Annotated in this window: 43 protein-coding genes and 1 CRISPR repeat array (2 of these 44 running past the window's edge); of the genes, 25 read left to right on the top strand and 18 right to left on the bottom strand. The window is 41.9% G+C overall.

Annotated features, from left to right (window positions below; all coding sequences use genetic code 11):
- The 4 genes from ACWATR_RS25620 to ACWATR_RS25605 all read right to left on the bottom strand — a co-directional run.
- Positions 1 to 80 carry the beginning of a glycosyltransferase family protein gene (locus tag ACWATR_RS25620; protein WP_460338581.1) on the bottom strand. It extends 1108 nt beyond the left edge of the window, so only the first 80 of its 1188 coding nucleotides appear in the window; its start codon is at positions 78 to 80; the stop codon falls past the left edge of the window.
- A 183-nt stretch (positions 81 to 263) separates the two neighbouring features.
- Complete coding sequence (locus ACWATR_RS25615) at positions 264 to 1511, bottom strand: glycosyltransferase family protein (RefSeq protein WP_460338579.1); 1248 nt, start codon at positions 1509 to 1511, stop codon at positions 264 to 266.
- A 492-nt stretch (positions 1512 to 2003) separates the two neighbouring features.
- Positions 2004 to 2695: direct repeats of the CRISPR family, unit length 36 nt; unit sequence CTTTACGATCACATCGCCCCGAAAGGGGATGGAAAC.
- A 302-nt stretch (positions 2696 to 2997) separates the two neighbouring features.
- On the bottom strand, positions 2998 to 4125 hold the full coding sequence (locus ACWATR_RS25610) for a HAMP domain-containing protein (protein WP_460338577.1): 1128 nt from the start codon (positions 4123 to 4125) through the stop codon (positions 2998 to 3000).
- A 2-nt stretch (positions 4126 to 4127) separates the two neighbouring features.
- Positions 4128 to 4325, bottom strand: coding sequence for a response regulator transcription factor (locus tag ACWATR_RS25605; protein WP_460338575.1), 198 nt, complete (start codon positions 4323 to 4325; stop codon positions 4128 to 4130).
- 449 nt (positions 4326 to 4774) lie between these two features.
- On the opposite strand from ACWATR_RS25605, the gene ACWATR_RS25600 reads away from it, so the two are divergent.
- A complete protein-coding gene (locus tag ACWATR_RS25600; RefSeq protein ID WP_181929645.1) occupies positions 4775 to 5968 on the top strand; it encodes a Coenzyme F420 hydrogenase/dehydrogenase, beta subunit C-terminal domain in 1194 nt (397 codons plus the stop codon).
- A 99-nt stretch (positions 5969 to 6067) separates the two neighbouring features.
- Here the strand turns inward: ACWATR_RS25600 and ACWATR_RS25595 are convergent, their stop codons facing one another.
- Together ACWATR_RS25595 and ACWATR_RS25590 are read right to left on the bottom strand one after the other, a co-directional pair.
- Positions 6068 to 8008, bottom strand: coding sequence for an ABC transporter ATP-binding protein (locus ACWATR_RS25595; protein ID WP_460338572.1), 1941 nt, complete (start codon positions 8006 to 8008; stop codon positions 6068 to 6070).
- A gap of 707 nt (positions 8009 to 8715) precedes the next feature.
- On the bottom strand, positions 8716 to 9078 hold the full coding sequence (locus ACWATR_RS25590) for a hypothetical protein (RefSeq protein WP_460338570.1): 363 nt from the start codon (positions 9076 to 9078) through the stop codon (positions 8716 to 8718).
- A 256-nt stretch (positions 9079 to 9334) separates the two neighbouring features.
- Between ACWATR_RS25590 and ACWATR_RS25585 the strand changes: the two genes are divergently transcribed.
- Together ACWATR_RS25585 and ACWATR_RS25580 are read left to right on the top strand one after the other, a co-directional pair.
- Complete coding sequence (locus ACWATR_RS25585; RefSeq protein WP_460338568.1) at positions 9335 to 10393, top strand: DMT family transporter; 1059 nt, start codon at positions 9335 to 9337, stop codon at positions 10391 to 10393.
- A gap of 75 nt (positions 10394 to 10468) precedes the next feature.
- The gene (locus ACWATR_RS25580; protein ID WP_460338566.1) at positions 10469 to 11125 is read left to right on the top strand and encodes an HAD family hydrolase; all 657 of its coding nucleotides are present in this window, start codon (positions 10469 to 10471) and stop codon (positions 11123 to 11125) included.
- A 203-nt stretch (positions 11126 to 11328) separates the two neighbouring features.
- On the opposite strand, the gene hisC is transcribed toward ACWATR_RS25580, so the two are convergent.
- Positions 11329 to 12393, bottom strand: a complete 1065-nt coding sequence (gene hisC, locus ACWATR_RS25575) for a histidinol-phosphate transaminase (protein WP_460338564.1) — start codon at positions 12391 to 12393, stop codon at positions 11329 to 11331.
- Positions 12394 to 13055: 662 nt separating this feature from the next.
- Between hisC and ACWATR_RS25570 the strand changes: the two genes are divergently transcribed.
- Positions 13056 to 13853 carry a sulfite exporter TauE/SafE family protein gene (locus ACWATR_RS25570; protein WP_460338562.1) on the top strand — a complete coding sequence of 266 codons (798 nt, stop codon included), beginning with the start codon at positions 13056 to 13058 and terminating at the stop codon, positions 13851 to 13853.
- Between the two features lie 168 nt (positions 13854 to 14021).
- On the opposite strand, the gene ACWATR_RS25565 is transcribed toward ACWATR_RS25570, so the two are convergent.
- Positions 14022 to 14684 carry a cadmium resistance transporter gene (locus ACWATR_RS25565; protein WP_460338560.1) on the bottom strand — a complete coding sequence of 221 codons (663 nt, stop codon included), beginning with the start codon at positions 14682 to 14684 and terminating at the stop codon, positions 14022 to 14024.
- A gap of 168 nt (positions 14685 to 14852) precedes the next feature.
- On the opposite strand from ACWATR_RS25565, the gene ACWATR_RS25560 reads away from it, so the two are divergent.
- On the top strand, positions 14853 to 15563 hold the full coding sequence (locus ACWATR_RS25560; protein ID WP_460338558.1) for a cadmium resistance transporter: 711 nt from the start codon (positions 14853 to 14855) through the stop codon (positions 15561 to 15563).
- A gap of 190 nt (positions 15564 to 15753) precedes the next feature.
- On the opposite strand, the gene cysK is transcribed toward ACWATR_RS25560, so the two are convergent.
- Complete coding sequence (gene cysK / locus ACWATR_RS25555; protein WP_460338556.1) at positions 15754 to 16716, bottom strand: cysteine synthase A; 963 nt, start codon at positions 16714 to 16716, stop codon at positions 15754 to 15756.
- Positions 16717 to 16734: 18 nt separating this feature from the next.
- Positions 16735 to 17205 (bottom strand): RrF2 family transcriptional regulator, encoded by a 471-nt coding sequence (locus ACWATR_RS25550; protein ID WP_420762759.1) that lies wholly within the window; start codon positions 17203 to 17205, stop codon positions 16735 to 16737.
- A 222-nt stretch (positions 17206 to 17427) separates the two neighbouring features.
- Here ACWATR_RS25550 and cysE point away from each other — a divergent pair, with 222 nt between their 5' ends.
- The 5 genes from cysE to ACWATR_RS25525 all read left to right on the top strand — a co-directional run bounded on the left by cysE (position 17428) and on the right by ACWATR_RS25525 (position 25559).
- Positions 17428 to 18141, top strand: coding sequence for a serine O-acetyltransferase (cysE, locus tag ACWATR_RS25545; protein WP_460338554.1), 714 nt, complete (start codon positions 17428 to 17430; stop codon positions 18139 to 18141).
- 185 nt (positions 18142 to 18326) lie between these two features.
- A complete protein-coding gene (locus tag ACWATR_RS25540) occupies positions 18327 to 21884 on the top strand; it encodes a PAS domain S-box protein (protein ID WP_460338552.1) in 3558 nt (1185 codons plus the stop codon).
- A gap of 2 nt (positions 21885 to 21886) precedes the next feature.
- Positions 21887 to 23536 (top strand): hybrid sensor histidine kinase/response regulator, encoded by a 1650-nt coding sequence (locus ACWATR_RS25535; RefSeq protein WP_460338550.1) that lies wholly within the window; start codon positions 21887 to 21889, stop codon positions 23534 to 23536.
- 126 nt (positions 23537 to 23662) lie between these two features.
- Positions 23663 to 24022: a VOC family protein gene (locus ACWATR_RS25530; RefSeq protein ID WP_460340667.1), complete on the top strand. Its 360-nt coding sequence runs from the start codon at positions 23663 to 23665 to the stop codon at positions 24020 to 24022.
- Between the two features lie 229 nt (positions 24023 to 24251).
- On the top strand, positions 24252 to 25559 hold the full coding sequence (locus ACWATR_RS25525; protein ID WP_460338548.1) for a recombinase family protein: 1308 nt from the start codon (positions 24252 to 24254) through the stop codon (positions 25557 to 25559).
- Positions 25560 to 25751: 192 nt separating this feature from the next.
- On the opposite strand, the gene ACWATR_RS25520 is transcribed toward ACWATR_RS25525, so the two are convergent.
- Complete coding sequence (locus ACWATR_RS25520) at positions 25752 to 26936, bottom strand: hypothetical protein (RefSeq protein ID WP_460338546.1); 1185 nt, start codon at positions 26934 to 26936, stop codon at positions 25752 to 25754.
- Between the two features lie 543 nt (positions 26937 to 27479).
- Here ACWATR_RS25520 and ACWATR_RS25515 point away from each other — a divergent pair.
- Positions 27480 to 29099 carry an ArnT family glycosyltransferase gene (locus ACWATR_RS25515; RefSeq protein ID WP_460338544.1) on the top strand — a complete coding sequence of 540 codons (1620 nt, stop codon included), beginning with the start codon at positions 27480 to 27482 and terminating at the stop codon, positions 29097 to 29099.
- 191 nt (positions 29100 to 29290) lie between these two features.
- Here ACWATR_RS25515 and ACWATR_RS25510 read toward each other — a convergent pair whose 3' ends face one another.
- Entirely contained in the window at positions 29291 to 29677 is a 387-nt protein-coding gene (locus ACWATR_RS25510) for a hypothetical protein (RefSeq protein ID WP_435026884.1), read from the bottom strand.
- Positions 29678 to 30153: 476 nt separating this feature from the next.
- On the opposite strand from ACWATR_RS25510, the gene ACWATR_RS25505 reads away from it, so the two are divergent.
- Positions 30154 to 32058 carry a chloride channel protein gene (locus tag ACWATR_RS25505; RefSeq protein WP_460338541.1) on the top strand — a complete coding sequence of 635 codons (1905 nt, stop codon included), beginning with the start codon at positions 30154 to 30156 and terminating at the stop codon, positions 32056 to 32058.
- Positions 32059 to 32134: 76 nt separating this feature from the next.
- On the opposite strand, the gene ACWATR_RS25500 is transcribed toward ACWATR_RS25505, so the two are convergent.
- A complete protein-coding gene (locus ACWATR_RS25500) occupies positions 32135 to 32548 on the bottom strand; it encodes an AbrB family transcriptional regulator (RefSeq protein WP_069071631.1) in 414 nt (137 codons plus the stop codon).
- 395 nt (positions 32549 to 32943) lie between these two features.
- On the opposite strand from ACWATR_RS25500, the gene ACWATR_RS25495 reads away from it, so the two are divergent.
- From ACWATR_RS25495 to pyrR, 3 genes are all read left to right on the top strand, one after another.
- Positions 32944 to 33384, top strand: coding sequence for an Rrf2 family transcriptional regulator (locus ACWATR_RS25495; RefSeq protein ID WP_069071683.1), 441 nt, complete (start codon positions 32944 to 32946; stop codon positions 33382 to 33384).
- Positions 33385 to 33617: 233 nt separating this feature from the next.
- Positions 33618 to 34592, top strand: coding sequence for an adenosylcobinamide-phosphate synthase CbiB (cbiB, locus tag ACWATR_RS25490; RefSeq protein WP_460338539.1), 975 nt, complete (start codon positions 33618 to 33620; stop codon positions 34590 to 34592).
- 77 nt (positions 34593 to 34669) lie between these two features.
- Positions 34670 to 35206, top strand: a complete 537-nt coding sequence (gene pyrR / locus ACWATR_RS25485; protein ID WP_069071632.1) for a bifunctional pyr operon transcriptional regulator/uracil phosphoribosyltransferase PyrR — start codon at positions 34670 to 34672, stop codon at positions 35204 to 35206.
- A gap of 181 nt (positions 35207 to 35387) precedes the next feature.
- Here pyrR and ACWATR_RS25480 read toward each other — a convergent pair whose 3' ends face one another.
- The 4 genes from ACWATR_RS25480 to ACWATR_RS25465 form a co-directional block, all read right to left on the bottom strand.
- Complete coding sequence (locus tag ACWATR_RS25480) at positions 35388 to 35771, bottom strand: nuclear transport factor 2 family protein (protein ID WP_181930562.1); 384 nt, start codon at positions 35769 to 35771, stop codon at positions 35388 to 35390.
- A gap of 141 nt (positions 35772 to 35912) precedes the next feature.
- Complete coding sequence (locus tag ACWATR_RS25475) at positions 35913 to 37802, bottom strand: hybrid sensor histidine kinase/response regulator (RefSeq protein WP_460338536.1); 1890 nt, start codon at positions 37800 to 37802, stop codon at positions 35913 to 35915.
- Complete coding sequence (locus ACWATR_RS25470) at positions 37768 to 38286, bottom strand: response regulator (protein ID WP_460338534.1); 519 nt, start codon at positions 38284 to 38286, stop codon at positions 37768 to 37770. Before ACWATR_RS25470 ends, ACWATR_RS25475 begins: the two co-directional genes overlap by 35 nt.
- Positions 38287 to 38599: 313 nt before the next feature.
- Positions 38600 to 41950: a PAS domain-containing protein gene (locus ACWATR_RS25465; protein WP_460338532.1), complete on the bottom strand. Its 3351-nt coding sequence runs from the start codon at positions 41948 to 41950 to the stop codon at positions 38600 to 38602.
- A gap of 596 nt (positions 41951 to 42546) precedes the next feature.
- Between ACWATR_RS25465 and ACWATR_RS25460 the strand changes: the two genes are divergently transcribed.
- Together ACWATR_RS25460 and ACWATR_RS25455 are read left to right on the top strand one after the other, a co-directional pair.
- Complete coding sequence (locus tag ACWATR_RS25460; RefSeq protein ID WP_460338530.1) at positions 42547 to 43800, top strand: DUF4912 domain-containing protein; 1254 nt, start codon at positions 42547 to 42549, stop codon at positions 43798 to 43800.
- A gap of 83 nt (positions 43801 to 43883) precedes the next feature.
- On the top strand, positions 43884 to 44810 hold the full coding sequence (locus tag ACWATR_RS25455) for a phosphodiester glycosidase family protein (RefSeq protein WP_460338528.1): 927 nt from the start codon (positions 43884 to 43886) through the stop codon (positions 44808 to 44810).
- Between the two features lie 66 nt (positions 44811 to 44876).
- On the opposite strand, the gene ACWATR_RS25450 is transcribed toward ACWATR_RS25455, so the two are convergent.
- Entirely contained in the window at positions 44877 to 45245 is a 369-nt protein-coding gene (locus ACWATR_RS25450; RefSeq protein WP_460338526.1) for a hypothetical protein, read from the bottom strand.
- 389 nt (positions 45246 to 45634) lie between these two features.
- On the opposite strand from ACWATR_RS25450, the gene ACWATR_RS25445 reads away from it, so the two are divergent.
- The 8 genes from ACWATR_RS25445 to csx10 form a co-directional block, all read left to right on the top strand.
- A complete protein-coding gene (locus ACWATR_RS25445; protein ID WP_460338524.1) occupies positions 45635 to 45892 on the top strand; it encodes a helix-turn-helix domain-containing protein in 258 nt (85 codons plus the stop codon).
- Positions 45893 to 45897: 5 nt separating this feature from the next.
- The gene (locus ACWATR_RS25440) at positions 45898 to 46062 is read left to right on the top strand and encodes a hypothetical protein (protein ID WP_460338522.1); all 165 of its coding nucleotides are present in this window, start codon (positions 45898 to 45900) and stop codon (positions 46060 to 46062) included.
- A 68-nt stretch (positions 46063 to 46130) separates the two neighbouring features.
- Entirely contained in the window at positions 46131 to 50477 is a 4347-nt protein-coding gene (locus ACWATR_RS25435) for an ATP-binding protein (protein WP_460338520.1), read from the top strand.
- A 53-nt stretch (positions 50478 to 50530) separates the two neighbouring features.
- The gene (locus ACWATR_RS25430; RefSeq protein WP_460338518.1) at positions 50531 to 50776 is read left to right on the top strand and encodes a hypothetical protein; all 246 of its coding nucleotides are present in this window, start codon (positions 50531 to 50533) and stop codon (positions 50774 to 50776) included.
- 518 nt (positions 50777 to 51294) lie between these two features.
- Positions 51295 to 53511 (top strand): EAL domain-containing protein, encoded by a 2217-nt coding sequence (locus ACWATR_RS25425; RefSeq protein ID WP_460338516.1) that lies wholly within the window; start codon positions 51295 to 51297, stop codon positions 53509 to 53511.
- Positions 53512 to 53713: 202 nt separating this feature from the next.
- Positions 53714 to 56119 (top strand): type III-B CRISPR-associated protein Cas10/Cmr2, encoded by a 2406-nt coding sequence (gene cas10, locus ACWATR_RS25420; RefSeq protein ID WP_460338514.1) that lies wholly within the window; start codon positions 53714 to 53716, stop codon positions 56117 to 56119.
- Positions 56116 to 56835 (top strand): RAMP superfamily CRISPR-associated protein, encoded by a 720-nt coding sequence (locus tag ACWATR_RS25415; protein ID WP_460338512.1) that lies wholly within the window; start codon positions 56116 to 56118, stop codon positions 56833 to 56835. The genes cas10 and ACWATR_RS25415 overlap by 4 nt, the downstream gene beginning before the upstream one ends.
- Positions 56822 to 57671: the 5' portion of a type III-D CRISPR-associated RAMP protein Csx10 gene (csx10, locus tag ACWATR_RS25410; protein WP_460338510.1), read on the top strand. Its footprint extends 377 nt past the window's final position; only the first 850 of its 1227 coding nucleotides appear in the window; the start codon lies at positions 56822 to 56824; its stop codon lies beyond the right edge, outside the window. Before ACWATR_RS25415 ends, csx10 begins: the two co-directional genes overlap by 14 nt.

Below are 57671 nucleotides of genomic sequence, written 5' to 3'. Positions count from 1 at the left end.
AAACCGCGCACAATTTCTCGGCTGCGAACTAGATGCCCCATACCTAAAATATGTTGGCAATAGAACATAATACGTTTCATGATACTTTCACCTCTTTCAACAATTTTGGATTTTATATTTTTGATTTTGAATTGTCAAAGAGTTGCTGGTAATTCCTTTGATTACTCCATCTATCGCAATCATTGTTATGAGTTTGCATAAAAAAACAAGGTAAAAATTATAAAACAAAAGAAAAAGTGATTCAGGACTTTTTCACTTTTTAGTTAACCAAGTTTGGCAATCATCACTAATTCCGGTAATTGTTCCGGGGATTTGTAACAAAATGGAGTCACGCTCTTTTTTTTAGCGAGTAAGGTAGAGATGTATTGGCTAATTTTGGGCAATCCATCCAGATTAATTGTGGGAAAAGAAATCTGCGGAGTTTGGAGTTGTTGTAACAGCGATCGCAGTAATATATCTGGAGTCAGATCATTTGGATGAATCGCTGCCAAAATCCCCAACTTTGACAAGTGTTCTGCACGAATGCACTGTTCTCGTGATGGCTTAATTCTGGGTACTACTACAGCCGGCTTACCCGCTGAGAGAATCTCGCAAGTTGTGTTGTAGCCTCCCATTGCTACTACGGCATCTGCGGCGGCGATGTAACTCATTAAATCATCGGTAAATTCGCCTATCTGCACTTGGGGATATGCTGCTGCTTTTTGTCGCAGTGCGGCTTGGTGTTCTAAAGGCATTTCTGGGCCACATATAATTAAACTTCGGAATTTATAGGAATCTGGCAACAATACCAAACTCGATAAATATGTGTCAATTAAGCTGTAACCATCTTCGCCACCACCCGGTGTAACTAAAATAAATTGTTCTTCTGGACTTAATCGCAACTCACTGCGGATGAGATTTGGACTTTTACGCCCCAATTCTGTGCGGATGTAACCACAAAACTGTACCTTCTGGGCAACCATTGGCGGTAGTTGATATTCTTGGCAAATGTCGAAAATTTCGGGAGTGCCAACGACAAGCACGCGATCGTAAAATCTATGTATTGCTTCGTTGTTACCGTGCTTTTGCCATTCTGGAATCGTCACATCTGGATGATCTAAAATGTCGCGCAGTAGGAGAATTAGGGAAGTTTCTGTCAACTTTGTTTTGAGATATTCGATAGCCGCTTTTAATTCATTACGGATACCATAAGGCTTTTTGTCTACTAGAAATATATCAGGTTTAAAATTAGCGATCGCAGATAAAATTAACTCTGAGCGGAATTTCACTGTTTCATCAATTTCTGTCCCTAGATACTTGACAGACATTTCACCAGATGTTCCCCGATGTAAGCAGGGTAGTTTAATATAATCGAGTCTTTTCGGGAGACGAAAGCTGTGCAGCATCGGCGAACCAGAAATCACCAGAATAGAAAGTTCTGGAATCGAATCAAGTAAGTGGGTGCATATTGCCAGCATTCTGCGAATATTACCGAGACCGAAGCCATCGTGGGAATATACCATCAGTCTCATGGTTAAATGTCCCTAAGTTATTCAGTGAATGGATGCCGTACTAATTCAGTAGCTTCCCAATCTTACATGAGTCTTTTATGAAACTTCTATGAGAAAATTCTCATCATTCTTTTGTCAAAATTGAAGAAAAATTCTGACTTCTGCATACTTCTTCAATTCCGATTGCGTAATGGCAGTATAAGTCAATTCTGGGTGTAGAAATGCGATCGCCCAAATTCCCTAGTTTTTTGTAACAATCATGTAATAGATTTGACAAAAAAGGTGAGAAAGTTTTAGTTTGGAAGCAGCGTATGTCGTTCATCGACACCACTCGCCCGAACCTTGAAAACCGCATAAATTGGTTGACTGGTGTCGATTGCTTATACAGCAAGGCTTTCAAGCTGTGAAATGCATCGGTTATTGACAATTATTCGGGAGTTATTGACACTAAAAAAAGTGTTGTCGATTAGGGGGTCTGAAACCCACTTCTGACAAGGCTTCCAGAAGTGAACTCTTTACGATCACATCGCCCCGAAAGGGGATGGAAACAAACTGGATAATAACCAAAAAAACAAACGCTACACTTTACGATCACATCGCCCCGAAAGGGGATGGAAACTTAAGCTTTTGCTGAGGAGTAATTTTTTTGTAGCCCTTTACGATCACATCGCCCCGAAAGGGGATGGAAACGTTAGTTTAATAGGGGCAGTGCATCCGGATCAATCATGTCGCCTTTACGATCACATCGCCCCGAAAGGGGATGGAAACCTTTTACTAATCTTTTTAGTAAAATCTTTTTTCCAAAACTTTACGATCACATCGCCCCGAAAGGGGATGGAAACATTACGCAAACTTTGCTCAATGTCACCAATACTTCTTTACGATCACATCGCCCCGAAAGGGGATGGAAACGAATGTTATTATAATCGTGAGGGCATCAACCCTTTTCTTTACGATCACATCGCCCCGAAAGGGGATGGAAACGCCGGGGAATAGAAATTCCAACGCAGCGTTTGGGTTGGCTTTACGATCACATCGCCCCGAAAGGGGATGGAAACGACCGATGTAACGAGAACCCGAAGAAAAAACTAAAAAAACTTTACGATCACATCGCCCCGAAAGGGGATGGAAACTTTAAATCTTTAAGGCTTGTCTCAGCATCTTCTAAACTTTACGATCACATCGCCCCGAAAGGGGATGGAAACTTTTGTTCCAACTCTGGAATAAAAATGGCGGGACTTACTTTACGATCACAAAGACGCGATAAATCGCCGTCTCTACAAAAATCAGTCCTTGTAGAGACGGCGATTTATTGCGTCTATTGCTCAACCGAACAATACTAGGATGTGGTTTTTCAAATCATCTATATTTGGTCTTTCTTCTCAATTCATAAATCCTAATGTCTTTCCCCTCGCGGGGACGGAAAAAATTGATATGACCAGTCAGATCGATCGCACTGGGAAATACTTGCTAAATTTTTTTCCCCTTTCCCCGAACCGTATTCCTCCTATTCCTCGCACTCATCATTTTCTACGAGATTTGCTTGGGTGGAACGTAATTCTTCTAACGCCAATTCTAAACAGCGATTTTTCTCATCTAACTCCCGCGTCCGTTCGCGCACCTTTTTTTCTAACACCTGGCTGTATACTTCTAACTGTTCATTAGCATCCTTTTGGGCTTTGATGAGTTGCTGAACTTCCTGGATAAGACGATTGAGAGAAGTCGCTAAGATGCCAACTTCATCATTAGTCGTGACGGGTGCTTGTAAATCGAAATTAGATTCTTCTGTAACCTGTTGGGCAATATGGGTGACAGCTTGAATGGGACGGGCAATGGCGCGACTGGTGTAAATTGCTAATAATGTAGCGATCGCAATTGAGAGTGACAGGCTACCAACGATAATGTATAAACGTAACTTTTCCGCCGTTTGTAGTTCCAGTTTTGCTTGCTGATACTCCTCGGCTGTAACTTTCACAAGCTTGCTGATGTCATTGAGAAATTCATCCATCAAAAAAACCGACGAGCCATGCATAAAATTAAACAATTGACTTTGTGCTGTCTTAATCTGGCTCGGTGATAAATTATTGGGATTATTCTCTTTAAAAAAAGCTTCTGTGCGCTGTAAATAAGCACTAAAACCTTGATAATTCTGCAACAACGGGTAAACTGTTTTCTGCCCACTTCCAGAACCATACATGGTAGGCTTATTAATGGTGTAATTTGCTGTTAATTCAAACCAAACTTGTCGGGCTTCGGCAACATAGTCAAGTAATTGAGTGTAATTTTTTCCCCATAGCTTAGGTCTATCCATGTAGAGAATCAGCTGGTGTTGAGTGGTGCGGACATAAAACACACTCGTTTTTAGTTGAGACGCTTGATATAACTCTTCAAATGCAGCTTCTTCCCGTTTGTGCGCCTTCTGCTTGTAATAATCTGCAATCACAAAACCCATAGTAGTTCCCAGCACGGCGATGCTCACAAGCAGCGCATATCCAATACCGATCTTTTGACCAACCTTCAAATAACTAAACCAATGTCTAGAAACACTTGTGTGTCCAGTGAGGTTATTTGATAGTTGCAAGTGGTTATTCGATTGCTTAGAAGTCAGTTTATCGAACTTAATGTGCTGTTTCATACTCAACCACGACTTAGATGGATTTTAATTCGTTCCAGCAAGTCACTGAAGCGAAATGGCTTGGTAATATAGTCATTTGCTCCATTTTTGAATGCGATCGCTCCTTTTTGATCGTGTTTACGAGCTGTGATGATGATAATGGTTAGTGTCTCTCCCTGTCTACGAATTTCTTTTATTACAGTGCAGGCGCTTTCACACAAGCAAAAACCAGCACAAATAATTTTTCGGAAAATTCCCGAAAAATAGCCAAAGTCAACAGCCTAGTACCGCAAGGCGGAATTAAAAATTTATCTCGTTCCCATGTTCTACATGGGAATGCTCCTCGTGGAGGCTCTGCCTCCAATCTGGCATTGAGTCAGAGACTCAATGAATGCATTCCCAGTCGGAGACTGGGAACGAGGAAATGCTTATCAAGCTAGGTTTTTAGGACTTGTGTGTACACCGTAGGTAAAGGGTAAGGGGCGGGGGGAAAGGGTTTAAATCTCTTACCCTTTTCCCTTTCCCCTTTCCCCAGTCCTCACAAGCGCATTTTTGGGTTGGCAGACTACTAGTCTCAATCCCCAATCCCCAGTTCAATCTCTATCGTCAAGTTCATAGCCAGTAAAGGTATTGTAATAAAAGCGATTCCTGGATAAAACAAAAAGTTTATATGACCTCAGTTTCTCCTCACAAAAAAGCCAGAGCTTTAAAACCTACCAGCCGCCGCCCTGCGAAAGAACTCTGTAGCGAGTGCGGACTATGTGATACATACTATATTCATTATGTCAAGGAAGCCTGCGCTTTTATTAATCAGCAAATAGGCGAACTTGAAGCAGAAACGCACACGCGATCGCGCCATCTCGATAACCCCGATGAACTCTACTTTGGTGTTCATCAAGACATGATGGCAGCGCGGAAACAACAGCCCATAGAAGGCGCACAATGGACGGGTATTGTTAGCAGCATCGCCATTGAAATGCTGAATCGTGGCTTAGTTGAAGGTGTGGTGTGTGTGCAGAACACCAAAGAAGACCGTTTTCAACCCATGCCCGTCATCGCTCGTACCCCAGAAGAAATACTAGCAGCACGGGTAAATAAACCAACACTTTCCCCGAACCTTTCTGTGTTAGAACAGATAGAAAAATCGGGAATGAAGCGGCTGTTGGTAATTGGTGTTGGTTGCCAAATTCAAGCATTACGAGCCGTAGAAAAACAACTGGGTTTAGAAAAGTTGTATGTTTTGGGTACGCCCTGCGTAGATAATGTTAACCGCGCTGGACTGCAAAAATTCTTAGAAACCACCAGCCGATCGCCTGATACAGTTGTACATTATGAATTCATGCAAGACTTCCGGGTTCACTTCAAACATGAGGATGGCTCATCTGAAACAGTGCCTTTCTTTGGCTTGAAGACCAACAAACTCAAAGATGTCTTTGCCCCATCCTGTATGAGTTGTTTTGATTATGTCAACTCCCTAGCCGATTTAGTTGTTGGCTATATGGGCGCACCCTTCGGCTGGCAATGGATTGTAGTCAGAAATGACACTGGCAAGGAAATGCTGGACTTGGTGAAAGACCAGTTAGACACTCAACCAGTGACATCTAAAGGCAACCGGAAAGAAGCTGTACAGCAAAGTATTCCTGCTTACGATAAAGGCGTTACCCTCCCCATGTGGGCAGCAAAACTCATGGGTGTGGTAATCGAAAAGATTGGCCCCAAGGGTTTAGAATATGCGCGGTTTTCCATTGATTCTCACTTCACCCGGAATTATTTGTATGTAAAGCGAAATCATCCAGAAAAATTAGAAGCGCACGTTCCAGAGTTTGCCAAGCGTATTGTGGAGCAATATAAGTTACCAGAATAAATTGGGGCATTGGGATTAGGGGAGAGGTGACAGGTGATAGGTAATAGGGAATAATCTGTACCCTGTAACCTGTACCCTATTCCCTTCTTTACTCCCCAATCAGTTATAACTACTAGCTTGACGAGTAAACATCAAGTGATACTGTCCGCCTAGTTCCATGAGTTCGTCATGAGTACCTACCTCGATAATTTGACCGTGTTCTAGTACTACTACTCGGTCTGCTAATTTTGCTAAGGCGAGGCGATGGCTGACTACAACGGCTATTCTTCCCCTCGCTAGGGTACGCAAAAGATTGTAAATCTCATGTTCTGTTTTCGGATCAAGGTTCGCTGTTGGCTCATCAAGTATGAGGAGTTCGGCTGGAGACAGTCGCAGCAAAGCACGAGCGATCGCTAACCTCTGCCATTGTCCCCCAGATAAATCAATACCACCCTCTAGCTGTTTGCCTAAGAGAGTTTCCAAACCTTGATCTAGCTTCTCAATTACTCTCGCCAAACCAGCCTCAGCGATCGCTTCCTTAATCGCCTCATCATCCTGCATTTTCGGTAAATCGCCAAAGGCAACATTTTCCCGCACAGTAGTCGGAAAACGAGCGTAATCTTGCATGACTACATCAATCCGCGATCGCAATTCTTCTAATGGTAGCGATCGTAAATCCTGCCCATTCCAAATAATCGCACCTTGGCTAGGATCATAAAGGCGACATAATAGCTTTGCTAATGTCGTCTTGCCAGCACCATTTTCACCCACTAATACAATCATCTCGTTGGGGTGAATCATCAGGTTGATGTTTTTCAGGATTGAGCGATCGCTGTTGGGATAAGTAAAGGAAAGATTTTTGAGAGAAATGCCTGTCTGCGATGGTTCATACTCAGTTGTATTCAGACGTGATAAAGCTTGCTGATGATGATTCCCATTTCTTTCAAAGTTCTTATTATTAGCAGCTAATTCCCTGACTTCTCCCCATGCCTTTGTGACTGACTTTGATTGCAACTCTGGATTAGAACAAGACAACTGCGGCTCTAACTCCAAAAGCTGGAAAATGGGGGTTGTTGCCAGTGCAATATTATATAATTCTGATCCCCCAGACATCAGATTTTCTAAACTCCGACGCACTTCCAAAATTACCCCAGTGTAAAGTGCTAAATCCCCTAATGTATGGGTTCCACCTAGCACTCCTTGGACTACATATATATACGGTAAAGCCAAACCGAAACCACTCAATAAAGACCAGCCAATAACCGCTGTTGTCCCCCGACGGCGGATCTGTTCCATTGCTCTAAAAATGGTACGGTAAAGTCCGTGCCAGCGTTCTAACAATAAGGATTGCAAGCTAAACAAACGTATTTCTTTGGCGTATGTCTCCCCAGTTAAAACCGTTTTATACAAGTTCATTTCCCGAAGAACACTTGCTTGGGTTTTTTCTATCCTCCAAGCTTGCTTACGGTATTTCATCTGCACATACATCACAGGGGTAACGCAGCTCAATAAAATTATTGGTACCCACCAAGCAAGGGACATCGAAAGCAGTATGGCTGGAATGAAGATGAAAATTCCCTCTAACAGCGTCACAAGCCTGAGACAAAGCTCTGGAAGTCTTTGCACTCCCTTTTCGGACAACTGCACCAAATTGAGCAAATCGGGTGTTTCAAACAGGGCAATATCTTCAAAAGTGGCAACCTTCTCAATCACTTGTCCTTGGGCAAAGCCGAGAATGCGATCGCGCAGAGAAGTATATACAAAAGCATTGATATTAGCGATCGCATCACTCACCAAATTTACCAGCAGTGAACCTGCAATACTGGAGAGTAGCAGCGGTTGAGAAAGTATCAGGGCGATCGCATTCTGCGTTGTCCCGGCGCTCAATAAGCGGGTTATTTCATCAATAATTACCTTGTTGAGCCAAATGGCGATCGCTGGGCCTGCACCACCCACTAAGGTCAATATTGCGACATAGCGTAGCTCCTTTGGAACTACCTGTATCACCGTTGCCACACTCCGGCGAAATGCTTGGAATGGAGAAATTTCAATTATTTGCATATATTTTAAAGTAGCAAATAATAGCAAAATTCCTAGACAGACGTTGTGATCTTAATGGCACTAAGAAAAACCCAAAAGCTTGTGTCGTCTCGTTCCCAGCCTCCAGGCTGGGAATGTATTTAAAAGAGGCTCTGCCTCAATTCAAGCTACTGGAGGTGGAGCCTCCCAGAATGGATTCCCAGCCTCCAGGCTTGTTCCAGTCAGAACAAGGGCTGTATCTTTTCTTAGTGCCATTCCGTTGTGATCTCAATGTCATTAACGAACTTTAGGGGTTTAAGTCCTAGCTTTTGAAGGGCATCACGTTTTGATACCTAAGCTAAATCCCCGGACGCTCTCTACGAGACGCTAAAAGCGAACGCAGACTCGCTAACACAAAACGTCATTGCGAATTGGTTTAATTTTCCACCCAGTCCCCAATCCCTAATCCCCAGTCCCTCATACAGCACTTTTAGGAACAAAAATAAAAAAAGGTTAAAAGACAAAAGTAAAAAGAAAATTTCATCTCTTTTCCTTTGCCGTTTAACCTGATTCTGCAAAAACTTTAATGCTTTATTTGTTAAGGATTCAATCAGATTTATGCTAGGTCGCAACGCACAGCCACAGACGTTTATGCTGTTCCCAGCTTGTTGTTAAACATCGCAACCTAGATGTAATCAAATTGCTCCTCTGGTTTTAGCAAAATATTAATTAGAAAGTGGATTTACTATTTACTTCACTTCACTGGGTTCAAACTTAGTCACCTTACCTTTTTTCACGGCAACAATCACATCGTAGTGTGAACAGTAAGCAAATGTGACATTATTGGCTTTGTTATAAAGGTTAACTACGTGACCTGCACCACCTGGCTGGATACCGATTGGCTCCAAGTCAGTAAAAAAGAAACGACGCAGTTGATCGCCACTACCAATCTGACCTTTATTCTTAGTCAGCAAGTCTATTTTCTGTGCTACAGACAATTCTTCGGCTGCTGATGCCTGCACTAATAACGGATTGATCGCTTTTAATGGTACGTCCCAAACTGTGAAAAAACCAACCAAAGCAACACTTGTAAGTAGGGATGCGAGTTTCATTTGCTACTTCTCTTTTTTGTTTTATCCTGAACATCCAAAGCATCTCAAGAAGGAGTGAGAGCTTATTGAAACTTGACCACTATTTTCATGAATTTATCCCTTGAGAAAATTTAGTTAATTCTCAGCAATTTCTCAGGCAATGATGGTAGCTCAAAGTCACAGCATAATTTAAGTATTTTCTCAACAAAACCTCATTCTGAAGTGGATGAGGACAAAATAATATAATGAGCAATGCTTTCATTGCAGTAGTGTTATTGTGACTAGACCTAGAAAACCACATCGCCTAATCCATAGAATTCCCGGACAAACATATCTTTGGCTAGCAATGCTAATTTTTGGAGCATCTAGTGCCGTTACCCGAAAGCTAACAGAAATTGGTGCTCAACATTTCATCGGCGATCGCAATCCAATTTCTTTGTGTAATGTTTTATTCGTGGGAAACCTTTGCGCCTTGATACTTTTGATCCTAATCTATGGGCGACAGTGGAACAAAGCTACTTTGAAGCAACTTTCAAGGAAGGATTGGGTCAGTCTGACAGCAGTAGCTATTTTATCGGGAGCATTGGCCCCTGGCTTAATTTTCCAAGCACTGGCACTCACAGGGGTGAACAATGTGATCTTGGTAGGACGCTTGGAACCGCCTCTAAGTCTGGCTTTATCAGTGTGGTTATTGAAGGAACGGGTAAATATTTGGGAATTTATCGGAGCGATCGCAGCTTTTATTGGCGTGATCCTAACTATTATCCTTCAGCCTCCAGGAGAAACCATGATGAACATGGGAGGTTTCGGTTTAGGCATAGGAGAACTTTTGGCAGCAGTGGGATCTGTGGTTATAGCTGTTTCTACGATTATTGGCAAAAAACACCTTTCCCAGATTCCTTTAGGAATCTATAGCATCTTTCGGACTGCACTAGGAACCATAATCTTTTTCCTCATTGCTTTAGTCCTCTATGGCAGAGATCATTTCGCTGATGTCTTATCACCATTCTTGTGGCAGTGGATGTTTCTCTATGGTGGGTTGATTGTAGTGGTAGGCCAATCTTTTTGGATTAAAGGCTTGAAAACTTCTAATGTATCTACGGCTTCCTTAATTGGTTCATTTGGCCCAATTGTAGGCATCCTCGCAGCATATTTAATTTTGGGTGAAGCCCCTAACCTACCTCAATATATTGGCGGTAGCTTGATTTTAGTAGGCATATTCTTGAGCCAAGTTGGTACATGGCGTCAGACTTCTAAGAGAGTTGCATCTAGTAAGGTGAATTCTACTCCAGCACAGCAACAAGTAGAAAGTAGTATGGGATTCAAAGGAACTTAAAGGTTTCTAACCAAAAAGCGCCGCTTACTCCTCGTCTTGTAGAGAGCATCATTACGAATTACATTGAGATACAATATGCCTTCCTCCGCTGTCCTTTTTGATCTTGACGGGACTTTGACAGATCCTAAGCCTGGAATCACTGGTTGCATTCAGTATGCGCTCTCTGAACTCGGTTACAAACCACCAAATGCTGATGAATTGCATTGGTGTATTGGGCCTCCACTGAAAGATAGCTTTTCGCAATTACTCAACACCTTAGATGGCACTTTAATTGAAGAGGCTATTTTACTGTATCGTCATCGCTTTGCCACCATTGGATTGTTTGAAAACTCCCTTTATCCTCAGATTCCAGAAATTCTAAAAGCCATTCGTTTGGCTGGTTATAAAACTTTTGTTGCGACTTCCAAACCATACATTTATGCTACGCAGATTATTGAATATTTTGACTTATCATTGCTTTTTGATGGCGTTTATGGTAGCGAACTTGACGGAACCCGGAGCATAAAAGGCGACTTGATTCATCACATCTTAGTGATGGAAAATCTTTCATCTTCTAGTGTGGTGATGGTAGGCGATCGCTCACATGACATCATTGGAGCCAAGCGCCATGACATCGCTTCCATTGGCGTGACCTATGGCTATGGAACTGAAGAGGAATTAAAAGCTCATGGTGCTGACTTCATTGCCCATTCTCCAAGTGATATTCTCAGACTTTTAGGGAATTGGGAATAGGGGACTGGGGACTGGGGATAGGGGATTGGGCAAGAAAATATGAGTAAGATTTGGTTGTGGTCTGATCCCTATCTAAATCTTTCCAGTCCCCAATCCCTAGTACAACACGGCGGAAATAAACCAATCATTCCAAATCAACGAAACCCTTATGCTGTCTTCATTTTTAATTTTTAATTTTTAATTTTTAATTCCGCCTTGCGGTACTAGTCCCCAATCTCTAACAAACAAATTAGTGCCTCTACTAAAGCCTGATTTTGCTCATCAGTACCAACAGTGATGCGTAATTTATCATCTAGTCCAGGTTGCTTGAAGTAGCGGATTAAAATTCCCCGTTCCTTCAGTTTTTGATAAAGATATTCTGCGTTTCCCTCTTTTGGCTGTGCCAGCAAAAAGTTAGTTTGGGAATCCCAAATATGAAAACCTAATTGTTTCAAGTCTTTTGCCAACTTGATCCGTGATGCCTTAATCTTTGCTATACAAGCATTTTTATAAGTTTGATCGGTAATAGCAGCCGTGCCAATTGCACAAGCGATCGCATCAATGTTATAGCTATCCTTCACCTTAAACAATCCCTGCAACAGTTTGGGATTTGCCACTCCAAACCCCAATCGCAATCCTGCTAACGAATACCCCTTAGATAATGTCCGAATCACGATGACGTTTTCGTATTCCTTCACCAAAGCCAATGCATTATTGTCTTCGGTAAAATCTATATATGCTTCATCAATCACTAAAACTCCAGATAACTGGCTGGCTAATTTTCGCAAGTCATCTGTTGTGACTACATGCCCCGATGGACTATTGGGCGAGGCAATAAATGTCACAGCCCCATTGGCAGCAACTAGTTCTTCCAAAGGTAAGCTGTAGTCTTCGCTGTAGGGAATCTCAAGAATTTCCGCTGCTTGCATTTCTGTTAATGTGCGATATAGGACGTAAGTTGGCATCGGGTAAACAACTTTCTTCCCCGGTTCTGCACAGGCTCGAATGATTACACTCAACAATTCGTCACTGCCATTTCCGACAATAATCCAATCACTAGGAACTCCTAAAACTTTACTTGCAGCTTGTCGGAACTCCCCACCGAAAGGTTCTGGATACCGCCGTAACCACTCACCATCGATATTTCGTAACACAGCTAGTGCTGCTGGGGAAGGAGGATAGGGGTTTTCGTTGCTGTTAAGTTTTATGATCTGTGTGCCACGTTGAGGCTGCTCACCAGGAACATAGCTAGCCATTGCGTCAACATTAGAGCGAAAGTAATTGGTCATCTGACATTAGATATGAAGATATGAATTTCAGTAAATCGCCAAGCTTTGCTCAAGAGCGATCGCAAGCATAGGTAAATATCGTACTCATTTAGGTATTTTTTTAGCAACCAATTCCACAAGTCTAAACTGTTGCGGAGTCTTATCCAGATAATTGAAGGATATACAACGCGAATACGCTAGACGTTTAATCATGCTTACGAGTAAAATACGGTAAGTACATCGCTTTACCGGCTTTTACATGTAAAACCGCGAAAAACCCGTTAGAAGTTGATTTTAGCAGAGCAACTGACCCATAAGCAGTTATCAAAGTCTGTTTCAGCTAAATGCTAAGTTGTCATGCTTACAAAAACTTTCAGACAGGTTTATAAGTTGTCCAGAAATCCTCTGCCCTAATTTTTAGCTGGATAACCTTTGTGTCACTCATCTCTTGAGAAACACAATAACTTGCCATCACTAGCTCTGTTTACCACTGGGCTATCGTTTGGCTGACTTGATGCTCCTTAGCAGTGAAGCTTTAGCTAACTCTACTCGTAGTTAAGTCAGTGAACAGTTATCAAAGCTTCATTTGGGTTTAAACCCCAGCCGAAACTGCTCACTTATATAAGTGGAAGACTCAACAGGACTCTGATAACTGATAACTAATTGTTGAAACCCCAAAGATTATGCACTATTTGTTACTACCGTTCTTAAGCTTTTTTGTTGGCATCATCGTTGGTTTAACAGGAATTGGTGGAGCCTCTCTCATCACCCCAATGTTGATTTTTGTCTTTCAGGTTCCGCCTTCCATCGCTGTGAGTTCTGATGTTGTGGCTGCCACATTGATGAAGATTGTTGGTAGCATCAAGCATTGGGAACAGAAAACCCTTCACACAGAAGTTGTCAAATGGCTGGCATTTGGGAGTGTTCCAGGTTCACTGTTCGGGGTGGGTATTTTGCACTTCATTAAACGTACAGGTGAATATAACCTGGATAATATCTTGCTCCGTTTACTTGGCGGGATGATTTTGCTAGTCACAGTGTTAGCACTAGTGCAATTGTTGTTATTGACTTTTTTCCCAAAATTTAATTTACCCGAACTGCCAAAGTTAGATTTAGAAACTAACTTTGGTCGTTTCCTAACAATCGCTTTGGGAGGAATTTTAGGCTGTTTTGTCGGTCTAACTAGCGTTTCATCAGGTTCAATGTTTGCCTTAGTGCTGATTGGGTTTTTCCGCCTTGATGCACGGAAATTAGTGGGTACAGATATTTCGCACGCAGCCATTTTACTGCTGTTTACAGCCCTTGGTCATCTCAGCTTAGGAACAGTTGATTGGAGTTTGGTACTACCTATATGGTTAGGCTCTGTACCAGGAGTGTTACTAGGTGCTAAAATCTGCCAGATAGCCCCACAACGCCCACTACGGTTTATTATTTATGCGATCTTGATGATGGTAAGTTGGAAATTAGTTCATCAGGTATAGCAATCCGATTTGATTTCTGAATCACTCGTAGAGGTAAGGGACTGGGGATTGGGGACTGGGAAGAAGGAATAAAGGTGTACTGAGTTTTATTCAAAAATCAAATAGTAATCCTATATAAGCAATTTGAGATTTTCAATTCCAAATCCAGCATTCAATATCCAATGTTGATTAACTTTTCATCCAAGGTAGTAGAGTAAATGTGCCTCGTTCATACATAATCAACAAACCCAAACCAATTAACACAAAAGGTACAACAGCTTTACCGTAGCGACTTAAAACATAAGCAATGGTAGGTTGACGGCTTAAAAAATAAGCGATCGCACACCAAACCCCTACCATGATAAAAAATATACCTAAAATTACTCCCAAACTGGCAAGATCCTGACCAGCGAATAAAGGGATATATATACTGATATTGTCACCACCATTTGCGATCGTTACTGCTGCCACTTTATAGGTTTGGGGATGCAAAACGCTCAAAATAAAAGACAATACTGGGTTAGTCGGTGTGGACTGTCTAAAATCACTACTGACTGTCTGAACTGATATAGTTTCTTCTTTTCTAGATACTAATTGTTGAATCCCAATTCCTACTGGTAGCAGTCCTAGTAATCCTATCCATTCTCGCTGTACAACCAAACCACCAAAAAATCCTGGTAAGCTAGCGATGATAATGGCTGCAAAACCTAGATATTGACCGAGTAAGATATGCCGTCGCCGAAAATTAACATCTACTTGTGAAAAAAAGATTAACAAGATAATGATGTCATCTATGTTAGTGGCGATGAAGGCAATTATCCCTTCACTGAAGGCTGTCCCTAGCTTACTCATCCTGGATTTTTAGAATCTACGATTTATCACCATACCAAATTCACTAATTCGTAATTCGTAATTCGTAATTCGTAATTATTGGGGAAATACTTACGCTTCTGGCACAACTTAGATTTAAAATGACACAGTAATTATTACTGACTCCTGAATTCTTCTTTATCATAAAACATGAACGAGTTAGTTACTGCAATTACTACAGGGGCAATTGTGTTCATTGCCACTAACATAGATGATATTGTCATTCTATTGTTGTTTTTTTCTCAAATAAATACTCACTTTCGTCCCCGGCATATAGTTGCTGGACAGTTTCTAGGTTTTACAGTTTTGTTAATCCTTAGTCTTCCAGGTTTATTTGGTGGTTTAGTTTTATCAAAAAGCTGGATTGGATTACTTGGTTTACTCCCAATGTCCATAGGTATCAGTAGCTTAGTAAATCGGGAAGAAGATTCATTAAGAGAAGTTGTAGCTGCAACAGAAGAAGCTGAAGCATCAACAATTACTAGTTTTTTTTCTCCCCAAGCTTATAGTGTGGCAGCTGTTACAATTGCCAATGGTAGCGATAATATTAGTGTCTACGTGCCTTTATTTGCTAGCAGTAATTTAGAGAGTTTTGTGGTAATTATCGGATCATTTTTTCTATTGTTAGGACTTTGGTGCTACGCTGCATACAAATTAACTAACAATAGAGTAATAGCTGATATATTGACTCACTACGTTAATAATCTCGTGCCTTTTGTTCTTATAGGATTAGGGGCTTTTATCGTATTAAAAAGTGGAGCTTTGAGCTTAATAAAACTAGCTGCTAGTGGTGTTTGTTTAATGATTTTGGTGAAAAATAATGAAAGTACCGATGAAATTGATGAAAACTCTAGTAGATAATTAAGCCAATTTTAGATTTAGATTTAAGTAAGTAGATAGAATTAAACATAAAATAAAATGCTAGTTCGTAGTGAGCGATTCATCGCTCAAAACAATGATTATCAGGACTAAAATCCTTACTACAAACTTTAATTTATTTACGCCTAGCTACTTAGATCAAAAATCTAAAATCTAAAATTGGTATTGGGAATCAAACTTTACTCAACCACTCATTTTCCTCTGGGTCTTTGAACAGTGAGGTGCTGAGGTAGCGTTCACCGAAGCTAGGCTGGATCATCACGATTAGACGACCGGCATTTTCTGGCCGTTGTGCTACTTGAATAGCCGCGTATAAAGCAGCGCCAGTAGAAATCCCCGATAGTAATCCTTCTTCTTTTGCTAGGCGACGGCTGTAAGCGATCGCTTGCTCATCTGCTACCTGAATCACTTCATCTACCACTTCTTTTCGGTAAATTGCTGGGACAAATCCCGCACCGATACCCTGGATTTTGTGAGGGCCTGATTTACCACCTGTTAATACCGGACTATTGGTTGGTTCAACTGCGATCGCTTGAAAACTCGGTTTCCGTTTTTTAATAACTTCTGAAACTCCTGTAATCGTCCCACCAGTACCCACTCCCGCCACCAGAATATCTACCTCTCCATCGGTATCATTCCAAATTTCTTCTGCTGTGGTTTCGGCATGAACTTTCGGATTAGCAGGGTTGCGGAACTGCTGCAACATATAAGCATTAGGCGTTTTAGCTACAAGCTGTTCTGCATGAGCGATCGCTCCTCGCATCCCTTCTACCCCTGGCGTTAACTCTAATTGAGCGCCATAAGCTTTGAGCATGGATCGTCTTTCGTGGCTCATTGTGTCAGGCATCGTTAGAATAAGATGGTATCCCTTGGCGGCTGCCACCATCGCCAGCGCAATTCCTGTATTTCCAGAAGTCGGCTCTACTAAAACGGTTTTTCCAGGGTGAATCAAGCCTGCTTCTTCTGCCGCTTCCACCATACTCGCGCCAATCCTGTCTTTCACAGACGATGCTGGATTCATGCTTTCTAGCTTCACCACAATCCGAGCAACCGCTCCTGAAGCTTGGGGAATTTTATTTAATTGAACTAAAGGAGTTCGGCCGATTAACTCTGTGATATCTTTCGCTATCCGCATGTGGGTACTCCGTCGTGTCTAAATATAATACATCGGGCTTTGCTGGGCGCGAGTTTCTCTTTCCTCGCACAAGTCTTGGAGTGTATAACGACCCAAAACTTCAATTGAGGCAGCGTTAGCTTGCTCCCAAACTTCATAAATCAGAGTCTTTTCTAGAGTCGTAGAGTCAGAAGTATCTTTCTCTTTCCGCTCACCTTCAACCAAAGTGACAATTTCCAGCAGTGTAATCTGCCAAGGTTCACGAACTAAAACGAAACCTCCTTTAGAGCCGCGTTGACTCTGCACCACACCAGCACGCCGGAGGTTGGTCAAAATTTGTTCCAAATAGCGTTCAGGTATGGGTTGCTTGGCAGTGATCTCGCTCATGGTTAGAGGAAGTTTTTTTCCGTGGTGGCTTGCCAGTTCTAATAGTGCCAGCAGCGCGTATTCCACTTTGGAAGACAGATCCAAGAGAGCGTAGTTTTGGCTATTCAAGACTGTACTCAACATACTACGGTGAATTGAGAGACTTATCGCAGTTTATGCGAAATTAATTTTTTCCAAGTGTGGAATGTGATAGCATCCCACTTACTACCCACAAAAACACCATATTCTATCGACTTACCGTAGATTGTTATTTTACACAATTCCCATAAATAATTTGATCTTTTTGTGGGAATTATCCTGAGTTTCTGTTTTCAGAGCCTCACCTACCAACAAAAATCTCAACATATGCTACTAACTGATTTGCGAACCATTTTTGAGCGTGATCCAGCAGCACGTAACTGGCTAGAGGTATTGTTCTGTTACCCTGGACTCCAAGCCCTAATATGCCATCGATTGGCACACTGGCTGTACAACATTGGAATTCCGTTTATACCAAGGTTTATTTCTCATATTAGTCGGTTTTTAACCGGGATTGAAATCCATCCTGGGGCATTAATTGGCCAGGGAGTGTTTATTGATCACGGGATGGGAGTTGTGATTGGTGAGACTGCGATCGTCGGCGACTATGCACTGATTTATCAAGGTGTCACCCTTGGCGGGACTGGGAAAGAAAGCGGCAAACGCCATCCGACTTTAGGCTCTCATGTAGTTGTGGGAGCGGGTGCAAAGGTATTGGGAAATATTCAAATTGGCGATCGCGTCCGGATTGGAGCCGGTTCTGTTGTGCTACGAGATGTACCCAGTAATACTACTGTAGTTGGGATTCCAGGGCGCGTGACTCGTCAGAACAACTTGTCTACCAATGTTCTAGATCATGATAAAGTACGCGACGTAGAAGCTGAAGTAATCCGCGCTTTATTTGAACGCGTCAAGTCTCTAGAGAAACAGTTCGAGCAGTTGGAACAATCAAGTTTGTCCCCAACGGAGCTTTACAACAAGCCTAAAAGCAAAAATTCTGATGGGATGATTGAAGATTTTCTTGATGGTGCGGGAATTTAATTTATCCCTCTTCTGTCACTTTCCGGAATAAGCAAGTAGTAAATAAGCTAAATCATCCAGAAGCATAACAGGGTTTAAATTGATTTATTGCTGCAATTAAATGATTGAATCCCAGTAACAAATGTGAATTAGGGAAAATACTTAACCAAGGATAAATTTAGGTTAAAAGCTATCAATTACAGCTAATGCAGCAGCTAAAACAGCTACAGGAACAACAAAAGTTAATTGGAGCGATCGCTCTTGATATTCACAAATCCTTGAAGCTTCAAGATATCCTCGCCAGGAGTGTTCAAGAAGTCCGCCAGTTACTCAAGTCTGATCGCGTATTGGTGTATCAATTTACTCATCCAATGCGGGGTAAGGTCGTAGCGGAGTCGGTATTACCCCAATGGATGTCTATCTTGGGATTGGAGATTGAAGATACCTGTTTTCAGCAAAGCCAAGAGGAAGAATACCGCCAAGGAAAAATCTGGGCAGCGACAAATATCTACGAAGCGGGTTTAAGTGATTGCTGTATTCAACTTTTGGAACAGTTTCAGGTGAAGGCGAATTTAGTTATCCCTATTCTGTTAGAGAGCCAGAAGACTCCCACAGTTGAACTCTGGGGACTATTTATTGTGCATCAATGTTCTGCACCCCGACAATGGCAGACATTTGAGATGGAATTTTTCAACCAACTGAGGGTGCAACTAGCGATCGCTATTCAACAAGCCCAACTCTACCACAACCTCCAAACACTCAATGCCGAGTTAGAAGCCAAAGTACAGGAACGCACTGCCAAATTGCAGGAAAGCGATCGCCGTTTTTACGCTATCTTCAATAACACCTTCCAATTTACAGGACTGCTAACGCCAGATGGCATTTTACTGGAGGCTAACCAGACTGCGCTCAGTTTTGGCGGAATTAAGCTTGAAGATGTGATCAATCGTCCTTTTTGGGAAGCACACTGGTGGACAATTTCACCCCAAACTCAAGAAGAATTAAAACAAGCGATCGCCCTTGCATCTCAAGGGGAGTTTGTCCGCTATGAAGTTGATGTTCTTGGCGCAAATAACCGAGTCGCAACAATCGATTTTTCACTACGTCCGCTACAAAACGAGACGGGTCAAGTTATTTTGTTGATTCCAGAAGGGCGAGATATCACTGATCTCAAGCGCACTGAAGAAACACTACGCAAAAGTCAAGCTTTGCTAGAAGAATCCCAGCGAGTTGCTTGCCTTGGCAATTGGGAATTTGAACTTGGTAGTGGCAAAATTACCTGGTCAAAGGGGCTTTTCGACCTCTTCAATCGAGAACCCGCACTTCTGGAGCCGAACTATGAAGAAAATCTGCAATTGTATCACCCTGAAGATCGCCAGAAATTGCACCAAGCTGTTGAGCGAGCGATCGCCACTGGTGAGTCCTACAAAGAAATTCTCCGTGTGCCCCAGCCAGATGGTTCTAATCGCTACTTTGAGGGTATTGGACATACAGAATTCAACGCCGATGGACAGGTGATTCGCCTTTATGGTACTGCCCAAGATGTTACCGAACGGGAAGTTGCACTAAGCGATCGCCAAAAAGCTGAAGCAGCCTTAGCCAAAAGTGAAGAACAATTGAGGCTAACCTTGGAATTTAACCACATCGGTCTTTGGGATTGGAATGTTCAAACAAGAGAAGTCCTCTGGAATGACAACCATTTTCGCTTGCTAGGGTTGGAGCCAGAAACATTAACTGCGAAGTACCAGCTATGGCGTAATTCCATTCATCCAGAGGATGTTGACCGAGTTGAGCAAACTTTACTCAACGCCCTAGCACAACATACTAATTATGAAGCTGAATATCGAGTAATTTACCCCGATAGCAGTGTTCACTGGCTCACTGGGAAAGGGCGCGGCGTCTACAACGAAGCAGGCGAAGCTGTAAGGATGCTGGGTGTGATCATTGATATTACCGATCGCAAACAAGCCGAAGCAGCCTTAAGAGAAAGTGAAGCCAGATTCCAGGCATTTATGAACAACAGCCCAGTACTAGCTTGGATCACTGATACAGATGGGCGTGTACTTTACTTAAATCAAACATACCTGCGGACATTTAAATTACTACCCGAACAGGTGATTGGGCAATCCATTTCTGACCTCTACCCAGATGAAATTGCTCGGCAGCATTTCGATCACATTCGGACAGTCACACAGACAAATCAGGTACTTGAGGCGATCGAAGTTGCTCCTCGACCAGACGGTAGCCTTGGTGAATTTTTGGTATATAAGTTCCCGATTCTGGGATTTTCTGCACAAAAGTTAGTCGGTAGGGTGGCGATCGACATCACAGAACGTAAGATATTGGAACGAGAACTGGCTCACAAGCAAAAGTTATTGGATGCCTTCATCAATAGCGCACCCGTTGGTATAACCATTCTTGATCGAGAGCTGCGTTTCTCATTTATTAATGAAGCATTAGCAGAAATTAATGGCATTCCCGCAGCCGCGCATATTGGCAAAACACTGCGGGAGATTGTCCCCGATTTAACACCAAAGCTGGAGCAGCTATTGCAACATGTTTTGACAACGGGTGAACCGATTTTGGATGTGGAGATCACTGGAGAAACCCCAAAACTCCCCGGTGTGATTCGGACTTGGCTAGCTTCCTACTTTCCAATTCAGTCTGAAGTCGATGAACCCATTAGTATAGGCATTGTTGTCGTTGAAACCAGCGATGTCTACGACGAGCTTCGCTTACGCAAACGTGCTGAACAAATGTTAGAACTGCAAGCAGTAATCACCCGCAACATGGCGGAGGGAATTTGCCTAGTTCGTGCTACAGATGGCGTGTTTGTCTACACCAATCCTAAATTTGAGCAGATGTTTGGCTATGAACCTGGTGAATTAATTGGTCAGCATGTGTCAATTGTCAACTACGGTGATGAACTTACTACACCTCAAGAAGTTAATCAAGCGATTAAAACTGCTGTTATTCAACACGGTGAAGCAACCTATGAAGTTCAGAATGTTAAAAAAGATGGCACTCCATTCTGGTGTAGTGCGACCACTTCCGTTTTTGGGCATCCTGAGTATGGAAGCGTCCTTGTAGCTGTCCAACAAGATATCACCGAGCAAAAACAAGCAAAGGAAAAAATCAAAGCCTCTCTGAAAGAAAAGGAGGTATTACTTAAAGAAATTCACCATCGTGTGAAGAATAATTTAGGAATTGTCAGCAGTTTGCTGCAAATGCAGTGCAGACGGACAGAAGATCCTGTGGTGAGAGCAATTTTGCGCGATAGCCAAAACCGCATTGCTTCCATTGCCCTAGTTCATGAAAAACTGTACCGCTCTGAAGACCTCGCTGATATTGATTTCGCTCAATACATTCCAGATTTAACAACTCATTTATTTGATTCCTATAACGTTAATTCCAGCCAGATTCAACTAAACATTCAAGTTGATAATGCTAGCCTCGACATCGAAACCGCTATTCCTTGTGGCTTGATTATCAACGAACTGGTTTCCAATGCTTTGAAATACGCCTTTGTTGGTAATCGTGGAGGGGAAATTGAGGTTAAGTTTTATCAAGAACTTGAGAGTATTTTGATACTCATTATTCGAGATAATGGTATTGGTTTACCTGAAAATTTTGATAGAAAGAAAGCTAAAACGCTGGGTATAACTCTTGTCCAGGGTTTAGTCAAGCAACTGAGGGGAAAGCTTGAAATTGACTCTCAACAGGGAACACAGTTCAAAATTACTTTTATAAACAGCCGCGGATAAAGATGATTAGCACCCCAGAAAATACACAGAGAAAGGAGATAGTTAGAATCCTTGTTGTTGAAGACGAATATATTCTTGCCATCAATTTGCAAGAAAGCTTGGAGTCTCTGGGGTATGTTGTTCTAGATATCACCGACTCCGCAGAAGGGGCAATTGCAAGAGCAAGTAAATTACGCCCAAACTTGATTTTAATGGATATCAGGTTACGGGGTGAGATGGACGGCATCCAGGCAGCAGAGCAAATTTGGCATCATCTGCAAATTCCTATTATCTACGTCACAGGTCATTCTGATAAAAACACTGTGGAGCGGGCAACGCTGACATCGCCCTTTGGATATATTATCAAGCCCATTAAAGAGCAAGAACTTTACGTTGCCATTCAAACAGCACTCAATCGCTACAATCGCGAGCAATTTTTGAGTTCTGTGCTTCGAGGAATGGGTGATGGGGTAATTGTAGTAGATACTAAATTACATATTAAGTACATCAATCAGGTAGCTGAAGCCCTGACAGGGTGGCGATGGAATGAAGCTAAGGACAAAATATTAACTGAAGTTATCAGACTCATTGACGAACAAACTCAGTTTCCGGTAGAAAATCCCATTATCGCAGCCCTCAAACAAGAAACTTTTATATATCTAGGTAGTGGCGTCCTGCTAGTTGCTAAAGATGGGACAACTATACCGATAGCTGATAGTGCTACTCCCTTGAGAAATAATAGCGGTGTAATTACAGGAGCCGTATTAGTTTTTCGGGATGACACGCAACGACGGTTAGCCGAAGAACGCAATCTTGCAGCGGAACGTGCCCAACAACTAGAAATTCAAGTGGCAGAACTCCAACGGTTGAACCAGTTGAAAGAGGATTTTCTGGCAACTACTTCTCATGAAATGCGAACGCCCTTGTCAAACATCAAAATGGCCATCTCCGTACTAGAAAATATTCTTGACCGGCAGGGCGTTTTAAATTTAAAACCACTTTCTCCATCTGAATCTGTAGCCCGCTACTTAACTATTCTGCGTGAACAGTGCGAACAAGAGCTAGATTTAGTAGACAACTTGCTGCATCTGCGAATGATTGATGCAAATGTCTACCCGTTGGAATTAACTTCAATTGAACTTCAAAACTGGCTGCCTCATGTTGCCGAATATTTTCAGGAACGCGCTCAAGCTAGGCAACAGTTGTTCAAAGTTAGTGTTTCTCCAAATTTACCACCTTTAGTTTCAGACTTGGCTAGCCTGACCGAAATTATCTCAGAGTTACTCAACAATGCTTGTAAATATACTCCGCCTAATGGAGAGATTGCAGTCGATGTTCAGGTAATTTACACCACAAAAAGTCTCAGAAATGAGGATGCTGAATCTGGTGTATTACATAATCTTCAAGTTCCCTACTTTCAAATCACAATTAGCAATTCTGGGGTAATAATCCCAAAACAAGAACAATCTCGAATTTTTGAGCCGTTTTACCGAGTCCCTCAAAGCGATGCCTACGGCAACCCGAAACGGGAACGCTGGCAACAAAGCGGCACAGGATTAGGTTTAACATTGGCTAAGAAGTTAGTGAAATATCTTCAAGGCACAATTGAAGTTACCAGTTCTCATGGCTGGACAACATTTACAGTTAAACTGCCGTTAGTCATTGGTGATTAGTCTTGGTCATTGATCATTGGTCATTTGTCATTGGTCATGGTTATTCTTCTTGTCCCCCTTGCCGCTTCCCCCAAAGAGTTCAAACTACGTCAAAATTTAAATAAACGCGATCGCATCTTACCGACAATGCAGATTAACCAAAGTCTCCATACAGCGATTCTTGTGACTGACTTAGAAAGCTCCGAAAACTTTTATGGCAAAGTATTGGGATTATCCAAAATAGATCGTTCCCTAAAATATGCTGGTGTATGGTATCAAGTCGGCAACTACCAACTTCACCTGATAGTTGCACCTAATGTCCCCACAGAAAATCCAAATGAAAAATGGGGGCGCAATCCCCACATTGCTTTCTCCGTTGCTGACTTAGACACCGCCAAACAAGAATTGCTCAATCATAATTATCCCATTCAAGCCAGCGCCTCCGGCCGCGCTGCTCTTTTCACTCAAGACCCTGATGGCAATATCATCGAGTTGAGTCAGCAGTAAGGGGGAGTGGGGAGTGGGGAATGGGGAATGGGGAGATGAGGAGAATATAGCAATTCTCGTTTGTATGCAATACATTTTGACCTCTCTCCAAACCTCTCTCCTTTTAGGAGAGAGGCTTTGAATCTTACTTCTCTTTGGGAGTTAGGTCTGTATTCTATGCAATTGAGAACCACTATAACCATGCCCAATGACAAATGACCAATGACAAATGACAAATGACAAATGACAAATGAAAATCATTGCCTACTCTTACACCGATCCGCTATTAGAATCTTCTCCCGATCAAGCTGATTGGGGATGGGAGGTGGATCGGGTTTATGAAGATTTGGGCAAGCAAAAGTCTTCTGGACGATCGCAATTACAACAATTATTTACCGATTGCCAAACTGAACCAGCAGATTATCTCCTGATTCGTCGGTTGGAAGAATTGGGGGATACTGTAGAGGAAATTAGCGATCGCTTAAATGAACTCGAAGTGATGGGAATCGCAGTCATCGCTACTGAACAGCCCTACACTTCCGAAAATTACCCTCTGGGCGCTGACTTGCTGAATTTGCTACACGCAATCCAACGTCAACAACGTAGTCGTCGCATCCGTCAAGGACACGCCCGTAATCGTCTTGAGGTTGCACCGCCACCGGGCAAAGTTCCCTACGGCTATCGCAGAGGTAAGGGAAAATATACTGTTGATCGCAGTACTTCACCAGTAGTCAAAGATTTTTTTGAACACTTTTTACTCTATGGTTCCCTGCGGGGTTCAGTGCGTTACTTGGCAAAAAAATACGGCAAAAAAATCTCTGTCACCACAGGAAGACGCTGGCTGACTAATCCAGTTTATCGCGGCAATACAGCTTACCAAAATGGCGAAATTATTTCTAATACCCATATTCCAATAATTTCTAAGGAAGAAGCTGCCCAAGTTGACCGACTTTTACGCCGTAACAGCCGTTTACCATCCCGAACTGCCAGTGCGCCGCGTTCTTTAGCTGGGTTGGTTATCTGTGGTGAGTGTCAGTCGCACATGACAGTTACTCGTGTCACCCAACGCAACCAAGATAAGGAGTATCTTTATTTACGTTCTACTAGCTGTCCCCAACGCCCCAAGTGTAAGGCTATTCCCTACCAAGAGGTTTTAGAACATACAATTGAAACGGTTTGCCGTGATTTACCTCTGGCGGTAGCGGGGATGAATTTTCCCCAGTTGGATGCAGTGAAGAATAGTTTAGGGCAAGCGATCGCTCGTCAGCAAGAAATACTTGCTCAGTTACCCACTTTAATTGAAACTGGAATTTTAGATGCCGAAACAGCAAAGTTAAGAGCTTACAAACTCCGCACGGAAATTTCTGAACTCGAAGCAAAGTTGGCAACTCTCCCCCCAGTTAACTTGCGTTCTGTTGCTCAAGCTGTTTCGATACCACAATTTTGGTTAGATTTGTCGGAAACAGAGCGACGATTTTACTTTCGAGAATTTATCAGGCAAATTGAGATTGTTTTTCAGAATAAAGAATTAAAACTACAAGTTATTTTTATTTTTTGAAGAAGAATTCCGAACAAGAAAGTGGGCATACTTTGCGGGGATGTTGCTACAGATACACCACTAATTGTAGATCACAAAATCGGAGATAAGACTCAACACGGTTCGGTTAAAGGGGAAAGATGAAAGAGAAAAGGTTTCAAATACATCCTTTAACCTTTTTCCTGAATTATGTTTTTTAATTGAATGGAAACACTATTTCTGAGACGGTTGATCCTTAGTATAGGCAGTAGGTTTTGGGCCAGCATTCCGCACATTGATAACTTTATTAAGGATATCAAACCAAAAAGGCGCACCCATCGCAATAGCTAAACCACTCATTACCCAACCGCCAATTAATCTAAAAATTTGCCCAATCCTAATTAATAAAATGATACCATCATTCAATCCTCTAGTATCTAATTCAAACTGTTGATTGATATTTTGCAATCCAATAGGTAGAGAATTATTTGCTAATAGGTTATCGATTTTTCTTCTGGCTTCTGGGTCATTGATATAATCTGTTCGTTGACTTGCACTTTGAGTAATGGTAGAGCGGATAGCCGAATCCTGTGACAGTCTGTTAACGATGTGAAATGTATCAGTATTGGTTAATATAGCAACTGATATTCCAATTAAAATAGCAACTCCTTTGGCGTTACGTTTATAAACACCACTGGCTCGATCCATAGAGCGATCAAACCATGTTTCAATCTCATTTTTAAACTGATTCATTTCTTCTGTGAGGTCGCCAATTTTTATCCGACTACGTTGAGCAATCACAGCAAGGCTCTTGATTAAGTTATCAGTTACATCATCAGGTAATGTATTAACAACATTTCTAAATTCTGGGTCTTTAATATCTCTATAAATTTTTTTGATTGTTAGGTGACTTGGACTATTCTCATTATTAATACCTTCTTTAAGCTGTTTATAAGATTCTAGTATTATATGCAAGTCAATTTTAGAATCTTCACTAGGATGTTTCACATGATTAATTAACTGGGGGATTCTTAATGTATCTAACAAGGTAATTGCAAATGTTTCAGAAGGAAGATAGGAAGGTCCACTTTGTTTTTCTACTAATTCTTGTTTAGTTTCTTTGTCAACCTCTTTAGCATTTTTTTGTAACTGTTCTACTTTTCTCTTAGCCTGTTGATTCAAAGTATTAATCAAAGGATCGTTATAAAGTTTTTGCACCAAATTTCTTGCCTTAGTAATATCTGCTCCTTCAGTTTCGCTACCACCGGCTAGAAGCAATTCAATTGAATGTTTTAAATGTTTAGCTCTCCATTGTAAAAATGTGGCAATCAGTTCCTGAATTTCAGAAGCTAGTAAGCTCAAAATTAAGTAAATAAAAACTAAGCCCAGAGTAATATCCACGACTACAGGTAAATTCATTTATAGGCTCCTATAACTTTTAGATTTTTTAATTATCAAAAATGCTTTTAAGAGATTTTATAACACAGATATTTAAATCAAAAATTCCCTTAACCAAACTTAAAATATTCAAAGTTTTATTTACTTGTTTTGATAAAATCGATCAACTTATTTTATATTTTTTTAAATATCTTGTAATCGTTCAACGCTTCATGAAATCCCTGTAGCAATTAGTTCATACTCTTCTAAAGTTAGCTAAGTTACAATTAAGCTGATAAAAATTAAACTAAGCGTCACATACAAAATAAAACACAAGGTAATTTACGGACTAAAGAACAGGTAATAAATAATTTATTGCCTGTATTATTTTTATCTTGTTCAGCTTAAATGCTTTTTAAATCACTCAGATAAATTTTAAAAAAAATAGCGCTAATTATAAAAAGTTGAGTTAATCTTGGAAACTAGCAATTGTTAAGAACATACGTTGCTACTGGGTGGCAACATTGGAGATTCGCTCTGGTCTCTATGTAATCAAACCAGCAAGTAAAATGATTAACATAGAATATGCAAGAAGGAAGCTTTATTTGGAGTCATCTAGAAAAACAGCATCGCACGGTTGGCAAATGGATTGATTGGGTATGGCTAATAGTGTTGCTGTTGGCAGCAGTATTACTGTTTAGCATCAATCTGGGAGGATTGCCACTGCGAGATTGGGATGAAGGTACTGTGGCACAGGTTGCTCGTGAAATTTGGCACGCACCAGCAGGTTCAATGCGTTGGCTTTACCCAACACTAGGAGGCGAACCATATCATAACAAGCCGCCTTTGATGCATTTGCTAATTGCTTGGGCTTATTCTCTGGGAGGTGAAAATGAGTGGACAACGCGTCTACCTGGAGCAATTTTAACCGCGACATCTGTACCTTTTCTGTATTGCATTGCTCGAGAGATATTTCGCCAGCGTTGGGCAGCGATTTATAGCGCTTTGATTTACCTAACAATGCTACCCGTGGTGCGTCATGGGCGGTTAGCAATGTTGGATGGGGTGATGGTAAGTTTTTTGATGGTGATGATGTTGTGCGTGTTGCGATCGCGCCGAGATTTACGTTATTGCCTTGGTGTTGGCATTAGTTTTGGCTTGATTTGCCTAACTCAAGGACTTCTAGGCGCATTTCTCGGTGCGATCGCTCTTGTATTTCTGTTTTGGGATACGCCACGGCTACTCACCTGTTACTATTTTTGGATCGCAATCTTAATTGGCATTCTGCCTGTAGTTAGTTGGTATGGTGCCCAACTATTCCACTATGGTTATTCTTTCGCTCAAGTTGGCTTTGTAAACCCATCAGTAGGCCGAATTGCTTCAGGTGTAGAGGGGAATTCTGAACCACCTTGGTACTATGTCATTGAACTTCTCAAGTACACATGGCCGTGGTTATTATTCTTACCACAAACTGTCCGCTTAACCTGGGAAAATCGCAATCTTAGCTGGGCAAAACTAGTAATGGCCTGGAGTGGTGTTTACCTACTGGTAATTTCTTTCATGATTACCAAAGTTCCCTGGTATCTATTCCCGATTTACCCTAGTTTAGCTTTAGCTTTTGGTATCCAATTATCAGAAACAGAAAATTCGCCTTTACTCTCATCCTATCCCCGTGCTTGGGTTGCTGGTTTGGCGATACTTGCTGTGGCTGCTTCTGCTGGTAGCATTTATTTTAGTTGGGGTACAACACCCAAAGCAGACTTACAACTGATTTTTGCAGCAGTAGCTTTAACTATGACCTTAGCCGCTATTTTAGCAGAGCGGGGCGACGGGCAATTTCTGAAGATTTTGTTTTGGGGAAGTTATATTTCGCTGCTGCTGTTAATGAAATCTAACTACTGGGTTTGGGAATTATCTGAAGCTTATCCAGTTAAACCAGTCGCCGCTATGATTGTGCGGGCAAATCCAGCTACGAAGAAGATTTACACATCTTTTCCCCACCATCGCCCCTCGTTGGATTATTATAGCGATCGCACCATCATTCCCGCTTCTGTTGGTGAACTCCAATATTATTGGCACTACAACAGCCAACCCTACTTTCTACTTCATACATCTGCTTTCACCAATCTTCAATTAGAGTCGATGAAACTAATTGATCAAGCTGAAGGTTGGAAGTTAGTTACTAAAGATACTAATCGATTGTAAATGTTGGGTATGGGGCATTGGGCATGGGGCATTGGGCATTGGTTATTCATTCTTATTTCCCTTGTCTAGATAGGCATTAATAATGTAAAACCGTGTCCTATTTGGGGCAATAAGACACGGTTTCACAGAAGTATTTAGTTATAATATTACGAAAATCAAAGTAATATTTGATTTATACCAAATTAATCCATTTACTGAGATTTGTTTCCTGGTTCATTAACTTTCTCTGTTGTGGGAGATATTTGGCGATCGTAGCTTGTCTTTTCTTGGGTCAAGGCGATCGCACTAAAGAAAATGGCACTTCCTACAGCCAAGGCTACCATAGGACGCTTGAGCAAGACAAAATCTCTGATAATCCTCGCTAAAGGTCGGCTTTGCCGACGTAGCGCCGAAGACATCATTAACTGTCTCCAAGTAAACGGATCGCGGACATAATGACCACTCTGGCAAACTACTAGCCTTTCCTGGCAATAGGGACAGCAAAACAAGCCCATGCGCGTTTTAACTGGTTTGGGCGTAGTATTTCTTTGGCAAATTGGGCAAGTAACATAATGATTATCAAAGGTGTGTATATTCATTTACCTCGTCCGCCTAGTCCATTTACTCGCTCTATAACAATAGCTATATTGAATTGGAATCAATGTATGGTCTGAAATCAGGCATAAACTATACATACATTGTATTACTACCAAGGATGGCTCAATGGTCGCAACACGAGTATAGCTAGATTTAGGCAAGGATGACTCCTAGTTAATGTTTACGGGTGCGTTCACCAGCCGACAAAAACTCTCTTGTCTCTATAAAGGATAGTGTTGGCGCTTACTCGCACCCCACTAATCACAGCTACGCCCAAGCTAGGTATCGCTGACCCTTAAATAATAATTGTCTCCCATTTAACCATTCTCCCCACAAAAATTTTGCACAATGACATTTTTTGCTAAAGCTTTGTAAATCAAGCAAATAAAGTCTACTTGTCTGGTTGCTAAATAATGGCTCACAATGAGAAGTAACAGATAAAAATTTAAATTTTTTCTTACATTTACCCCGCCTCTCAATGACTCTCTTGCCTCCCACTCAACTGAGGAAGGTAACGGAACAACCTGCCTTTCCTACACCTTCCGCTCGTTTAGCTCACCTAATTAATCGTTTTCAACCATCACCAGAAACCGTAGTGCTATTTTTAGCCATGCTTATTGGCGGTGGTACTGGTATGGGTGTAGTCACCTTTCACTATTTAATCCAGTTGATTCACCAGCTGATGCTGGAAAATTTAATGGGTCAAATTGGGGTCTGGGGTGCTTGGACTCTAGCCTGCGTTCCCACCCTTGGCGGGTTAATTGTTGGCTTGATGCGCTGGCGTACTCAAGACTTTGGCCCTGGACTTTCATCTCTCATTGCCGCCTCTCAAGGAAAAGAGATTAAGCGACCACTAAGACCAGTTACAAAGATGCTGGCTGCATCTGTTTCTTTGGGGAGTGGTGCTTCTTTGGGGCCAGAGGGGCCGAGTGTCGAAATTGGCGCAAATTTTGGGATGTTGTTCTCTGTGATTCTCAATGTATCTCAAGAACGACAGCGGTTGCTGTTGGGTGCTGGGGCGGCGGCTGGACTTGCTGCGGGATTTAATGCTCCCATTGCTGGAGTATTTTTTGCCCTGGAGGTGGTGATGGGAGCTACATCTTTTGCTACTTCTGCGGTGAGTGTGGTGCTGCTAGCGGCGGTGGTAGCAGCATTAATTGCCCAAATTGGCTTGGGGGCACAACCTGCTTTTGATTTACCTGTTTACCAAGTCCGCAGTCCCTTAGAATTACCCCTTTACCTGGGATTGGGTTTAGGGGCCAGCCTAGTTTCTCTGGCTTATACTCAATCAATTCGTTTAGCAAAAGCCTGCTTTGCTGGGAAGGTTCCAGGTTTTGCCTTTTTGGGACGAATTCCTGAGCCGATTCATCCAATCATTGGCGGTGTGATGATTGGTGCAGTTGCTTTGCACTTTCCGCAAATTCTGGGCGTGGGTTATGAAACTGTAGAAGCAATGCTTCAGGATGTGGAGTTTCCACTTTATCTATTAGTTGTGCTGTTAGTAGTGAAGCTACTGATGACTGCAATTAGTACGGGTAGTGGTTTCATCGGTGGGTTGTTTGCACCAGCAATGTTTTTAGGTGCTTCTTTTGGTTCAGCCTACGCTAAGATTTTGGCTGTAGCATTCCCATCAATTTGTGATCAAATGGCAGCTCCCCCAGCTTACGCAATGGTGGGAATGGCAGCAGTACTAGCTGCTAGTGTCAGAGCGCCGTTAACAGCTATTTTAATGCTGTTTGAATTAACCCGCGACTATCGTATTGTTTTACCGTTAATGGCAGCTGTGGGTTTGAGTGTTTGGCTAGTGGAAAGGATTAAACCAACTTTTAACTCTAACTCTAATCTCCAACAAATTGGTCTTTCGGCATTGAAAGATGAACAAGCAGAAATTGTGCAGCAAATTTTGGTAGAAGATGCTATGTATCCCTGTCCAAAAAAGTTACCTGCAACTCTTGGGGTGTTAGATGCAGCTGTAGAAATGACCCGCGATCGCGTCCGCAGTGCTTTAGTAATTGATGAAGCAGAGCAATTAGTTGGTATACTTTCTCTGGAAGATATTAATCGTGCCCTTAATTTTTGGCAAACATACCCAAATTCTCTAACTGAAATTCCAGATAATTTATCCAGTCAAACTCTCATAGACATTTGTACTACTGAAATCCTTTATGCATGGCAGGATGAACTATTATCTGAAGCTTTAGACAGAATGAGTCTTCGGGGTTTGCATCAATTACCAGTAGTAGCACGAGAAAAACCCGATCGCATTTTGGGTTTACTAGAAAGAGAGCAAATTGCATTAACCTGCAATTTAGCAGTAACGCGCAAGGCACTTCGCCACTATTTACCAGTTTTACCCACTACAGATATAGTCATTGGTCATTAGTCATTGGTCATTGGTCATTAGTCATTAGTTTTCACAAAGGACAAAGGACAAATGACAATTGACTAATGACTATTTATTAAGCTGTGGCTTCTATGGCTTCATCTTCTTCTCGATCTTCTGGATCTACCTGTCTCAAACGAATGTGCTTTTTGCCTAAAGTGATCAGAAACTCATCTCCTGGTTTCAGATTCATCTGTTTTGTATAAGCTGAACCTATAAGTAAGTTACCATTCGATTGCACACTAATTCTATAGCTAGCACTACGTCCACCACGCCCATTAGCACTGGGTGTACTGTCCAACTGAATGCCTTCGGCATCAATTAGGGCATTTAAGAACTTCATCATATTGACGCGCTCTATACCATTTTTGGTAACGGTATAGTAGCCACATTTTTTGGCTTTGTCTTCCTTGCTCTCGTTCTCTAGCTCTTTGACTTTTCTGAGCAGTTCTTCACCGAGTAGGGGTTCAATTTTTTTCTGTTTAGGCATCAACTTAGGTCGAAAATGAATGTTTGAAGTGTTTGAATCGATTTTATTTTAGCTGACGTTGAGCTAATAGGAACATAATCCTTTAGTTTTTATCTCAACCTAGCCAAGTATATTACACTCAGATGCACAATTGTTATGCCATTACCAATATTGCCAAGACAATCTATTTTAGAGAATGCTGGCAATGCTGATAACTATATATATAGTTTGTGAATTACTGCTAGACTATACAAGTTTGAAGTTTTCTAAACTAACGCTGAAAAAGTTGTCTAGTTGTTGAGGATGATAACTGAGTCACAGAATGATAAGCAAAACTGATCCTTAGTTATTGGTCATTGGTCATTGGTTATTTACAAATGACAAATGATAAAGGACAAACAACAAAGCTTGCCAAAATGAAACTAACTACCAGAGGACACTATAGTGTGAAGGCGTTGCTAGATTTGAGTTTACAGCCAAAATATGGCCCTGTATCTGTGAGAGCGATCGCAAAACGCCAAGATATCCCAGCTCCTTACCTTGAAAAATTACTAATAGAAATGCGTCGTGCTGGGTTAGTGAAATCAATTCGTGGTAGCATCGGCGGGTATCAATTGGCAAGAGAGCCTATACAAATATCTATAGGGCAAATTTTAGAAGCAGTTGGCGAGACTAGCCATTTACCTCATCACACCCCAGCACCGACACAAGCGGAAGATTGGGTAACATTTAGCCTCTGGCAGAGACTCAACCAAAAGCTTAAAGAAGCTTTGTACAGTATTACTCTGGCAGACCTTTATTACGATGCTCGTAGCTGGCAAGCTTCCCTTGGAGAAGAAGCTAGTTTTGTGGTTTAGTCAAGAGTTAATAGTCAATAGTCAATAGTCAAAATATTGACCCTTGAATGCCAGTTTACTTGACGGAGGTAACTCCCGCATATAACTGGCTCCTCTTGACCACGAATTTTAGATTTTAGATTTTTTCGTTCATACCCCAACCCGGACTTCTTACCATGACGCTAATGTGGTCGTGGTCAATCCAAAATCCAAAATCTAAAATCCAAAATTGGTTGACCCTTGACTCGTGACTTATGACTAGTAATATCTATATCTTAATAATTGCTGCACTTTTAGATTATTTAATTGGTGATCCTTGGGATTGGCCTCATCCAGTGCAAGTTATGGGGTGGGTAATTTCTCGCCTGACCAAATTTTTTCTCCAATTGTGTCAAAATTCTCTAACACAACGCCTAGCTGGAATTGTACTAGGCATTATCCTAATAATTGGTAGCGGCCTTGTTGGCTTTTTGATTATTCAAAGTGCCAAATGGGTTCATCCATTGTTGGGAATTGCAATAAATAGCATTCTTTTAGCTAGTTGTTTTGCTGGTAGAAGTTTACGAGCAGCAGCGGAGGCTGTTTTACAACCTTTAACAGCAGGAGATTTAGACAAGGCTCGGAAGATTTTAAGTAATTATGTTGGTCGAGATACTCAAAACCTCTCGCAAGCAGAAATTTTACGAGCCGTTTTAGAAACCGTTGCAGAAAATACCACTGATGGGGTAATGGCTCCGCTTTTTTATGCAATTGTTGGTGTCTTTATACCAGTTGTAGGGCCAACTCCCTTGGTTTTAGCATATAAAGCTAGCAGTACCCTTGATTCAATGGTGGGTTACCGAGAAGCACCCTATACTTATTTAGGATGGTTCTGTGCGCGATTAGAAGATTATTTGACTTGGCTACCTTGTCGGTTAACAGTCATGACTCTGGCGTTGTTATCGGGTAAACCAATGCATGTTTGGCGAATTTGTCGTCGGGATGCAATTAACGATCCTAGTCCCAATTCTGGCTGGAGTGAGTGCGCCTATGCTGCTTTTTTGGGAGTACAGATGGGCGGTACAAATTGGTATCGCGGGGTAGCTAAGTACAAACCACTGCTAGGAGATGCTATCTATCCCATAACTGCAACTTCTATTCAGAATGCTTTGCAGCTGACTCGATATTGTTTTTTGCTATGGTTAGGGATAGCGATCGCTATATTCTTAATACTCCCAAATAAAATGTAAAGTTAGGAGTTAGGAGTTAAGAGTTAAGAATAAAAACTCCTAACTCTTAACTTATCACTCCTAACTTATGACTCGCTATGTCTGCCAAAGTAGTTGAAATTCTCTCATCCGAAGAAATCCGTCGTACCTTGACTCGTCTGGCCTCTCAAATTGTGGAAAGGACGCGTGATTTGTCTCAACTGGTACTTCTTGGTATTTATACTAGGGGTGCGTTATTAGCCGAATTGTTGGCGCGTCAAATTGAGACACTAGAAGGTGTAGCCGTTTCAGTCGGTGCTTTAGACATTACATTTTATCGAGATGACCTCGACAAAATTGGATTGCGGACTCCAACGAAAAGCGAAATTCCTTTTGACCTTACGGGGAAAACGGTTGTACTAGTGGATGATGTGATTTTCAAAGGACGGACAATTCGCGCTGCTTTGAACGCAGTCAACGATTACGGTAGACCAGAAGTGATTCGTTTAGCTGTATTGGTAGACAGGGGACATCGAGAATTACCAATTCACCCAGATTTTATTGGCAAAAAGTTGCCTACCGCTAAAGAAGAAATTGTCAAAGTTTACTTACAAAATTGTGATGGACGAGATGCAGTTGAATTGATTAGTCATTAGTCATTTGTCATTTGTCATTTGTCATTTGTCATTAGTCATTTGTCATTTGTCATTTGTCATTTGTCATTTGTCATTGGGTATTACAAAACTCTTCTCTAGTCCCCATTCCCCATTCCCCATTCCCCATTCCCCATTCCCCATTCCCCATTCCCCATTCCCCATTCCCCATTCCCCCCAAACCTCATCGCAAAATTGGACTGCCATGATGATGAATTAAATACCACTTACCACCAAGAAACTGAAATATATTTGTAGCTGTTGATTGTGCTTCAAGTCTTCTACCACCTACGACTTGAAACACATTTTCTCTCAGCACAACATAAGCGATATTATCAGTTATCTCTGTAGCAATTATATCTGTATTGATTTCGATATAAGCGGTGTTTTTAAATATCTGCTCCCAAGAGGTGCGAATCTCTTTCCAACCTCGCAGTATATTACTTCCAGGATGAATACAAAAACTACCAGTTCCTTGTGACCATACTGCACTCATTATCTCAATATCTTTTCTTTCAAAAGCTCGATAAAAAGCTGCATTAGCCGCTAAAACTTCATCCTTCATCATGGGGGATTAAATATTAAAAGTTAAGAGTTAAGAGTAGGAGTTATAAGTGAAAAGTGAAGAGTTAGGAGTTAGGAGTTACTAAATTATAACCCTCAAGTTTGACAAATAAATTAGTAATTCCCAATGCCCAATGCCCAATCTTTAACTCTTCTTGACTGTGCTAATAGTTTGCAATAATTGGCTAGCTGTATAGGGTTTGCATAGAAAGGCTTTGATACCCATGTCATAAGCTGTATTCACTTTATCAGATGAACTAAGTCCACTGACAGCAATAATTTTGACATCTGGATTAATTTTTCGCAGGGTACGGATAGTAGTTATCCCATCCATAGATGGCATAACCATATCAGTCAATACAAGAGATATTTCATCTTGATGTTCTGCATATAAGGCTATCGCTTCAATGCCATCACTAGCTGTGATTGCTTTGTAGTTATGGCTTTCTAGAGATGTTTTTGTCACATCCCGAATGGCAGCTTCGTCATCTACAACTAAAATTAATTCTCCTTGACCTGGAGGTAATCCCTGTTCTTGTTCTTCTATAGTTTCTCTCGCATCTTGTGCTGGCAAATACACCTTAAATTGACTGCCTTTTCCTTGTTCGCTGTATACGTCGATAAACCCGCCGTGGCTTTTAATAATGCCAAGTACTGTAGAAAGGCCAAGACCAGTACCTTTGCCGAGTTCTTTGGTAGTAAAAAATGGCTCAAATATTCGATCTAATATTTCGGTTTGAATCCCAATTCCTCCATCACTAATAGTAATTACAATGTGATGACCAACTTTTGCATCTATATGCATCTTGGCGTAATTTTCATCAATTAAGAGATTTTCCGCCAATATTTTCAAATTACCACCATTGGGCATAGCATCACGAGCATTGACACACAAATTCATTAGTACTTGGTGCAGTTGGGTGGCATCGCCGGATACAGTCCAGAGATTTTGTGGAATATGAGTGGAAACCTCAATGGATTTGGGAAAAGTTTCTTTTATAATTTGCTGAATTTCTATTATTAAATGCTTTAATTGTAAGATTGTGCGATCGCCTTCCAGCCCACGTGTAAAAGATAATACTTGTTTGACTAAATTTGCCCCACGTTTAGCGTTTGTGATTAATATTGGCAGTAGTCGCCGAGAACGCTCATCATGAACTTGTGCCTCTAACAGTTGGGCCGTCATCAAAATGGGGGCAAGAACATTATTCAGGTCGTGGGCGATACCACTCGCTAAAGTACCAATGCTTTCCAATCGCTGGGCACGGAGGAATTGCGCTTCGAGTTGTTTTTTCTGTGTGATGTCTGTGTTAACAACGAGAAAAGATTGTGCTTTTTTGCCGAATTCATGCACTAGTGTCCAACGGCTTTCAACAATAATTTCTTTACCCAACTTTGTTTTTTGCTGTAATTCACCCTCCCAAGACCCATTTTTCATCAGAATACTGAGTGCTTCTTGAACTTGAGACAGATTTTTTTCATGCCAGAGAACTTGTGTCTTGTTATTGATAGCTTCTTCTTTTTTCCAACCGTACAGACTCTCAGCAGCTTTGTTCCAAAATAAAATTTTATCGTCTAAATCACACACAAAAATTGCATCGGTGGCAACATCTAGTAAAGCAGCTTGTTCGCGGATTTTCTGTTCTGTTTGTTTGCGCTCAATGGCGTAGCGGATAGAACGCTCTAACAACGGTGCTGTCAACTGGCTTTTTTCAAGATAATCTGCGGCTCCGGCTTTCATCGCTTCGATATCTATTTCCCAGTCACCTTGACCAGTCAGCAAAATTATTGGAGAACAACAGCCGTTGGCAATTGCTTCGCGCAAAAGTTCAAGTCCATTGTGGGGGCCCAAACGATAGTCTACAAGATAAATGTCATGTTGGTGGCGAGCGATCGCATTTCTTGCTGCTTCATAATTATTAACCCATTCCAGCTCGCAGTTTGCTACCTGAAATTCATTGAACCAATAACGAGTCAAAATATAGTCGTCTTCGTCATCATCAATGAACAGAACTTTGATAGGGCTGTTGTCCATGTTTGTCTCCCACTGCTTCTAGTGGCAGTTTCACAATTTCAAACCAGTATTTGACTAGAGTCTTCATGACCTCAACTAATGAGGCAAAAGCCACTGGCTTAATGATGAAAGAATTAGCGCCCAAATCGTAAGTATTATATATATCTTCTTCTCTTCGTGATGTTGACAGGATTACAACTGGAATTCGCCGCAGTTGTGGGTCAGTTTTTATCTCTTTGAGTGCCTCAATACCGTCAATTCTCGGCATATTCAAATCTAATAAAATCAAACCCGGATACGGTGAACTGCTGTTCTCAACATATCGACCACGATGGTACAGATAATCCATCAACTCTTCACCATTACTCACGATGTATAGTTCAATTGGCAATTGACTTTCTGCCAACGCCTCACGAACTAAGATGCCGTCATCTTTATCATCATCAGCCATTAAGATTGTGAGGTTTGCTTCTCGACCGTTCACTATGCATCGTCTCCTTTGCATTGGTTTATTAGTATGAATCAAGTTATTAACTTGGCACAGATGGCAACTCTTACGTTGACAAAAATAATCAAATATGCAATCTATATGTTTAGATATAAAAGGTTTATTCTGTTGCTATTTTTTTGCTATTAGCAAGCGATATCTAATCACAAACTGCCGTGGTAGTCACCAATAGCCTGAAATAATCAAATTGTATTAATAATTAACATGATAGTTGATTTGTACAATGCATCAGTCCTACAAATTACAGGGTGCAATTGTACAATTAAGCTAGTTTTGGGATCTAGTATTAATCCCTCTCCAGGAATAAAAATCAAGAATGGGAATTAATTGGCAATGTGACTATAAACTTTGCTCCTTGCCCAGGTATGCTTTGGGCTGTGATATTTCCATGATGACGCTCGGCAATTTTCCGACAGATTGCTAGACCTATGCCAGTGCCTTCGTATTCAATGCTACTATGCAAACGTTGAAAAACATTGAAAATCCGATCGAGATATTTTTCTTCAAAACCAATACCATTATCTTCTACGATGATTTGACAGAGTTCAGAATTAGCGGATGTGTTATCTGCTTGATCGTTTAAAATATTACCATAAATTGTGATTACAGGTGGTATCTGGGGGCGCTGGAATTTGAGGGCATTACCAAGCAGATTTTGCAACAATTGGCGCATCTGTAAAGGATCAGCTTTAATGGTGGGTAACTCTGCTATTTCTACACTTGCGCCAGTTTGCTGGATATACACTTCTAAATCACACAATACCTCTTGGGCAATCTTTGCCAGATTTACTGATACAAAAGGCTGCGCCCTGGTAGTAACTCGTGAAAGTGTCAACAAGTCTTCAATCAATGTCTGCATTCTGTTGGCAGCATTCTGCATCCGTTCTAAGTAATCACGTCCCTGTTCGGTTAATGTGTCGCCACAGGTGGTTTTAAGCCGATCGCCAAAGGTTGTAATCTTACGTAGTGGCTCTTGCAAATCGTGGGAGGCGACAAATGCAAATTGTTGCAGTTCTTTATTGGAACGAGCGAGTTCTTGCCGCTGCCGAGTTTCTTGTTCTAGGATTAGGCTCTGAGTTGAGGCAATGGCTATTTGATCTGCCAGCTGTTGTAAAAGTTCAATTTCCCAGCCAGTCCACTGGCGGGGATGGGCGCACTGATGGGCAATTAACAGCCCCCACAGTTGATTTTTGAGGAAAATTGGGACTACAAGGTTGGCTTGTACGGCGAATTGTTGTAGAAATTCGACGTGGCAAGGTTGGATATTAGCTTCCTTGATGTCGTTAATCGAACTAATTTGCCCTTGACGGTACTGTTCAATGTAATTGTCGCGAAAGCAAGGGTCGATAATTTGTTGCCCCAAAATAACAGGTAAACCCGGAACTACTGCCTCTTGCACCGCCATAAAAGAACCGTCTGGCTGTAGGCGCAGGATTAAAACACGGTCGGCAAGCAGTAGCTTTTGCACCTCTATGACGCTGGTTTGAAGAATTTCATCGATTTGTAAAGACTGACGAATTTTTAGGGTGATATTAGCGAACAATTGCGATCGCATATTTTGGCGTTCTAATTCTGCTTGTGCTCGATTGCGATCGCGTTGTGCAGCTTGCCGTTCGCTAATATCCATCATCGCCCCAATCATTCGCACTGGCTTGCCGGTCTTATCATGAATCACATAGCCGCGATCAAAAACATAGGCATAAGAACCATTGCCGCGACGAAAGCGGTATTCATTTAACCATAATGTTCTACCGCTATCTATTAGTGCCATCGTTTCTGAGGCGATTCTCTGCCTGTCGTCTGGATGTATGTGTTCATACCACCAATAAACATTCAATGTTATTTGCTCTACTGAGTAACCAAAAAGTGTTTGTAAAGCTTGATTCCACCACACCTCATCAGTCAGCAAATCCCAATCCCATAAAAGATCATTGCTAGCACGAGCAACTATTTGGAAACGTTCTTCGCTCTGACGCAATTGTTCTTCTGCTTGTTTGCGTTCAGTGATATCTGTATGACAACTTGTCATCCGCACTACATTACCATCTTCATCCCACACAGCCTGACCGCGATCCAAAACCCATTTGTAAGTGTCATCCTTACACCGGACTCGATGTTCGCTGATAAAAAATGGGGTAATTTTGGCAAAGTGATCAGCGATCGCTTGTCTGACAAATCCAATATCATCGGGATGCACTCGTGTTGCCCATTCGTCTACATGATTGGAAATCTCATCTTCTGCGTAACCAAGCATTTCTTTCCAGCGAGTTGAGAAAAATACTTGATTATTTTTAACGTTCCAATCCCAAATCCCATCATTATTGCCTTGCACGGCTAACTGACAGCGTTCTTCACTTTCTCTAAGTGCGTCTTCTACCCGTTGGCGCTCAATGGCTGTCGCCAGAACGTTGGCAACCGCTTGGAGAAAAGAAACATCATCTTTGGTAAAAGTGTGGTGTCTGGTTGTGTGTGCCCCGAAGACACCAAAAGGACGCTCTTTGCCATGAATCACTACACTAATGCCGCTCACCACTTGATGGTCATGTAACAGAGGTGGCCCATTAAATCGTGTTTCGGCGCTCAGGTCATCAACAATTACTGGTTCCTGGGAAAGCAGGGTGTAGCCAGCTTGAGAATTTATCCCGCCACTAACGGTCGCCTTTCCCACCAGTCCAGGTTGCCAACCAACTCCAGCCCGTAGCAGTAATCTACCATCGTCTGGCAGCAGCTCCAAAATTTTGCAAGACTGAACTTTGAGACATTGGGCGACCATTGTCACACATGAGTTCATTAGTGTAGTCAAGTCTGTACTAGCTAGGGCGATTTGACTTATTTCTGCCACCATTGCTTGCTGTTTAGCATGAACTTCTAGCGCCTCCTCAGCTTGCTTGCGCTTGGTGATGTCCATGTATACCCCAGACATTTGCACAGGCACCCCAGACGCATCCCCAAAGACAACTCCTTTGCTTGCTAAAAAACGAATTCTCCCATCGGCTAAAACAACTCGAAATTCGATGTTATATTTGACTCGATTCTGAATAGCTTGTTGATGCGATCGCCTCACAAAATCGCGATCGCGCGGATGAATGCAACTAATGAAAGCTTCATAGGTGTAGTTGAAAGTCCCTTTCTCTAGGCCAAAAAGCGCTTCGAGATTATCTGACCAAGTAATTTTGTTCGTCAGCAGATCCCAGTTCCAGATGCCCATACGAGCCGCTTCTAATGCCATCCTGAATTGTGCTTCCCGCAATTGCGCCTGTGCAGTTTGCTGTCGTAATTCCTCCACAGCCCGACTAGCTTCTTGAAGACGGCGCAATCTTTGACGTAATATTGGCCATTGAATCGGCTTGGTAATAAAATCAGTTGCACCTACAGCAAAAGCTTTCTCTACAGATGCCTGATCAGAAAAAGCGCTAATCATTAACACCGGTGTGCCTTTGCCATCAGGGAGTGCTTGCAGTTGAGTGCAGCAACTAAACCCATCCATCACCGGCATGAGGGCATCCAACAGTACTATATCTGGGTGGAGGCGAGTATAGGTAGCGATCGCCTCTAAACCGTTACTCGCTTCTACCACCTGATACCCTGCTTCTGTCAGTAGCTCATTCAGATGCATTCGCATGAAATTGTCGTCGTCTACAACCAGAATCAGGTTATTCATTTGAGTCTATGCTGGGAGCGATCGCCCTTTTTTAATTTGGTCAAACTTTAGTGCTTTTAACTCAGCACTCGTCATTTTCCTAATTATCTTAACCCCTCAGTCCTCCATGCTCTATGTCCAATCTATTTGAGTTCTGAGTGCTGAGTGAGGAGTTAGGAGTTCTGAGTGCTGAGTGGGTAAATTGCGGTTTTTGGCGAACCCACAATAAATGTCATGTTTTCATGACATTCTTATCATTGCTCAACATCATATCCAGCAATAAATGTCATGAAAATATAACAATTCGATCCCGGAAGGGCTTATAAATCCGTGAACCAGGCGAAAAACCTACTTGTTCCCCCTTGATCCCTAGATATGCTTAGTGGTTAATATTGACTTAACAAAAACAACTCCTCCGATCCCAAAGAAATGCTAATTTTGGCATAACTGAGGAATTGAAAGGAAACGACCTCAATTTAAAAACAGATTAAAAAACTTAAAAACTGGGCAAAACCAGGAGTCAGGATAAGAAATTCATCTGGAATGGATGAGATTTTACATAGCATTCTTTAACCAGGGGAAATCATTTACCGCTTAAACTACTGGAGGCCAAATTAATGGCAAAAGAACGCCCGCCACTAGAGGAGATGACCTTACGCCAACTACGCAAAGTTGCTAGCGAATATAGTATCTCTCGCTATAGCCGAATGCGTAAATCACAACTGCTGGCATCAATACAAGAAGTACAGCGCAACAGAAATTCGCTTAGTCCATCTCGTTCATTGGAGGCACAAGAAACCGTGGAAGCTGCAAAGTTTGAATTAGGTCAGGAAGATCGTACTGGTGGATCTCTAGCTGATGTTGATGAAGGACTCGCAGATTTGCCTTCTGGCTATGGTGACAGCCGGATTGTACTCTTACCGCGCGATCCTCAGTGGGCTTACACTTACTGGGATGTTCCCAATGAACACAAAGAGGAACTACGCCGACAAGGAGGACAACAACTCGCACTCCGGATTTATGATGTCACCGACATCGATATCGAATACCAAAGCCCCCACAGCATTCAAGAATATCCTGCTGATGAACTAGCTAGAGAATGGTATATACCAGTTCCAGTTAGCGATCGCGATTATGTGATCGATATCGGCTATCGTGCTGCTGATGGTCGCTGGTTAGTGCTAGCTCGTTCTACGAAAGTACACATTCCTCCCGTCTATCCTTCTGACTGGATAGAAGATGTCTTCATCACCGTCAACTTTGAAGAAGATTTACGTGGCAAGACTCAATACGAACTAGTTCCCCCTGCCAAAAAGGTTGCAGCTACCGCCAATGGTAATGCTGTTGTAAATGGCAACGGCAACCCCATCTACGACCAAATCTTTGGTTTAGCGGAATCTGCCGAAGCGCTACGGGTGGCTGGTTCTATCTTCGGCTCCCAGCACCAAGTACCAGGTGGAGTGCAATCCCTTAGCTCCTATGTTTTCCCCTCTGGTGTAGGTCTGTGGGCAGCTCCCACCGTGTCTGGTTTAACCGCTTCCGGTGCAGGAATGTCAGGTGTTGGCTTCTCGGCTTCTGCCGTACCAATGCGTCCGCGCCAGTTCTGGTTAATTGCCGATGCTGAATTGATAGTCTACGGTGCAACCGAACCCGATGCTACCGTAACCATTGGCGGCCGTCCAATTAAGCTAAATCCAGATGGAACATTCCGCTTCCAGATGTCCTTCCAGGATGGTTTAATTGACTATCCGATTTTGGCTGTAGCTGCTGATGGTGAGCAAACCCGGTCAATTCAGATGAAATTTAATCGTGAGACACCATCTCGGAATACTAACACCAAAGAAGAAGCTGTTTTAGAATGGTTCCCTTAAGTTTTGGTTGTTAGATTAACTTCAGACTGAAATTTTAAATTATTCCCCGCTATAGTAATTCTGTAGCGGTTTTTTGCATTATTATGTATACAAAAAAATTATTTTTGGTATTTAGCTTGATCATTGCAGGGAGCTTATTATCAGGTTGTCAAGAGCTTGAAGCAAATTCAGCCCCAAAAGTATCTAAAACTTGCCCTGGCAAAGATGCTAAGTTCAGTATTGATTTTTTTAAAACCAATAATCAAGGTAAAAAAAATCAAAGAGGTATTAACAATGTAATTATATTTAATCCCAAATCAGCAGAATTAGATTTCAAAGTTAATGTTGGTCTATCTCATAAACTCTACGCCAAAGATGCGAAGGGAAAACTGCGTAAAGAATACGTACCAAAACAGTTTCGTGAACTCATTGGTGATGAGAATGCCAAATTAAACGGACAACTACCCATTGCCGCAATTAATGCCGACTATATAGATACTGATGATAAACCACAAGGCTTAAACGTTTCTCGTGGTGTAGAGTATTCAGGAGCATTTAAAAATAAACGTTCTTCCTTTGGGATATCAGGAGGTAGACCCCAGCAGCGACAGGCTACTATCCAAGCTGGCAGAAGAAAAAGCGATATTCTCAATTACAATTTAGTGGGTGGCAATGGTAGATTCTATCGTCAGGGTAAATTTAAAGATATTTGTCAAGATTTGGGAGAATTTGCCTGTAAAAATGCAACTAATCGCTCTCTGGCAGCTATTACTAATCAAGGCTATGTAATCTTATTAGTTAATGACTTGAAAGGTAATTCAGAGATTGAATTATCTCAAGTTAATCAAGAGTTATTCCCAGATATGTTTGATAATGTTCTAGAAGGTATTGCTAGCAATAACTGTTTAGGTAAAATTCAAGAAGGGATTTTATTTGATGGGGGTATGTCTCCAGGATTGTATTATAACCAGAAAGTTTATGTAGAAAACTTTGGGCCGATTGGTTCAGTTTTTTTGATTTACAAAAAATAAAACAGTTATGAATTCCACTGTGATTGTAGTTTATTTGCAAGTTCTGAATCTGGTGTACACACAATTTTAGAATCCTGAATTTTTAACTTTTTGCGAATTCTCAAGTTTGTTTGGATTCACCCAACGATTGACAAATTCGTTGTTGTGTTTGTACACCTTAATTTGCACTTGCTTGGAACTTACCTTAACTACTTCAGCAGGAATTCTTTGGACATCGCTAGAATCCGCGCGAGACTTGTAAAGCCAAATAACTTTTTGCCCTACTTCAAAGTAGTTAGGATTGCTAGTTAAAGAAGGCGTACTTTCTGCCCAAGAGGGGAAAGCAATTGCTAAGTTGATTAAAAGTACTAAGACCACTAGAGTTATTTGGAAAATTTTCATGATCATTGCACTTGTCTTTGGTCTGGTGAGCCAATCAATCTGCTGCTCTAGCATTTAGCTATTGTCCTCCTTTATTTTTTCAAAGTTGAAAGGTAGATACACTAAAACTTCTTTGGGAAATTTAGCAGAATTTATGTTGCACCTCTTTTTTACCTAAGTTTGATCGTACTAGAGATTTGGGGAGTCAATTACTTAGCCTTTAGTTGTATTAATCGCCAGACAAGTTTGTATTTGTTCAAAGTTCAAACCTTTATTGATTTCAGGATAAGACGACTTTGAGAATAAAATCAAATAGTCTTCTTTTTTTAAAATATAAATTAAATTTATGATTATTGTAATGCTCTGACTTGAGATGGAAATTTCTATCTCAGGAGCAATAGACGTAAAAGAACACTCTGTCGTAAAAGTTGGGAATGTATAGTGCTTTATAAATTTTGATCTATATGCCTCAGAGTAGAAGCCTACTTGCAGCGAAGCAACCTAATATTGGCAAACTAGTTCGTGCCCTGCGACAAGAGTTAAATCTGTCTCAAGAAAAATTTGCTGCCGAGTTTGGTGTAACTTTCCCAACAATTAACCGTTGGGAAAATGGACATGTAACACCTTCTCCTTTAGCAATACAGCGAATTATTAGCCTAATCAATGAGTTAGGTGAACGCGGTCAAATTCTTAAGAAAACATACTTCCGAGAAGAGGAGTAGGCTTTGTGAGTTCTGCATGGGAATTAATAGCTTGGAATATCGATGATATAAAGGGGGTACTGGGTACTGGGGACTGGGGACTGGGTACTAGGGACTGGGTACTGGGGACTGGGCAAGAAAATATGAGTAACATTTGGTTGGAATCTGAATACCTATCTAAGTCTTCCTAGTCCCCAATCCCCAATCCCCAATCCCCAGTCCCTACTGTAAGCAACACATGACCAATCGAGAGGAATCAATGAAAAACGAATCAACGTCAGCAAGCAACGCTGACGTAAATTTCCTTCTCGGCGGGGGTGAAATGGGTGCGCGGATGCGAGAACGAGATTGGTCAAAAACTTCCCTTGGCCCAACACAGGAGTGGCCACAGAGTTTGAAGACTGCTGCGCGGATTATGCTGACTTCCCGTCAACCGATGTTTGTCTGGTGGGGCGAGGAACTGATTAACCTTTACAATGACGCTTACAAAGCTATTATTGGCGGCAAACATCCAGAAGCACTTGGACAGCCAGCTTCCTACGTGTGGCGAGAAATTTGGGATCAAGTTAGGCCTCGAGCCGAATCAGCAATGCTGAAAAACGAGGGTACTTACGACGAAGCGCTGTTGCTAATTATGGAGCGCAACGGCTACCCGGAAGAAACCTATTACACTTTTTCATATAGCCCTGTTCCTAATGACCAGGGCGACACAGGTGGGATTATCTGCGCCAATACAGACGATACGCAGCGGATTATCGGTGAGCGTCAGTTGGCACTTTTGCGCGAACTAGCAGCGAGGACGGCAGACGCGCGGACATTCGATGAAGCCTGTATGCTGAGTGCAAGTTGTCTAGAAAGCAACCCTTACGACTTACCTTTCGCAATGATTTATCTGGTTGACCCAGATAAGCAGGAAGTTTTTCTGACTGGAACGTGTGGTATAGATCGGAATCACGTAGCAGTCCCCGAAATAGTGGCTCTCGATTCTGATGCGGTTTGGCCTTTTGCGGAAGTAATCAGAACACATCAGGCTTGCCTGATTTCTGATTTGGAAGTGTCTTTTAATAGCTTACCTTGTGGTGTTTGGCAGCGATCGCCCCATCAAGCGATCGCAGTACCAATTGCCCCATCCGGTCAAACGGGAAAAGCTGGTATATTGATTGCCGGTTTGAACCCCTTCAGGCTATTCGACGACAATTATCAAGGATTTATCGATTTAATTGCGGCTCAAATTGCAGCCAGCATCGCTAACGCCCAAGCTTACGAGGAAGAACGCAAACGCGCTGAAGCCTTGGCAGAAATTGATCGCGCTAAAACGGTCTTTTTCAGCAACGTCAGCCACGAGTTCCGTACCCCACTTACCCTGATGTTGGGGCCACTTAAAGAAACCTTAGTCAATTGTGCCACTCTGCTTCCAGCCAAAGAACGAGAGCAGTTAGAAATGGTGCAACGTAATGGAATCCGCTTGCTAAAACTGGTCAACAGCCTGCTAGATTTCTCGCGCATCGAAGCCGGACGAGTTCAAGCCTCTTATGAACCTACGGATCTTGCCACTTTCACCGCAGAACTAGCTAGTGTATTTCGTTCAGCAGTAGAACGCGCAGGGATGCAATTATCAGTCAACTGTCCTTCCCTGCCAGCACCAGTATATGTAGATCGGGAGATGTGGGAAAAGATTGTTCTTAACCTGCTCTCAAATGCATTCAAGTTCACGATGGCTGGAAAAATCGCGGTCAGCTTGCAGTGGGCAAATGACCATATTGAGTTTGCAGTCCAAGATACAGGCATCGGTATCCCAGCAGAAGAAATTCCCCACCTTTTTGAACGATTTCACCGCGTCAAGGGGGCGCAAGGACGCACTTTTGAAGGGTCAGGAATTGGATTGTCACTGGTACAAGAATTGGTACAAATGCATGGTGGAAAAGTTTATGTTACCAGTGTTATGGGAGCAGGCAGTTGCTTTACTGTGTCAATTCCAACGGGGTATGCTCATTTGCCTCCAGACCGAATTAGCGCCCCTCGAACTTTAGCTTCAACCGCATTAGGTGCAACACCCTATTTAGAAGAAGCCCTGCGTTGGCGACCGGAAGAGGCAGGGGAGCAGGGAGCAGGGAGCAGGGAACAGGGGGCAGGGGGCAGGGAGCAGGGAGCAGGGAGCAGGGAACAGGGGGCAGGGGGCAGGGGGCAGGGAGCAGGGAGCAGGGAAGAATCTTACCTATCACCTATCGCCTATCATCTGTCACCCTCTCGTGCTCGAATTCTCCTGGCTGATGACAATGCAGATATGCGTGATTATGTCAAGCGGCTATTAATAAGTCAGCAGTATGAGGTGGAATCAGTGCCAGATGGTTTAACTGCTTTAGATTCTGCTCGTGGGCGTGTCCCAGACTTAGTACTGACAGATGTGATGATGCCTGGATTAGATGGCTTTGGACTGCTGCAAGAATTACGATCTGATCCGCAGATGCAAAAAATTCCAATCATCCTGTTGTCAGCACGGGCGGGGGAAGAGGCACGGGTAGAAGGCTTAGAAGCGGGAGCCGATGATTATCTGATTAAACCGTTCTCTGCCCGTGAATTGTTGGCGCGGGTAGAGGCAGCCTTAAAAATGGCTCGTCTCCGCCAAGAGGCAATGGAACGTGAGCAAGAACTGCGAATTGAAGCTGAGGTGGCAAAAGCACACCTAGAGACTGTTATAGCTGGCATCCAAGACCAATTTTTTGTGTTAGATCGAGATTGGCGTTATACCTTTGTTAATGACCAGGTAACAGAAATTGTTGGCTTTTCAAAGGAAGAGTTGCTAGGTAGGATAATTTGGGAAGTTTTTCCAGATATGGTCAACAGCGAGTTTTATACTCAGGTTCAGCGGGCGATGTCTACGACGGGCTACGCCTACGCACAACAAACTGTTGTTCAGTTTGAATACTTTTATCCTACTTGGCAGCGCTGGTTGGAGAATCGCGTCTACCCCTTTGCAGAAGGAGTAAGCATTTTTGTTACAGACATTAGCGATCGCAAACAAGCAGAGAAAGCCCTTCGGGAAAGCGAAGAAAAATTCCGTAACATGGCTGACAATGCCCCCTTTATGGTTTGGGTAACAGATACCGATAGTCACTGCACCTACCTCAGTCAAAGCTGGTATGACTTTACAGGTCAAAACGAGGAAACAAGTTTGGGATTTGGCTGGTTAAATGCTGTGCATCCAGGCGATAGCAATGATGTTAGGAATGTTTTTCTGGAAGCTAATAGAAACAGCGAGGCTTTCCGTTTGGAGTACCGTTTGCGGCGCCAAGACGGCGAGTATCGCTTTTGCATCGACGCGGCTAATCCCTGGTTTGGGGTGGATGGTCAGTTTAAAGGTTACATCGGCTCAGTGATTGACATTACCGAACGCAAAGTAGCAGAAGCCGAACGCGATCGCCTCCTGGAACTTGAGCAAGCTGCCAGAACTGAAGCCGAAAGAGCCAACCGGATTAAAGATGAATTTTTGGCGGTGCTTTCCCATGAATTGCGATCGCCTCTTAATCCTATTCTTGGCTGGGCGAGACTCTTACAGACTCGTGAATTTGACGCCGCCGGATTGAAGAAAGCGATCGCAACCATCGAGCGAAATGCTAAATTACAAGCTCAACTAATTGAAGATTTACTCGATGTCTCTCGGATCTTACAAGGCAAGCTCAACCTCAATATGTTTCCCGTTAACTTAGTGCTTGTCATTGAGGGAGCATTGGAGACAGTGCGATTAGCCGCAGAAGCGAAAAATATTCAAATTAAAACGATACTGGATGCTTCTTTTGGGGAAGTTTTGGGTGATTCCAGTCGTTTACAACAAATTGTCTGGAATCTGTTATCAAATGCTGTTAAATTCACTCCTGAAGGAGGTAACATTGATATTCAACTAGAGCGTGTTGACACTCAAGCTCAGATTACTGTCAGCGACACAGGTAAGGGAATCAGCCCTGACTTTCTCCCTTATGTGTTTGAATATTTTCGTCAGGCTGATGGCACGACAACCCGAAAATTTGGTGGCTTGGGGTTAGGGTTAGCAATTGTCCGTCATTTAATAGAACTACATGGCGGGACGATTTGGGCAGAAAGTTTAGGTGAAGGGCAAGGAGCTATTTTCAGGGCCAGACTACCATTAATTAAAAAGGATTTAACCCCAAAACAACATATAAAGATTGCTGCATTAAATCCTTCTCCGGTGATTGAAATCCTTGCAGGTATCCAAATCTTAGTTGTGGATGACGACGATGATACCCGCGACTTCCACACATTTCTGCTAGAACAGGCTGGAGCAAGGGTGATAGCCGTGGCATCAGCAAAAGAAGCACTGCAAGTATTGGCAGAGTCAGAACCAGATTTTCTGCTCAGTGATATTGGGATGCCAGAGACAGATGGCTATATGCTGATGCGCCAAGTTAAGGCATTGCAGTCCAAACAAGCCAAACAGATTCCAGCGATCGCTTTAACTGCTTATGCAGGAGAAATCAACCAGCAACAAGCACTCGAATCAGGGTTTAAAAAGCATCTATCAAAACCTGTCGAACCAGAAGAGTTAGTCAAGGCAATTGCAACTCTGATTGGCAGGAGTTGGAATGACTGAGTGTTTGCTTATACACAAACCCCGTAAATGCAGATGTGTACAGGAGTAATTTTATGAATTTATTTGTACAAGAAATACCAGCATCAGATATCTCCCCAAAAACCATTCAAGAAACCCCCTTGCCAAGTACAGACCCACTAATTGCCCGCAGTTTACAAAAAGAGCAGTATTTTGGCATTATCGGGCTAGCGATCGCCTTGATTGCCGCTGTGGGATTTTTTAGTCGCAGAGTTGAATATGCTATTGGGTTTGCTATTGTTCTCAGCGCGATTTTAATTGCTTTCTTTTTGTTCGTATAAGAAGGGATTAGGGATTTAAAAACTGTGAGCTAGATTTCAATACTGTTCGGTTAAGGCAAGAGACGCGATGAATCGCCGTCTCTACAATAATCAGTCTTCCGTCTTGACGGCGATTTATCACGGATTTGTGATGATTTATCGTATTCTTTGTGATCTAAAATTTTCATCAAAAAACCTTAACCGAACCGTATTGAGATGGATTCCTTCTTCAGAAATATATATTTACTCTGAAGAAATTCAACTAAAAGCTCTTGCCTATTTGACTGATTTATGCTTTTGTTTTTTAATTTAAATTGTTCATCTAACCATTTATTAGTTTGCTTCATCACACAAAATATATCAGCAATTACTTGAGCATTTAGTATAAATTTGGAGATGCTTTAGTTAATCACTTACTCCGCTAAATTATTCAGTTTACTTAACTCATCAAATCTTCATGTATTTGAAGCGTAGTTTATCTTTTACAGTAAAAATAGCGGGAATAATAAAATAAATCGGATTGAGCAAATTAGTTAGCTATGAGCCAAATATGTCCTATCTCCAAAACCTGTGCTTGTCGTAATGTTGCACGCTGCCGGACTAAGGAGGCAGGTAGGCTCTTTCTCTGGTTTCCCGTTCCACATACCCTGAACAAAGTCACCTCCTATTTACAACAGTTTGCCCTTGAATATGAACTGATGCACGAGCGACCAGGTTTGAGTTTGAACTGTAGACCCGGAAAGTCTCTAGAAATTGCCCGTAACCTGGCCAAACTACTTGCACCGAGAGAATTAAAAGAGACGCAAGTCCTTTTTATTCAAGGCACTATTCAACCTCAACTCCACGATTTTAGTGACATAGCCTCATTACAACGCTTCATTAAGTTCAACCAATCCGACTGGCTGGTTGAAATGCTAGCAACGGAACGATTCACCAGTTACTTTCAACCAATTGTTTCAATTAACGATACATCACAGATTTTTGGATATGAATCGCTCTTGCGGGGACTGGATGAAGAAGGCAATTTAGTGCTACCCGCACCGATTTTGGAGTTAGCCACCGAAGCCGGACTCCTACCACAACTCGACCAAGTTGCTCGTCTTAGCACAATCACTCAATTCAGCCGCTATCAAGTGAGTGGACACATTTTCATCAATTTTGCACCCACGTCACTTTATGACCCAGTTTTTTGCCTACGTAGTACAGTAGAGGCAATTGATGCTGCTGGCATTTCCCACGAGCGAGTTGTTTTTGAAGTCGTGGAATCAGACGACAATTCTCAAGATTTAGACCATCTCAAGGCACTGCTCCAATACTACCGAGATGCTGGGTTTTTAGTCGCCCTTGATGACCTGGGTTCTGGCTATTCCAGCCTAAACTTGCTACATCAGTTACGTCCAGACTTTATCAAGCTGGATATCGAGTTAATTCGAGATGTGCATCAAGACCTTTACAAAGCCTCGATTACCGAGAAGCTTCTAGAGATTACTCAAAAGTTAAATATCCAAACTGTTGCTGAAGGAATTGAATGCATTGAGGAACTGAACTGGCTGCGAGAACGAGGTGCAAATTTTGCTCAAGGCTATTTGATTGCTAGACCTAGTGCAGTGCCTGTCACTACAACCCCTCGCTTTGATCCGATTGCCTTAACTGTAGCATCGGCAAATTCTCAGGTGGTTGAGCAGGTTCAACACCAAAGCGAGTCCGAGCGAATTGTCGCGGCTGTGACGCAGCGAATTCGACAATCATTAGAGTTAAACGAGATTTTGCAAACCACAGCAGCCGAAGTGCGACAACTATTTAAGGTAGATAGAGTATTGATCTATCAGTTTCAGGAAGACTGGAGTGGTTTGGTCGCTGTAGAATCCTTAGCAGAAGAGTGCATGTCCATTCTGGGATTTCACGTCATGGACACGTGCTTTAAATCCACCCGTGCAGCTTACTATCAACAAGGTAACACCAGAGCGATCGCAGATATTGAAACTGCGGGACTATCGCCGTGTCATATTGACCTTCTCCGAAGTCTGCAAATCCGGGCTAATCTTGTTGTGCCTATTTTACAGCAAGAGCGTTTGTGGGGATTATTAATTGCTCACCAATGCCGTAGCAGCAGACAATGGCAGCAATCGGAGATTAACTTGTTTAACCAGTTAGCGGGTCAAGCTGCGATCGCTATTCAGCAATCAGAACTTTATCACCAATTACAACAAGCAAACCAGGAATTACAGCGCCTTGCCTGTTCGGATGGTCTAACTCAAGTGGCAAATCGACGCTGTTTTGATGACACGTTCAATGCACACTGGCAATGGTTGGCACGAGAGCAAGGCTCATTATCTTTGATTTTGTGTGATGTCGATTACTTTAAGCTTTACAACGATACAAATGGACATTTAGCAGGAGATGATGCACTCAGACAGGTTGCTAAGGCAATTTCTCAGACAGTTAAACACCCCGCAGATTTAGTTGCTCGTTATGGTGGAGAAGAGTTTGCAGTCATTTTGCCAAATACTGATATCGAAGGGGCAATTGCAGTTGCAAGAGATATTCAGACTAATATTAGTGCATTACAAATGCCTCATCCCCATTCATTGGTCAGTGAATTCATCACCCTAAGTCTTGGTGTGGCAACCATCACTCCTCATAGCCAATTATCTCCAGCAACCTTAATTGCTGCTGCTGACCAGGGACTCTACCAGGCAAAAGCACAAGGAAGAAATTGTGTGGTGCAGATGGATTGTGAGAATCTGACCGAATAATTACTAATGGTTGAAGAAGAATTCAGGAGTCAGAATTCAGAAGTCAGAATGGGCTAAACGCTCCGCTACCGCTAACAGGAGTCAGAAATAAATCTATTGCATCTTATACTACTCATGCGTTAATTTTATCTAGGGATATTACGTAAATGAGGTGATTATTGCTGGGGTTGAGTGGTAAGGGTAATTGCGGGAGTATGTAGAAATGAAAATAAGTAATATGGAAAATAGCAGTTCTGTGATGATTGCGATCGCTTGGTGTTTAGCTTGGGGAGATAAGCGAAAACCTAAGTTTGATTTGGCAATATTACAGAAAATGCGACAGGCTTTGAAGGATGGGGAAGATGTGCCAGAGGAAGTGCGACTCATTGTCGAACAAGTGCAGCAATTTCAAGGCATTGATAAATATTACTTTCCAAACACTCTAGATGAATTAAAGAGTAAGTATCTTGATTTATGGAATCAGACTAATCGCATTGGCTTAGTTTATGGTGGTGCAACTAAGATTAAAGAATATGTATTTGAATCGTCAAAAATTCAAGATATTCGTGGTGCATCTGCCTTGTTAGATCGTATAAACCTGATTGATTTACCTGCATTTTTTAATAAAAATCCTAAGTCAAACCAGTATGCAATTCAGTGGAATGAAGTCAGAAAATGGCTGGATGACACTATTACCAGTAATTACAAATTCTCCGAAGCACTAATTCCAGAACTTATTATTTATTCAACAGGCGGTCATATTTTGGCATTTTGTCCAGTGGCATTTGTTGATGATTTAGCGAATGCAATTGAAAAACGCTATACCGAAGAAACTCTAACAGCTAACTCCTGCGCGGTGGGAGATACATTTAGACTGCTAGAAATTCGCTTTGGCTTGCTACAAGAGCCAATTGAAAATACCCTTTGGCTAGATTGGTATCGTCAGAAATATAAAGAACCGCTAGTTCAAGCTTACTTTGGTGATCTGGAGAAGAATCTAGAGAATTCTCAAACAGAAAGATGTAATAATTTAGCTGTGTCTGTTGAGGATGCTTTTGCAGACCGCAAGAGTTTTAATGAACTGACAACAAAATTAACAATTCTATTTAACCAACGTCGCAGTGGTCATGACTTTTCTAGTCGTCCTAGTCGTCGTAATCCTCCCATGTTTGAAACGCATCCTTACTTAATGCGTGATGAGGGAGAACGTAGGTCTGCGGTGATGATTGTCCAACCGCCAGACCTTCCTAGAGAATCACATTTTTCTGAAGCTTTGGCTCGAAAACATTTAGTTGGCTATAGAGCAAAAAAAGGAAAGCCAGCACAGCCTAAATGGTACGACGACTCTCAATTGACGTGGAAAAGTATCAGAGTTGAAGGCTGGTTGGATAAATTCAAGTCATTTCTTCAAAAAAATCCTAGTCTAGAACAGAAATATTATGCAGGTTTTGAACCTGATGAAATTGAAATTCCCCAAACTCTAAGCCATATTGCTAATGCTAGTAAAGGTTTTCTTGCTTATATCTATGCCGATGGCAACAATATGGGCGGTTATATTCAAAAAATTCGGACTCCACAAAAGTATCAGGAATTTAGTAGAGATGTAGGATTAGCCACGGAGTATGCGGTTTATCAAGCATTAGCAGAGAATCTGCATCCTCACAAATTGCAAAATTTTAATGATGAGGAATCAACACTAGGAAACGGCGCTTTAGTACATCCTTTTGAAATAATTACCATTGGTGGTGATGATATTATTCTAATTGTACCAGCTAACAAAGCATTGGCGATCGCTAAAAATATTGGAGAGAGATTTGAAGAAATTCTCCTCAAAGAAGTGCCATTGGGAGAAAGCGCAGAAAGTGAAAAAATAATTGGTGATTATAAAATCAAGCAAGACAATAAGCCAGTTGACTTGAAAAAATGCCATCGTTACAAACCTACAGAAGCTTCACCTTCTCAATGTCAACTCAGCACCTCAATTGGTATGTTAATCACAGCATATAATACCCCCATATACTACGCCAAAGACCTGACAGAACAGTTGCTTAAATCAGCTAAAGACCGTGCCAAAAAGTTAAAAAAAGCTGGATATTGTAGTGGGACAGTAGATTTTTTAACTATGAAATCTGTCACCATGATTTCATCTGACATTAAGGAATTTCGTAGACAGGCATTGATAAAAAACTTAAGACCTAAGTTAAAGCTTTATGCAGCTCCCTACACCTTACATGAATTAGGAGGCTTAATCAGCGTAATAGAAGCTTTGAAAAACGCCAAATTTCCCAAGTCGCAACTTTATCAAATTCAGAGTTTATTAGAACGAGGTAAACAAACTGCTATTCTCAACTATCGTTATTTTCGAGTTCGACTAAAGCAAGATAAACAAAATTTGGATTTACAAGAACAGTTTGAAGAAGCTTGGTGTCAGCCTAAAGATTCAAAGAATAAAGGTAATTTAGCGCCGTGGATGTATGATGATGGGACACTTGAATATGACAAATCAGACTATCCACTTTTTGAGACTATTTGGCGAGATGTTGTAGACCTGTATGATTTCATTGCTTCACCAGATGATGATCATGATGCAATTGAGGCGCAAAAGGCAACTACTGAGACTGAATTATGATCTATCTTCAACAATTATCAAACCCCATCACTTCATATCAAATTACAGCTGTAATTGACACTGCTTTGTGCGTTGGTGCAGGTGGTTCTTCTGGTTCACTTGCAGATAAACCAATTGTCCGTAACTCCGAAGGAAACTTGCTCATTCCCGCTTCTCAACTCAAAGGTCGTCTGCGCCACGAATGCGAAAAAATTGTAAGAGGGTTGCATTGGGCGGTCTGTAATTCTCCCAATCCGCAAACTATGTGTCCCCAAAGAGCAGGTTTAACAGAAAATTTTCAGAGGAGACAATATCAAGTATCGGGTTATGAAAGTCAGCATCATTGCCTGATTTGTCAAGTATTCGGGAATCCAGTGTTACCATCCCGTGTCATATTTGATGACCTAATCTGCACAGAAGACCCAGATAATTTACCAGAAGTACTACGTCCGGGTGTGACAATTAATCGCCGCCGCCACATCGCTGAAGAACAAAAACTCTACTTTCTAGAAACCTCGCCAGCAAACGCCCAAATCAAACTTACAGGACATATTCACCTATCTGGTGCGCCTATCTATGCAGGGGCATTAATTTTAGCTGGACTGCGACATATTCATGCTTTGGGTGGTAGTAAATCAGCCGGTTTGGGCTGGCTGCATTGGGAATTCCCCAAGTTACCGTTAGAACAAGGGGCGTGGGATTTTTTGGCAAAAGGGGTGAGTAATGAAACGGATTAATTTGGAAATTAAAGCGTTGTCTCCTTTAGCAATTGGGCGACAGAAACCGGGTGGTTCTGTGAGTGAAGCCGAAAGCTATATTCCCGGTTCTGTAATTCGGGGTGCGATCGCAGCTGTAATCTTAAAATGGGCTAATACATCTATTAGTGATGGTGACAATTTTCACGAGCTATTTTTAGGTGAAAATCCGGCAATCTTTCAAAATGCTTATTCTGCAAATATTAAATTTCCATCAGAAGTCAGAGTTTTACCCGTTACAGCCTTAAGTTCCAAAAACAAGCCAGGTTTTAAGTCTAAATCCGATGATCCTAAGCACAACGGTGTTTTTGATACCTTAATTGACCATTTCTGTGCTGAAGGCTTTGGACATCTTTACGATCCCAATTGCCCTGCTGACGGAGGTAGAGTCGATGTTTTCACTGGCTTTTACCAAATTCAGGGCAAATATTACTACAGCAATTCTGCAAGTACCCGCTTGTTAACAAGAGTTGGTATCAATCGACGCAGAGCAACTTCAGAAGAACGAGTTCTTTACAGCCTTGAAGTCTTAAATGAATCCCAAGATTACAAAGAAAAACCCGTCATATATACAGGGGGAATCTTTGTAGCAGATGATTTGGCAGAATCTCTACAAGCTTTTATTGCTAATCATCAAGAAGACTTACGTTTAGGTGGTGCAACTTCACGCGGATTAGGAAGAGTCAAGATTACAGCAAAGCTACCTGTAGAAATTAAACCAAGAGTCAGCAATCAAATAAAACAGTTCAATGATAAATTACATCAACGCTGGCATGAATGGAAGAATATCTTTGGTAATCCTATAAAAGATTTGCCAA

The sequence above is a fragment of the Nostoc sp. UIC 10890 genome (assembly GCF_054786515.1).
The sequence above is the reverse complement of the archived record's forward strand: the minus strand, read 5'-3'. Positions and strand labels throughout refer to the sequence as shown.

Excerpts from the sequence above, each read along its gene's own strand:
- ACWATR_RS25415 (WP_460338512.1), top strand. The coding sequence starts at position 56,116 with ATGATCTATCTTCAACAATTATCAAACCCCATCACTTCATATCAAATT.
- ACWATR_RS25460 (WP_460338530.1), top strand. The coding sequence starts at position 42,547 with ATGGCAAAAGAACGCCCGCCACTAGAGGAGATGACCTTACGCCAACTA.
- ACWATR_RS25610 (WP_460338577.1), bottom strand. The coding sequence starts at position 4,125 with ATGAAACAGCACATTAAGTTCGATAAACTGACTTCTAAGCAATCGAAT.
- ACWATR_RS25470 (WP_460338534.1), bottom strand. The coding sequence starts at position 38,286 with ATGCAAAGGAGACGATGCATAGTGAACGGTCGAGAAGCAAACCTCACA.
- ACWATR_RS25515 (WP_460338544.1), top strand. The coding sequence starts at position 27,480 with ATGCAAGAAGGAAGCTTTATTTGGAGTCATCTAGAAAAACAGCATCGC.
- cbiB (WP_460338539.1), top strand. The coding sequence starts at position 33,618 with ATGACTAGTAATATCTATATCTTAATAATTGCTGCACTTTTAGATTAT.
- ACWATR_RS25435 (WP_460338520.1), top strand. The coding sequence starts at position 46,131 with ATGAAAAACGAATCAACGTCAGCAAGCAACGCTGACGTAAATTTCCTT.
- ACWATR_RS25445 (WP_460338524.1), top strand. The coding sequence starts at position 45,635 with ATGCCTCAGAGTAGAAGCCTACTTGCAGCGAAGCAACCTAATATTGGC.
- cysK (WP_460338556.1), bottom strand. The coding sequence starts at position 16,716 with ATGCGGATAGCGAAAGATATCACAGAGTTAATCGGCCGAACTCCTTTA.
- ACWATR_RS25525 (WP_460338548.1), top strand. The coding sequence starts at position 24,252 with ATGAAAATCATTGCCTACTCTTACACCGATCCGCTATTAGAATCTTCT.
- ACWATR_RS25465 (WP_460338532.1), bottom strand. The coding sequence starts at position 41,950 with ATGAATAACCTGATTCTGGTTGTAGACGACGACAATTTCATGCGAATG.
- ACWATR_RS25480 (WP_181930562.1), bottom strand. The coding sequence starts at position 35,771 with ATGATGAAGGATGAAGTTTTAGCGGCTAATGCAGCTTTTTATCGAGCT.
- ACWATR_RS25560 (WP_460338558.1), top strand. The coding sequence starts at position 14,853 with ATGAACGAGTTAGTTACTGCAATTACTACAGGGGCAATTGTGTTCATT.
- pyrR (WP_069071632.1), top strand. The coding sequence starts at position 34,670 with ATGTCTGCCAAAGTAGTTGAAATTCTCTCATCCGAAGAAATCCGTCGT.
- ACWATR_RS25535 (WP_460338550.1), top strand. The coding sequence starts at position 21,887 with ATGATTAGCACCCCAGAAAATACACAGAGAAAGGAGATAGTTAGAATC.
- ACWATR_RS25570 (WP_460338562.1), top strand. The coding sequence starts at position 13,056 with ATGCACTATTTGTTACTACCGTTCTTAAGCTTTTTTGTTGGCATCATC.
- ACWATR_RS25510 (WP_435026884.1), bottom strand. The coding sequence starts at position 29,677 with ATGAATATACACACCTTTGATAATCATTATGTTACTTGCCCAATTTGC.
- ACWATR_RS25550 (WP_420762759.1), bottom strand. The coding sequence starts at position 17,205 with ATGTTGAGTACAGTCTTGAATAGCCAAAACTACGCTCTCTTGGATCTG.
- ACWATR_RS25500 (WP_069071631.1), bottom strand. The coding sequence starts at position 32,548 with ATGCCTAAACAGAAAAAAATTGAACCCCTACTCGGTGAAGAACTGCTC.
- ACWATR_RS25540 (WP_460338552.1), top strand. The coding sequence starts at position 18,327 with ATGCAGCAGCTAAAACAGCTACAGGAACAACAAAAGTTAATTGGAGCG.
- ACWATR_RS25450 (WP_460338526.1), bottom strand. The coding sequence starts at position 45,245 with ATGCTAGAGCAGCAGATTGATTGGCTCACCAGACCAAAGACAAGTGCA.
- ACWATR_RS25455 (WP_460338528.1), top strand. The coding sequence starts at position 43,884 with ATGTATACAAAAAAATTATTTTTGGTATTTAGCTTGATCATTGCAGGG.
- hisC (WP_460338564.1), bottom strand. The coding sequence starts at position 12,393 with ATGACCAATTACTTTCGCTCTAATGTTGACGCAATGGCTAGCTATGTT.
- ACWATR_RS25590 (WP_460338570.1), bottom strand. The coding sequence starts at position 9,078 with ATGAAACTCGCATCCCTACTTACAAGTGTTGCTTTGGTTGGTTTTTTC.
- ACWATR_RS25580 (WP_460338566.1), top strand. The coding sequence starts at position 10,469 with ATGCCTTCCTCCGCTGTCCTTTTTGATCTTGACGGGACTTTGACAGAT.
- ACWATR_RS25615 (WP_460338579.1), bottom strand. The coding sequence starts at position 1,511 with ATGAGACTGATGGTATATTCCCACGATGGCTTCGGTCTCGGTAATATT.
- cysE (WP_460338554.1), top strand. The coding sequence starts at position 17,428 with ATGCTACTAACTGATTTGCGAACCATTTTTGAGCGTGATCCAGCAGCA.
- ACWATR_RS25425 (WP_460338516.1), top strand. The coding sequence starts at position 51,295 with ATGAGCCAAATATGTCCTATCTCCAAAACCTGTGCTTGTCGTAATGTT.
- ACWATR_RS25520 (WP_460338546.1), bottom strand. The coding sequence starts at position 26,936 with ATGAATTTACCTGTAGTCGTGGATATTACTCTGGGCTTAGTTTTTATT.
- ACWATR_RS25565 (WP_460338560.1), bottom strand. The coding sequence starts at position 14,684 with ATGAGTAAGCTAGGGACAGCCTTCAGTGAAGGGATAATTGCCTTCATC.
- ACWATR_RS25505 (WP_460338541.1), top strand. The coding sequence starts at position 30,154 with ATGACTCTCTTGCCTCCCACTCAACTGAGGAAGGTAACGGAACAACCT.
- ACWATR_RS25475 (WP_460338536.1), bottom strand. The coding sequence starts at position 37,802 with ATGGACAACAGCCCTATCAAAGTTCTGTTCATTGATGATGACGAAGAC.
- ACWATR_RS25430 (WP_460338518.1), top strand. The coding sequence starts at position 50,531 with ATGAATTTATTTGTACAAGAAATACCAGCATCAGATATCTCCCCAAAA.
- ACWATR_RS25495 (WP_069071683.1), top strand. The coding sequence starts at position 32,944 with ATGAAACTAACTACCAGAGGACACTATAGTGTGAAGGCGTTGCTAGAT.
- ACWATR_RS25595 (WP_460338572.1), bottom strand. The coding sequence starts at position 8,008 with ATGCAAATAATTGAAATTTCTCCATTCCAAGCATTTCGCCGGAGTGTG.
- cas10 (WP_460338514.1), top strand. The coding sequence starts at position 53,714 with ATGAAAATAAGTAATATGGAAAATAGCAGTTCTGTGATGATTGCGATC.
- ACWATR_RS25530 (WP_460340667.1), top strand. The coding sequence starts at position 23,663 with ATGCAGATTAACCAAAGTCTCCATACAGCGATTCTTGTGACTGACTTA.
- ACWATR_RS25600 (WP_181929645.1), top strand. The coding sequence starts at position 4,775 with ATGACCTCAGTTTCTCCTCACAAAAAAGCCAGAGCTTTAAAACCTACC.